Annotated in this window: 40 protein-coding genes and 1 pseudogene (1 of these 41 only partly in view); 13 read left to right on the top strand and 28 right to left on the bottom strand. The window is 66.6% G+C overall.

What is annotated here, in order from left to right; all coding sequences use genetic code 11:
* The 4 genes from GAK28_RS16770 to rapA form a co-directional block, all read left to right on the top strand.
* Positions 1-2,003: the 3' portion of a M13 family metallopeptidase gene (locus GAK28_RS16770; RefSeq protein ID WP_291781719.1), read on the top strand. The gene continues 136 nt to the left of window position 1, outside the view; the window shows 2,003 of its 2,139 coding nt (coding positions 137-2,139); the start codon falls outside the window, past its left edge; it ends in the stop codon at positions 2,001-2,003.
* Positions 2,004-2,359: 356 nt separating this feature from the next.
* Positions 2,360-4,660: a catecholate siderophore receptor Fiu gene (locus tag GAK28_RS16775; RefSeq protein ID WP_291781722.1), complete on the top strand. Its 2,301-nt coding sequence runs from the start codon at positions 2,360-2,362 to the stop codon at positions 4,658-4,660.
* 20 nt (positions 4,661-4,680) lie between these two features.
* The gene (locus tag GAK28_RS16780) at positions 4,681-5,361 is read left to right on the top strand and encodes a Fe2+-dependent dioxygenase (RefSeq protein WP_291781725.1); all 681 of its coding nucleotides are present in this window, start codon (positions 4,681-4,683) and stop codon (positions 5,359-5,361) included.
* An 87-nt stretch (positions 5,362-5,448) separates the two neighbouring features.
* On the top strand, positions 5,449-8,280 hold the full coding sequence (gene rapA / locus GAK28_RS16785) for an RNA polymerase-associated protein RapA (protein ID WP_291781728.1): 2,832 nt from the start codon (positions 5,449-5,451) through the stop codon (positions 8,278-8,280).
* A gap of 3 nt (positions 8,281-8,283) precedes the next feature.
* On the opposite strand, the gene GAK28_RS16790 is transcribed toward rapA, so the two are convergent.
* The 4 genes from GAK28_RS16790 to GAK28_RS16805 all read right to left on the bottom strand — a co-directional run bounded on the left by GAK28_RS16790 (position 8,284) and on the right by GAK28_RS16805 (position 12,070).
* Positions 8,284-8,934: a rhomboid family intramembrane serine protease gene (locus GAK28_RS16790; protein WP_291781731.1), complete on the bottom strand. Its 651-nt coding sequence runs from the start codon at positions 8,932-8,934 to the stop codon at positions 8,284-8,286.
* 13 nt (positions 8,935-8,947) lie between these two features.
* Entirely contained in the window at positions 8,948-9,478 is a 531-nt protein-coding gene (gloA, locus tag GAK28_RS16795) for a lactoylglutathione lyase (RefSeq protein ID WP_291781734.1), read from the bottom strand.
* Positions 9,479-10,037: 559 nt separating this feature from the next.
* A complete protein-coding gene (locus GAK28_RS16800; RefSeq protein WP_291781737.1) occupies positions 10,038-11,618 on the bottom strand; it encodes a hypothetical protein in 1,581 nt (526 codons plus the stop codon).
* Complete coding sequence (locus GAK28_RS16805) at positions 11,618-12,070, bottom strand: DUF3574 domain-containing protein (protein ID WP_291781740.1); 453 nt, start codon at positions 12,068-12,070, stop codon at positions 11,618-11,620. Before GAK28_RS16805 ends, GAK28_RS16800 begins: the two co-directional genes overlap by 1 nt.
* 297 nt (positions 12,071-12,367) lie before the next feature.
* Here GAK28_RS16805 and GAK28_RS16810 point away from each other — a divergent pair, with 297 nt between their 5' ends.
* Positions 12,368-14,797 carry a TonB-dependent receptor gene (locus GAK28_RS16810; RefSeq protein WP_291781744.1) on the top strand — a complete coding sequence of 810 codons (2,430 nt, stop codon included), beginning with the start codon at positions 12,368-12,370 and terminating at the stop codon, positions 14,795-14,797.
* A 159-nt stretch (positions 14,798-14,956) separates the two neighbouring features.
* On the opposite strand, the gene GAK28_RS16815 is transcribed toward GAK28_RS16810, so the two are convergent.
* Together GAK28_RS16815 and GAK28_RS16820 are read right to left on the bottom strand one after the other, a co-directional pair.
* Positions 14,957-16,054, bottom strand: a complete 1,098-nt coding sequence (locus tag GAK28_RS16815) for an OmpA family protein (protein WP_291781746.1) — start codon at positions 16,052-16,054, stop codon at positions 14,957-14,959.
* 196 nt (positions 16,055-16,250) lie between these two features.
* Complete coding sequence (locus tag GAK28_RS16820; RefSeq protein ID WP_291781748.1) at positions 16,251-17,702, bottom strand: bifunctional 2-methylcitrate dehydratase/aconitate hydratase; 1,452 nt, start codon at positions 17,700-17,702, stop codon at positions 16,251-16,253.
* 290 nt (positions 17,703-17,992) lie between these two features.
* Between GAK28_RS16820 and GAK28_RS16825 the strand changes: the two genes are divergently transcribed.
* On the top strand, positions 17,993-18,688 hold the full coding sequence (locus tag GAK28_RS16825; RefSeq protein ID WP_291781750.1) for a TerC family protein: 696 nt from the start codon (positions 17,993-17,995) through the stop codon (positions 18,686-18,688).
* 111 nt (positions 18,689-18,799) lie between these two features.
* Here the strand turns inward: GAK28_RS16825 and GAK28_RS16830 are convergent, their stop codons facing one another.
* The 7 genes from GAK28_RS16830 to GAK28_RS16860 all read right to left on the bottom strand — a co-directional run bounded on the left by GAK28_RS16830 (position 18,800) and on the right by GAK28_RS16860 (position 23,637).
* Entirely contained in the window at positions 18,800-19,399 is a 600-nt protein-coding gene (locus GAK28_RS16830; protein ID WP_291781752.1) for a hypothetical protein, read from the bottom strand.
* A 3-nt stretch (positions 19,400-19,402) separates the two neighbouring features.
* Positions 19,403-19,660, bottom strand: coding sequence for a hypothetical protein (locus GAK28_RS16835; RefSeq protein ID WP_291781755.1), 258 nt, complete (start codon positions 19,658-19,660; stop codon positions 19,403-19,405).
* 155 nt (positions 19,661-19,815) lie between these two features.
* Positions 19,816-21,159 carry an acetate kinase gene (locus GAK28_RS16840; RefSeq protein WP_291781756.1) on the bottom strand — a complete coding sequence of 448 codons (1,344 nt, stop codon included), beginning with the start codon at positions 21,157-21,159 and terminating at the stop codon, positions 19,816-19,818.
* Between the two features lie 3 nt (positions 21,160-21,162).
* Positions 21,163-21,642 carry a hypothetical protein gene (locus GAK28_RS16845; RefSeq protein ID WP_291781757.1) on the bottom strand — a complete coding sequence of 160 codons (480 nt, stop codon included), beginning with the start codon at positions 21,640-21,642 and terminating at the stop codon, positions 21,163-21,165.
* Positions 21,639-22,319 carry a C39 family peptidase gene (locus tag GAK28_RS16850; protein ID WP_291781758.1) on the bottom strand — a complete coding sequence of 227 codons (681 nt, stop codon included), beginning with the start codon at positions 22,317-22,319 and terminating at the stop codon, positions 21,639-21,641. The genes GAK28_RS16845 and GAK28_RS16850 overlap by 4 nt, the downstream gene beginning before the upstream one ends.
* Positions 22,316-22,642, bottom strand: coding sequence for a hypothetical protein (locus GAK28_RS16855; protein WP_291781759.1), 327 nt, complete (start codon positions 22,640-22,642; stop codon positions 22,316-22,318). Before GAK28_RS16855 ends, GAK28_RS16850 begins: the two co-directional genes overlap by 4 nt.
* Before the next feature lie 62 nt (positions 22,643-22,704).
* On the bottom strand, positions 22,705-23,637 hold the full coding sequence (locus tag GAK28_RS16860) for a hypothetical protein (protein ID WP_291781760.1): 933 nt from the start codon (positions 23,635-23,637) through the stop codon (positions 22,705-22,707).
* A gap of 264 nt (positions 23,638-23,901) precedes the next feature.
* On the opposite strand from GAK28_RS16860, the gene GAK28_RS16865 reads away from it, so the two are divergent.
* Positions 23,902-25,914 (top strand): NADPH-dependent 2,4-dienoyl-CoA reductase, encoded by a 2,013-nt coding sequence (locus GAK28_RS16865; protein ID WP_291781761.1) that lies wholly within the window; start codon positions 23,902-23,904, stop codon positions 25,912-25,914.
* Between the two features lie 62 nt (positions 25,915-25,976).
* Here the strand turns inward: GAK28_RS16865 and prpC are convergent, their stop codons facing one another.
* The 4 genes from prpC to GAK28_RS16885 all read right to left on the bottom strand — a co-directional run bounded on the left by prpC (position 25,977) and on the right by GAK28_RS16885 (position 31,738).
* On the bottom strand, positions 25,977-27,125 hold the full coding sequence (gene prpC / locus GAK28_RS16870; RefSeq protein WP_291781762.1) for a 2-methylcitrate synthase: 1,149 nt from the start codon (positions 27,123-27,125) through the stop codon (positions 25,977-25,979).
* 12 nt (positions 27,126-27,137) lie between these two features.
* On the bottom strand, positions 27,138-28,025 hold the full coding sequence (prpB, locus tag GAK28_RS16875) for a methylisocitrate lyase (protein ID WP_291781763.1): 888 nt from the start codon (positions 28,023-28,025) through the stop codon (positions 27,138-27,140).
* Between the two features lie 111 nt (positions 28,026-28,136).
* Positions 28,137-30,044 carry a propionate--CoA ligase gene (gene prpE, locus GAK28_RS16880; RefSeq protein ID WP_291781764.1) on the bottom strand — a complete coding sequence of 636 codons (1,908 nt, stop codon included), beginning with the start codon at positions 30,042-30,044 and terminating at the stop codon, positions 28,137-28,139.
* 83 nt (positions 30,045-30,127) lie between these two features.
* The gene (locus tag GAK28_RS16885; protein WP_291781765.1) at positions 30,128-31,738 is read right to left on the bottom strand and encodes an alpha/beta hydrolase-fold protein; all 1,611 of its coding nucleotides are present in this window, start codon (positions 31,736-31,738) and stop codon (positions 30,128-30,130) included.
* Positions 31,739-31,818: 80 nt separating this feature from the next.
* On the opposite strand from GAK28_RS16885, the gene GAK28_RS16890 reads away from it, so the two are divergent.
* From GAK28_RS16890 to GAK28_RS16900, 3 genes are all read left to right on the top strand, one after another.
* Positions 31,819-32,598, top strand: coding sequence for a phosphatase PAP2 family protein (locus tag GAK28_RS16890; RefSeq protein ID WP_291781766.1), 780 nt, complete (start codon positions 31,819-31,821; stop codon positions 32,596-32,598).
* A 62-nt stretch (positions 32,599-32,660) separates the two neighbouring features.
* Positions 32,661-33,608, top strand: a complete 948-nt coding sequence (locus GAK28_RS16895; protein ID WP_291781767.1) for a diacylglycerol kinase family protein — start codon at positions 32,661-32,663, stop codon at positions 33,606-33,608.
* Positions 33,605-34,381, top strand: coding sequence for a metallophosphoesterase (locus GAK28_RS16900; RefSeq protein ID WP_291781768.1), 777 nt, complete (start codon positions 33,605-33,607; stop codon positions 34,379-34,381). The genes GAK28_RS16895 and GAK28_RS16900 overlap by 4 nt, the downstream gene beginning before the upstream one ends.
* A gap of 59 nt (positions 34,382-34,440) precedes the next feature.
* On the opposite strand, the gene GAK28_RS16905 is transcribed toward GAK28_RS16900, so the two are convergent.
* Positions 34,441-35,247: an SDR family oxidoreductase gene (locus tag GAK28_RS16905; protein WP_291781769.1), complete on the bottom strand. Its 807-nt coding sequence runs from the start codon at positions 35,245-35,247 to the stop codon at positions 34,441-34,443.
* Between the two features lie 58 nt (positions 35,248-35,305).
* Positions 35,306-36,862, bottom strand: coding sequence for an oligopeptide:H+ symporter (locus tag GAK28_RS16910; protein WP_291781770.1), 1,557 nt, complete (start codon positions 36,860-36,862; stop codon positions 35,306-35,308).
* A 96-nt stretch (positions 36,863-36,958) separates the two neighbouring features.
* On the opposite strand from GAK28_RS16910, the gene GAK28_RS16915 reads away from it, so the two are divergent.
* A complete protein-coding gene (locus GAK28_RS16915; RefSeq protein ID WP_291781771.1) occupies positions 36,959-37,993 on the top strand; it encodes an oxidoreductase in 1,035 nt (344 codons plus the stop codon).
* Positions 37,994-38,078: 85 nt separating this feature from the next.
* Here the strand turns inward: GAK28_RS16915 and GAK28_RS16920 are convergent, their stop codons facing one another.
* From GAK28_RS16920 to GAK28_RS16930, 3 genes and pseudogenes are all read right to left on the bottom strand, one after another.
* Entirely contained in the window at positions 38,079-38,939 is an 861-nt protein-coding gene (locus GAK28_RS16920) for a sulfurtransferase (RefSeq protein ID WP_291781772.1), read from the bottom strand.
* Positions 38,933-39,732 (bottom strand): annotated as a pseudogene (locus GAK28_RS16925) (CoA pyrophosphatase). The gene GAK28_RS16920 and the pseudogene GAK28_RS16925 overlap by 7 nt, the downstream one beginning before the upstream one ends.
* A gap of 32 nt (positions 39,733-39,764) precedes the next feature.
* Positions 39,765-40,487: an FKBP-type peptidyl-prolyl cis-trans isomerase gene (locus GAK28_RS16930; protein ID WP_291781773.1), complete on the bottom strand. Its 723-nt coding sequence runs from the start codon at positions 40,485-40,487 to the stop codon at positions 39,765-39,767.
* Between the two features lie 147 nt (positions 40,488-40,634).
* On the opposite strand from GAK28_RS16930, the gene GAK28_RS16935 reads away from it, so the two are divergent.
* Positions 40,635-41,417, top strand: a complete 783-nt coding sequence (locus GAK28_RS16935) for an enoyl-CoA hydratase-related protein (RefSeq protein ID WP_291781775.1) — start codon at positions 40,635-40,637, stop codon at positions 41,415-41,417.
* 110 nt (positions 41,418-41,527) lie between these two features.
* Here the strand turns inward: GAK28_RS16935 and GAK28_RS16940 are convergent, their stop codons facing one another.
* The 6 genes from GAK28_RS16940 to leuS form a co-directional block, all read right to left on the bottom strand.
* A complete protein-coding gene (locus GAK28_RS16940; protein WP_291781776.1) occupies positions 41,528-42,355 on the bottom strand; it encodes a DUF1684 domain-containing protein in 828 nt (275 codons plus the stop codon).
* Between the two features lie 85 nt (positions 42,356-42,440).
* Positions 42,441-44,279 (bottom strand): DNA mismatch repair endonuclease MutL, encoded by a 1,839-nt coding sequence (gene mutL, locus GAK28_RS16945; RefSeq protein WP_291781778.1) that lies wholly within the window; start codon positions 44,277-44,279, stop codon positions 42,441-42,443.
* A gap of 78 nt (positions 44,280-44,357) precedes the next feature.
* Complete coding sequence (nadD, locus tag GAK28_RS16950; RefSeq protein ID WP_291781780.1) at positions 44,358-44,999, bottom strand: nicotinate-nucleotide adenylyltransferase; 642 nt, start codon at positions 44,997-44,999, stop codon at positions 44,358-44,360.
* Positions 44,996-46,000, bottom strand: a complete 1,005-nt coding sequence (holA, locus tag GAK28_RS16955) for a DNA polymerase III subunit delta (protein ID WP_291781794.1) — start codon at positions 45,998-46,000, stop codon at positions 44,996-44,998. The genes nadD and holA overlap by 4 nt, the downstream gene beginning before the upstream one ends.
* A 19-nt stretch (positions 46,001-46,019) precedes the next feature.
* A complete protein-coding gene (lptE, locus tag GAK28_RS16960; protein WP_291781782.1) occupies positions 46,020-46,559 on the bottom strand; it encodes an LPS assembly lipoprotein LptE in 540 nt (179 codons plus the stop codon).
* A gap of 2 nt (positions 46,560-46,561) precedes the next feature.
* Complete coding sequence (gene leuS, locus GAK28_RS16965; protein ID WP_291781784.1) at positions 46,562-49,309, bottom strand: leucine--tRNA ligase; 2,748 nt, start codon at positions 49,307-49,309, stop codon at positions 46,562-46,564.
* Between the two features lie 183 nt (positions 49,310-49,492).
* Here leuS and GAK28_RS16970 point away from each other — a divergent pair, with 183 nt between their 5' ends.
* Complete coding sequence (locus tag GAK28_RS16970; protein ID WP_291781786.1) at positions 49,493-51,094, top strand: peptide chain release factor 3; 1,602 nt, start codon at positions 49,493-49,495, stop codon at positions 51,092-51,094.
* The last annotated feature ends 174 nt before the right edge of the window (positions 51,095-51,268 follow it).

Consider the following 51,268-nt stretch of genomic DNA (forward strand, 5'->3'; position numbering starts at 1 on the left):
CCGCCGCAAGCACCGCCGCCGCCAAGCCGGCCGCTCCGTCCTTCAACGTGGCCGATATCGACACCGGCATCGACGCTTGCGACGACTTCAACGGCTTCGTCAACGCCAAGTGGGTCGCCGCCAACCCGATCCCGGACGACCGCACCCGTTGGGGCGCGTTCGACCAGCTCGCCGAAAACAGCCTGAACACCCAGCACGACATCGTCGATGCCGCCGACAAGGGCGTGGACAGCGCGAAGGCCGGCTCGATCGAACAGAAGATCGGCCTGCTCTACCGCTCGGGCATGAACGAAGACGCCATCGAGAAGGCCGGCCTCGAGCCGCTCAAGCCGGAACTGGCCAAGATCGATGCGCTGAAGTCCTCCAAGGACATCGTCGACTTCCTCGACGCCAGCTTCAACGATGGCGACGGCTACGTGTTCTCGTTCGGCTCGGGCGCCGACTTCCAGAACGCGAAGGTGCAGATCGCCTACGCGAACCAGGACGGTCTGGGCCTGCCGACCAAGGACTACTACACCGATCCGAAGCAGGCCGATAACCGCAAGGCCTACGTCGACTACATCGCCAAGACGCTCGTCCTCGGCGGCGCATCCGAAGCCGACGCGAAGAAGCAGGCCGACGAGGTCATGAAATTCGAGACCGAACTCGCCGCCGCCTCGCTCGCCCCGGTGGAAATGCGCGCTCCGGAAAACCAGTACCACTTCGTTTCCGTCGCCGACGCCGACAAGGTCACCCCGCACTTCAACTGGGAGAAGTTCTTCGCCGCCCAGGGTGTGACCATCGACAAGGGCTTCTCGCTGTCGCAGCCGAAGTTCTTCAAGCAGGTCGACAAGATGCTGGCTAGCACGCCGGTGTCCACGTGGCAGGCCTACCTGCGCTTCCACGCCCTCGACAGCGCGTCGCCGTATCTGTCCAAGAATTTCCAGGACAACAAGTTCGACTTCTACGGCAAGACCCTCGCCGGTCAGCCGCAGCAGAAGCCGCGCTGGAAGCGCGTGCTCGGCACCGTCAACTCGTCGATGGGCGAAGGCCTCGGCCAGCTCTATGTGGCCAAGGTGTTCAAGCCGGAAGCCAAGCAGCGCGCCAACGAGCTGGTCGACAACGTGCGCAACGCCCTCAAGGCACGCCTCGAGAAGCTCGACTGGATGAGCGACGAGACCAAGCAGAAGGCCATCGCCAAGTGGAACACCTTCCTGCCGAAGATCGGCTACCCGGACAAGTGGCGTGACTGGTCCGGCCTGGAAGTCACCGGCGACAACTTCTTCGCCAACGTGCAGGCCGCCAGCAAGTTCAACTACCACTACGACATCGCCAAGATCAGCAAGCCGACCGACCGCCTGGATTGGGGCATGACCCCGCAGACGGTGAACGCGTACTACAACCCCACCGACAACACGATCAACTTCCCGGCCGCGATCCTGCAGCCGCCGTTCTTCGACGCCAACGGTGACGACGCGATCAACTACGGCGGCATCGGCGCGGTGATCGGCCACGAGGCCAGCCACGGCTTCGACGACGAGGGCAGCCAGTTCGACGGTGAAGGCAACAACAAGAACTGGTGGACCAAGGACGACCGCAAGAAGTTCGAGGCCCGCACCGCCAAGCTCGTGCAGCAGTTCAACGACTACGCCCCGCTGAAGGACCACCCGGACCTCCACGTCAACGGCAAGCTGACCCTGGGCGAGAACATCGCCGACCTGGGCGGCATCAACGTCGCCTACGACGCGCTCCAGGAAGCCCTGAAGAAGAACCCGAAGGAAGCCGGCGAGAAGATCGACGGCTACACCCAGGACCAGCGCTTCTTCCTCAACTGGGCCCGCGTGTGGCGCGGCAGCGTCCGCGAGAAGCAGGCGATGCTGTACCTCAACGTCGATCCGCACGCACCGGCCTCGCTGCGCGCCATCGGCGCCCCGTCGAACATGGAAGCCTTCGCCACGGCCTTCCAGTGCAAGCCGGGCGCGAAGATGGTCCGTGAAGGCGACAAGCAGGTGAAGATCTGGTAATCGCCTGATCGAAAGCCCTTGAGGCCCGAAGGCGCCGCACGCGAGTGCGGCGCCTTTTTTTATCCCGCGTGACGACGTCACCCCACCTCGTAGGAGCGCGCTTGCGCGCGATGGGGATCGCCACAAGCCCCATCGCGCGCAAGCGCGCTCCTACAGGACAAGGCATGCCTCGCTACATCGGACACATAACAAAATAATTGCAACTCATTCTCATTAACATTACGATACATATTCGTAAGTCATCGCTCAGCTTTGCCAGGGACCCAACGAGGATCTCCGCCCGCAGGCCACCAGGCCCGCGCGGATAGCCGCGCCCGCGATGCAGCCACCTTTCGAAAACCGTTCGAGGAACCTCCATGGCCTTCATCAAGAGCCGCAAGCACGCCGCTCCCGCCGCGCGCACCGTCGGTGCCGCCGTCCTGCTGACCCTGGCGCATGGCGCCACCGCCGCCGATGCACCGCCGCAGCAGGTCAAGCTCAACGACGCCCAGGCCCTGCCTGGCATGCAGGTGGATGCCGACCGCTCCTCCGACTATCGCGTGGAGAAGGTCTCCTCGCCCAAGTTCACCCAGTCCCTGCTCGACACCACCCAGACCATCCAAGTGATCGGCAAGGAGCTGATCCAGCAGCAGGGCGCCACCACGCTGACCGAGGCGCTGCGCAACAGCCCGGGCGTGGGCACCTTCTTCGTGGGCGAGAACGGCTCGACCAGCACCGGCGATTCGATCTATATGCGCGGTTTCGATACCTCGGGCAGCATCTTCGTCGACGGCGCCCGCGACATCGGTACCGTGTCGCGCGACGTGTTCAACATCGAACAGGTGGAAGTGACCAAGGGTCCGGACGGTACGGAATACGGCCGCACCGCTCCGACCGGCGCGGTCAACCTCGTGACCAAGCAGCCCGTGCTCGGCAATGGCGTGTCCGGCTCTGTGCAGGTCGGCAGCGGCCAGCGTCGCCGCGCCACCGCCGACTGGAACCAGTCGCTCGACGGCGACAAGGCCTTCCGCCTCAACGTCATGAACCAGGACAGCGGCGTCTACGGCCGCGACCGTGTGAAGAACGATCGCTGGGGCTTCGCCCCCTCGCTGGCCTTCGGCCTGGGCACGCCTACGCGCGTCTACCTCGACTACCTGCACATCAAGCAGAACAACCGCCCGGACGGCGGCGTGCCGACCATCGGCCTGCCCGGCTACACCAGCCCGGACAAGCGCGGCTTCCTCAACGACGCCGCCAAGGTCGACCCGAGCAACTACTACGGTACCGACCAGGACCACGACCATGTCACGCAGGACATGTTCACGGTGATCGTCGAGCACGACTTCAACGAGAACGTGGCGCTGCACAACACCACGCGCTGGGGTCGCACCACGCAGGATTACCTGCTCACCTCGTTCATGGGTGCCTCGACGAACCTGCTCACGCCGAACCCGACGGATCCGTCCACCTGGACGATCACGCGCAACCTGCCCACGTTCAAGCACCAGTCCAACCGCATCGCCACCAACCAGACCAACGTCACCGCTCACGTGGGCGACGGTCCGGTCACCCAGGACATCAGCGCCGGCATCGAGCTGACCCAGGAAACCGCACGCATCATCGGCCTGGGCGCGCTCAACGGCAGCACCTGGGCCGCGGCCAACCTCTATCACCCGAACTCGCACGTGCGCGGCCTCAACTACGGTGAAACCGGCGCGCGCAGCCAGGGCAAGACGAACACCGCCGCCGCCTACTTCTTCGATACCGTGAAGTTCGGCGAGCACTGGCAGGTAAATGCCGGCGTGCGCCTGGACCACTACAAGACCGACTTCGACAGCCTCGTCGCCTGCGGCGTCCGCGGCGCACCCGCCTGCGGACGCCTGCCCACCGGCGCCATCGTGCCGGGCGTGGACGCGAAGAAGAGCGACAACCTGGTGAACTACAAGGTCGGCGTGCTCTACAAGCCCACCGCCAACGGCAGCATCTACGTCAACTTCGCCCAGTCACAGGAGCCGCCGGGCGGCAACACGCTGACGCTGTCGTCGTCGGCCAACAGCGCCGACAACCCGCTGTTCGATCCGCAGAAGGCGCGCACCGCCGAAATCGGCACGAAGTGGGATCTACTCGACCAGCGCCTGCTCGTCACCGCCGCGCTGTACCGCACCACCGTCACCAACGAAGTGGTGCAGGACCCGACCGACCTGCAGTACTACCAGGTGGGCAAGAAACGCGTGCAGGGCGTGGAGATTTCCGCGATCGGCAAGATCACCGAGAACTGGGCCGTCACGGCTGGCTTCACCACCATGGACGCCTCCGTGAAGAAGGGCCAGGTGGTCTCGGCCGACGGCTCGGAAGACCTGGCGTACACGCCCGACAAGGCGTTCACGGCGTGGACCACGTACCACCTGCCGTTCAACCTCACCATCGGCGGCGGCGCGCGTTACTCGGGCGAACTCAAGCGCGGCACCGACGGCGCGGTGGGCACCCCGGCCTACACCCAGGCCTACTGGGTCTTCGACGCGATGGCCAGCTACCCGATCAACCGTCACTTCGACCTGCAGCTCAACGTCTACAACCTGTTCGACAAGACCTACGTGTCGGCGATCAACAAGAGCGGCTATCGTTACACCCCGTCCACGCCGCGTTCGGCGATGCTCACGGCCAACGTCCGCTTCTGATCGCTTCGAGGTAAGCCGCCATGCTCCTGCACATCCCCGAGGTCCTGAGCACGTCGCAGGTCGCGGATATGCGCAGGCGCATGGACGCCGCCGAATGGACCGATGGTCGCCAGACCGTCGGTCCGCAAGGCGCGAAGGTGAAACGCAACCTGCAGCTGCCCGACGCGTCGCCGCTGCGCAAGGAACTGGGCGACTTGGTCGTGGCCGCCCTCGCCCGCCATCCGCTCTATCATGCCGCCGCGCTGCCGCTGCGCACGCTGTCGCCGCGCTTCAACCGCTACGAAGGTGGCGGCGAATACGGGTTCCACATCGACGGTGCGGTGATGGCCAGCGGGCATGGCGATACCCACATCCGCAGCGACATCTCCTGCACGCTGTTCCTCTCCGATCCGGAGGAATACGACGGCGGCGAACTGATCGTCAGCGACACCTACGGCGAGCACGAGGTGAAGCTGCCCGCCGGCGACGCCATCGTGTATCCGTCGTCGAGCCTGCATCGCGTCACGCCCGTCACCCGTGGCGCCCGCGTGGCTTCGTTCTTCTGGGTGCAGAGCATGGTCCGCGACGACGGCACCCGGCGCCTGCTGCTGGAGATGGATACGGCGATCCGCAAACTCTCCGCCGACGGTGCCGACCCGGCCTCGATCCTCCAGCTCAGCGGGGTGTACCACAACCTGCTCCGTCGCTGGGCCGAGGTCTAAGTCACGGCCGGAAGGCCAAAAAAGGTAGGCAGGGGACCCTCGGGGGCGGATAATTGGCGCCCCTTGATGTAGCGGCTATCCCCACGCATGTTCCAACCCGGTCAACGCTGGATTTCCACCGCCGAGCCTGAGCTCGGCCTCGGCACCATTCTTCGCGTCGAAGGACGCGGCGTGCAGGTGCTTTTCGCCAAGGCGGGCGTGCTGCGCCCCTACGCCGTCGACAGCGCCCCCCTGGTGCGCGCGGAGTTCCGCGCCGGGCAACGCGTCTCCGGCAAGGGCATCGCCTTTCTTGTCGAACGAGTGGAAGAACGTGAGGGCCTGCTGGTCTACCGCGGCGAAGGTCGCGAACTGGAAGAAGGCCAGCTCGACGACGAACAGGCCATGTCGCAGGCCGACGACCGCCTGATCGGAGGCCGCACGGAACCCAACGACCGCTTCGACCTGCGCCTGGAAGCCCTGCGCCGCCGTGCTAACGCCCGTCGCTCGCCGGCCTGGGGCCTGGAATCCTCCCGCATCGGCCTCGTACCGCACCAGTTGCGTGTGGCCGGCATCGCCGCCGCCCGTCGACCGCCGCGCGTGCTGCTCGCCGACGAGGTGGGCCTGGGCAAGACCATCGAAGCCGGCATGATCCTCGCCCGCCAGCTCGCCACCGGCCGCGCCGGCCGCGTGCTGTTGCTGCTGCCCGAGACGCTGGTCTACCAGTGGTTCGTGGAACTGCTGCGCCGCTTCAACCTGTCCTTCGCGATCTTCGATGAAGAGCGCTGCGAGGCCATCGAGCAGGGCAACGACGGACGCAATCCGTTCGAGGACGAACAGCTCGTCATCGCCGACTTCGCCTTCCTGGAAAGCGCGCCGCGCCGCGCGCGCCAGCTGGTCGAGGCCGGTTGGGACCTGATCGTGGTCGACGAGGCACACCACCTCGCATGGACACCCGAAGGCGCCAGCCCGCGCTACCTCCTCGTGGAGGAACTGGCCGCGGCGACGCCGGGCGTGATCCTGCTGACCGCCACGCCGGAACAGCTCGGCCGCGCGGGTCACTTCGCCCGCCTGCGCCTGCTCGACCCGCAGCGCTATAGCGACCTGGACGCCTACCTGGCCGAATCCACCGGCTACGGGCCGCTGTCGGACCTCGCCAGCGCCCTCGCCGAAGGCAAGGCGCTCGACGCCGACCAGCGTGCCCTGCTCGCCCAGCGCTTCAAGGGCGACCGCGAACTGGCCCACCTGATCGACAAGCCCAACGCGGGCAACGCGCTGCTTGCCGCGCTGATCGACCGCCACGGCACCGGCCGTGCCATGTTCCGCAACCGCCGTGCGGGCATCGGCGGCTTTCCCCGCCGCGTACCGGAGATCCTCGCGATCGATCCGGACGCCCTGCCGCCCGGCCGTCGCGACGCCCTGCTCGCCGAATTCCGTTCCGATATCCAGCAGCCGCCGTCGCCGCTGGAATACGACTACAACGACGATCCTCGCCTGGCGGCGCTGATCGGCCTGCTGGACGCCCATCCGTCCGACAAATTCCTCCTGCTCTGCCGCAGCCAGTCCAAGGTGCTCGCCATCGAGGACGCCCTGCGCACGAAGAGCGGCGTCGGCGTGGCCCGTTTCCACGAAGGCCTGGGCATCGTGCAGCGCGACCGCAACGCAGCCTTTTTCGCGCAGCCGGATGGCGCGCGCCTGCTGATCTGCTCCGAAATCGGCTCCGAAGGTCGCAATTTCCAGTTCGCCCATCGCCTGGTCATGTGGGATCTCCCGCTCGATCCGGACCTTTTGGAGCAGCGCATCGGCCGCCTGGACCGCATCGGCCAGCGCCATGACATTTCCATCCATGTCCCCGTGGTGGCGCAGAGCGCACAGCACATGCTGGCTCGCTGGTACGACGAAGGCCTGGACGCCTTCCGTGGCAGCCCCTCCGATGGCCGCGAACTGCTGCGCCGCTTCGGCGAACTGCTTTCGCAGCTCGCCGATGAACACGCACGCGGTGACGACGCCCGCGACCAGGAACTGGACTCGCTCATCGCCGAAACGCGTGCCGCGCACGAAGAACTCTCGGCCCTGATCCACGCCTGTCGCGACCACCTGCTCGAGCTTGCCGCCAGTCGCGATCCGCACGCGGACGACCTCACCGGCAGCTTCGCCAGCGAAGACAACGATCCGGCGCGCGACGCGTTCATCCAGCGCCTGTTCGAAGGCTATGGCGTGCACACCGAGGAACTGAGCCGCGACATCGTCCTGCTCGATCCGCAGTACCTCTCCACCGACGGTCTGCACGGCTTTGCCGATGGCCCACTCTCGGTGACGTTTTCGCGCGACGTGGCCCTCGCCCGTGAAGACCTGCCCTTGCTGCGCATGGATCACCCGATGGTGGCCGGCGCAGTGGATCTGCTCGTCTCCGGCGAAGCCGGCAACGCCGCCTTCCTCGTGGACGACGCGCTGCCCGTGCGTACGGTGCTGCTGCAAGCGGTCTATGTGGTGGAAGTAGTCGCCGACCGCAAGCTCGACGCCGAACGCTTCCTGCCGACCACGCCGGTCGTGCTAACGGTGGACACGCGCCTCAACGAGCGCTCCAACTTCCGCCCCAGCGACGTGGCGCTGCGTCGCGCACCGGATCGCAACATCGACGTGGCCCGCTACCGGAAGTTCCTGTCCAAGCTGGTCCCGCCCATGCTCGAACAGGCCAAGGACCTCGCCGAAGGCCGAGCCGAAGTGCTGAAGTACGAAGCCGCCGAAGTCGCCACGCGCGAACTGGGCGCCGAGTACACCCGCCTGCTGGCACTGCGCACGGTGAATCCGTCGATCACCGCCGCGGAGGTCGAGGCCGTGGCCAGCGAGCGCGACGCCCTGCTGGCGGCGATCCCCGAAGCCCGCGTCCGTCTGGACGCGGTCCGCTTCGTGGTCAGCCCCGACTTCCTGGCGATGCGCTGATCGTCAGGACATCCTCTGGCGTGGCGGCGGTCGCACGCCCCACGCCCAGAGCAAGGCCAGCCCGGCCACCAGTCCGCCCAGATGGGCGAAATGCGCCACACCGGCCACTGTGCCGGTGATGCCGAAGATCAGTTCGGCCAACCCGTAAAGCGTGACGAACAGCCAGGCCGAAATCGGCACCGGAATCGGGATCAGCATCAGCTTCTCCCGCGGGAACAACATGGCGAAGGCACCGAGCAAGCCGAAGATGGCGCCGGACGCGCCGACGGTCGGGAACATGCGCCCCGGCTCGAAGAAATACACCACGGCCAACTGGGCCACGGCCGCCGCCACCAGGCAAGTGAAGTAGTACACGGTGAACCGCCGCGCACCCATCACCCCTTCCAGCAAGCTGCCAAACATGTACAGCGCGTACATGTTCAGCACGATATGCATGACGCCGCCATGCATGAAGCCGTAAGTCACCATCTGCCACAGACGAAAGCCGAGACTTCCGCCCTCGCTGGAGAACACGACGTCGGGGCCCAGCGGCCACAACGCGAACCAGCGTGAGAGCGCCAGCGTCTGGTCGTCACCCAGCAAGGTCTGCAAGGCGAACACTAAGACGTTCGCGATCAATAGCGCACGGGTCACCGGCAACATACGCGACGGCATCGATGCAGCTCCCTCAGGCCGCCAGCGGGGTCGGCTGGAGGATCTCGATCCAGTATTCGTCCGGATCGCGGATAAAGGCGATATGGCGCATGCGACCATCCGTCAGGCGCTTCTGGAAGGTGACGCCAAGCTCCTCAAAACGCGCGCAGGCAGCATTTACATCCGGCACGCTGACGCACAGGTGACCGAAACCGCGCGGCTCGCTGTTGCCGTTGTGATACGGCGTGGCCGCCTCCTTCTCGGTGCCGTGGTTGTGCGTGAGTTCCAGCACACCCGGCTGGCGCAGCATCCACTCGCGACGCGCCGCATCGTCATCGGGAATCACGGACGTATCGCCGACCAGCACAAGGTAAACGATGGTGAACGCGGCTTCGTCGAACACGTTCTTGTAGACCGGCGTGAAGCCGAGCACGCGCGTGTAGAAATCCAGCGACACGTCCAGATCGCGCACGCGGATCATGGTGTGGTTGAACACGTAGCCATGGGTCACGGCATCCGGCGATGCGGTGACGCCCGGCAGCGAAGTAAGGTCGGAAAGGGGCATGGGGAAGGCTCCTGGGGCAAACCTTAGAGGGTGGGCATGAAAGAGTGACAAATCAAGCACTCAGGCCCCTCGAAGATTCCTACGTCAACGCGACGACAACGCAAGATGGTTGTAGGAGCGCGCTTGCGCGCGATGCACGGTTACCGCAAGAACCCATCGCGCGCAAGCGCGCTCCTACAGGTGAAACGGTTCGCGAGCACCCATCGCCGATGCGATTGCCACAAGGGTGCCTCAGCGTACGGAGAGCCGTCGGGCCGCCGCCGGGGCGCGACTTGAGGAGCCGAGGGTAGGTGGTCGGACAAGACCGCGCAGCGGGGCCGGTCAGGATGACCGGCCTTTTTCGCCGAGACAGGGATGTCGAGTCGAAAAATCCCGACCACCTGCCCGAGCCCGAAGGGGCGAAGCCATAAGACGCGGGCCGCGCAGCGTCCCTCCTTTCCCGAGGGACGGCGGAGCGGGAGCGCCCCGGCGGCGGCCCGACGGCTCCCCCCGCCACGCCCGAGCGCCGCGAGCAATGCCGCAGGCGAGCCCCACCTACGAAGCGACTACCTCAGCCACATCAATCGCGCTTCGGCGCAAACGACAGCAACAGCAACACCACCGCCAACGCACCGTACGCGGCGACGAACTGCCACACCAGCGAACGCGACGCCGCGTCGAGCACCCACGGTAGATAGACCGAGCCGATCGGCTGCACCGAGTGGATGATGCCGAAGGCCGTCAACACGCCACCCAGCGCGACGATCGCCGCGGCCTTGCGCACGTGCCCATCGATCATCGCCACGACAAAACTTGCCCACACCATCGAGGTGATGATGAAGCCGTTGCCGAGAATCACGATGACTGCCATGTCCGAAATGCCATGGCTGTTCTCCGCGTACAACGCGGCGAAATGCGCCGGATCGACGATGGACGGATCACCGAGCTTGATCGCCAGCAGCCGTGCGATGGCCGGGAAAAATGCGAAGACCACCGCACCCGCATAACGCACGGGTGTTGCCTCGAACGCCTGCGTCGTGATGCCGATGGAAACAAACACGAGGATCGGCGCCAGCACGGCGACCGGCAGCAGCTCCACGAGGTTCGACAGGTAACCGAACACGCCACCCAGGCCGATGATGAGACCGGTTGCCAACGTGTAACCCGTGCGCGCGCCCATCGCCTTGTACGCGGGCTGGCCGATGTACGGCGTGGTCTGTGCGACACCGCCGCAGAAACCCGCCACCAGCGTCGCCAGCGCCTCGACCAGCAAGATGTCGCGCGTGGAGTAATCGTCACCCGCCGCACGGGCGCTCTCGGTGACATTGATACCGCCCACCACCATCAGCAGGCCGAAGGGCAGGATCAGCGGCAGGTAAGGCACCGTGGCCGGAAGGCCATCCAGGAAGCCCAGGCTGGGCAACGGCAGGCCCAGGCGCCACTGCCACGCGGCTGGCGCGTGGTAGCCGCTACCGAGCAGCCCTGAGGGCCCCAGGCCGTAATACAGCGCGACACCGACGATGAAGGCACCCAGCACGCCGGGCAAGCCGAACGGCAATCGTCGCTTCGCGATCAACGCGTACAGCACGATGCCCAGGCCCGCGAAACCGACCACCGGCACGCGCAGAATCTCGATCAAAGGCAGCAGGCCCATGAGCACCAACGCGATGCCCGCGATGGAACCCAGCAGGCCGGCGCGCGGCACGGAACGCTGTACCCAGGCGCCGAAGAACGACAGCACGAACTTGAGCAGGCCCATCACGACCAGCGAGGCCATGCCCAGGTGCCAGGTCGCTTCGGCCGCCGCGTTGGCATCCAGGCCCGCCTGCCGATAACCGGCGAATGCAGGCCCCAGCACCAGCAGGGCCATGCCGATGGTCGTCGGCGCGTCGATGCCCAGCGGCATCGCGGTGACATCATCGCGCCCCGTACGGACGGCCAGACGGCGGGCCATCCAGGTGTACGCAAGATTACCCAGCAGCACGCCAAACGCCGTACCCGGAAACATGCGACGGAACACCAGGTCGGCCGGCATGCCGAAGATGCCGATCAGCGCCGTGGCGAGAAAGGCCAGCAGGGAAAGATTATCGACGACGAGTCCGAGCACGCCGTTGAGGTCGCCGCCGCCGAAGCGACGACGCGTGGAGATCGTGCCGCTCATCAGAACGAGACCTCGGCCGGCTGGGTCACACGCAACACCGACTGGTCGCCGGTCTTCGCCTTCCAGGCGACGCGGATCGCATCGACCGCCGCGCGATGCGCGGGCGAATCCGGGTAGAGCAGCACGATCAGTTTCGAACGCAACCGTTCCGGTGCGGATTGATCCTTGCCCTGCCACTGGCCGTAGACATCGACCACGCTCAGCCCATCAGGAAAACGCGGTGTCACTTCCTTGTCGAGGAACTGCCTCCACCCCGCTTCGTCGATGCCACCTGGACGGCCCTCCAGGCCCAGGCCGAAATACAGTTCGGTGCGCACCCAGCCCTGGGTGGCGCCCGGGTGGGCCGCGTCGCCGCTGAGCGTGGCGGCCCCGCTCGCCTGCGGCGGATTGGCCGCGCAGGCGGACGTTGCCGCCAGCAAGGCGGCGAGCAGAAAACCGTGGGAGAGCTTCATCCGGACCTCGACATGGAACATTTCAAACGGACGTCCATACGGCTAGGCGTCCGATGTGTTGACAGAGCGTACACTGCAATGCAACAAATAGGGAAACTGGCGCGACGCATCGGCGCCACAAGGGCCTCTACGTGATTCCGCATCCTGTCCTACCGACCTTCCGCGCCGGCCGCTTCGTGGCCTGCCGATGTCGGCTGGATGCGTCCCCGCGCGGCTGAAGCCGCCCTTCCATCGCCGTACCGATCCCTGCCGCTGCCCTTGACGGGCGGCGTCCGTCCCGTATTCCCAGGAACGTCCATGCGCCACACCCGCTTGTCCTTCGCCCTCGCACTCGCCCTGCCCGCCAGCGCCCTCGCACAGCAGGCCGAGCCCACCCAGGCCTCCACCCTCGAACAGGTCGTGGTCACCGGCACGCACGCGAAGGATCGCACCGTTCTCGACTCCCCGGTGCCGGTGGACGTATTGACCCCCGAAGACCTCCGCTCCGCCGGCGCCGTGAACGGCGAACTCGGCCAGGCCCTGGCTACCCTGCTGCCCTCGTTCAACTTCCCCCGCCAGTCCAACTCGGGCGGCTCCGACCACGTCCGCGCCGCCCAGTTGCGCGGCATGAGCCCTGACCAGGTCCTCGTGCTGGTCAACGGCAAGCGCTTCCACACCTCCGCCCTGGTCAACAGCGACACCAAGATCGGCCGCGGCACCACCCCGGTGGACTTCAACGCGATCCCGGTCAGCGCCATCAAGCGCATCGAGGTGCTGCGCGACGGCGCGGGCGCCCAGTACGGCTCGGACGCCATCGCGGGCGTGATCAACATCATCCTCGACGATGCGCCCGAGGGTGGCGAGGTAACCACCACCTACGGTGCCTTCCATACCAATTTCCGCCCCCTGGGCCGCGAGATCACGGATGGCCAGAGCAGCTTCTTCAGCGCCAAGGCGGGCACCAAGCTGGGTGGCGCCGGGGGCTTTCTCCGCGCTGGCATCGAGAGCAACAACCACGACGCCACCAACCGCGCAGGCCCCGACCAGATCCCCTCCTGGAAAAACCCTTCGCCGGCCAACCTCGCCCTCCAGGGCAAGCGCAACTACGCCGCGGGCGACCCGCAGAACGAGAGCTACAGCGGCTGGTTCAACGCGGAGCTACCGCTTGGCGACACAGTGAAAGGCTATGCCTTCGGCACCTACACCCAGCGCCGCACGATCGGCGACAACTACTTCCGCTACCCCGACAGCGACGCCAACATCCCGTCCATCTACCCGAACGGCTACCGGCCCGAGTCGCTGGGCCACAACCGCGACCTCAACCTCACGGCCGGTGCCCGCGGCCGCCTGGGCGAGTGGGACATCGACGGCAGCCTGACCTGGGGCAGCAACACGTTCGACTACGACCTGCGTGACTCGCTGAATGTCTCGCTGGGCGACGCCAGCCCCACCCAGTTCCATGTGGGCAAGTACAACAGCACCCAGGGCACGGCCAACCTCGACCTGAGCCGCTCCATCGAGTGGGGCTCGAAGCTGTTTACCCTGGCGACGGGCGTGGAGTTCCGCAGGGAGGGCTTCCGCACCTATGCCGGCGACCCGGCGTCCTACGCGGTCGGTCCGGTGATCGGCGCGCCAACGGGAGCCCAGGCTGGCGGCGGCCTGACCCCGCAGGACACGGCCAACCTGCACCGGAACGTCGGCGCGGCCTACGTCGACCTGTCCGGTGACGTCACCGACCGCTTCTTCGTCGATGCGGCCGCCCGCTATGAGCACTACAACGACTTCGGCTCGGCCTGGACAGGCAAGCTCAGCGGTCGCTACGCCATCACCGACGCCATCGCGATCCGTGGCGCCGTGTCCAACAACATCCGTGCCCCGTCGCTCAGCCAGGTGGGCTTCGAGTCCACGGGTACCGGCTACGGCGCGGACGGCAAGCTGGTGGAGACCCGCGTCCTTTCGGTCAACGACCCCATCGCCCAGGGGCTCGGCGCCCGGCCGCTGCGTCCGGAGAAGTCGCGCAATGTCAGCCTGGGCGTCACCGCCCAGCTCGGCCAGGGATTCGACGCCTCTCTGGACATCTACCAGATCGACGTGAACCACCGGATCACCCTGTCCAAGCAGATTTCCCCGGACGGCCTACAGGACTACATCGCCAACCGCTTCGGCGTGCAGGGCATCCAGGGCGTGTCGTTCTTCACCAATGCGGTGGATACGCGGACCCGGGGTGCCGAGCTGGTCTCCAACTACCGACAGGCTGTCTACGGCGGCAACCTGATCCTGACGGCCACGTACAGCTACAACAAGAACACCATCCGCCATGTCCTGGCCACCCCGCCGGAACTGGCCGTACTGGGGGCCGACGCGGTGCTGTTCGGCCTGGAGGAGCGCAACACGCTCACCGATGCCGCCCCGCGCCAGCGCGGCGCGTTCACGGCGAAGTGGGACAGCTCCCGGTGGTCGCTGCTGGGTCGCCTGACCCGCCAGGGTGCGACGACACGCGTCTTCGACTTCGGTGGCGGCTTCGTGCCCCAGCAGACCTATGGTGCCCGCTGGCAGTTGGATGCCGAGGCGGAGTGGCACGTCACCGATCGCTTCTCGGTCGCGCTCGGCGGACAGAACATCACCGACCAGTATCCGAAGCGCTCCATTCCTGACATCGCCTATGCGGGCAATTTCCCGTACGACGTGATCTCGCCGATCGGTACGAACGGGGCGTACTGGTACGGCAGGCTGCGTTACAGCTGGTAACCCTCACCCGACCTGTAGGAGCGCGCTTGCGCGCGATAGACCTTGCCGCGAGCCCCCATCGCGCGCAAGCGCGCTCCTACAACGGCACCGCAAGCGCGACACAAAAAAAGAGCCCGGCTTTCGCCGGGCTCCTTTCTGTAGCTACCGATCTTGCAAGGATTACTGCTGAACCTGCAGTTCCGTGCGACGGTTGCGAGCGCGGCCTTCGGCCGTGTCGTTCGTGTCGATCGGGTTGTTCTTGCCGTGACCGATCGGGCCTTCCAGGCGGTCAGCCGAGATGCCGTGCGAGGTCAGGTAATCGAACACGATCTTGGCGCGACGCTCCGACAGGCCCTGGTTGTAAGCGTCCTTACCGACGCTATCCGTGTAACCGGCAACCGTGACCTTGACCTGCGGGTAACGCTGCAGGGTGTCGACAGCCTGGTCGAGGACGCCCAGCGACTCGCTGGTCGGCTCCTGCAGGGACGGACCGATGTTCGTCTCGCCCTTCTTCGGACGGTCGAACTTGAAGTTGACGCCGCGCAGGTCGATGACGACCTTCTGCGGGCAACCGTCCGGACCGACGATCGTGCCAGCCGGGGTACCCGGGCACTTGTCGTCGCAATCGTTCACGCCGTCGCCATCGCTGTCGAGGGTCGAGCAGTCCGGCTGGGCCGGAGCCGGGGCAACAGCCGGGGCCGGAGCGGCCGGCGGCTCGCCGAAGCGCGAGACGAGCGAGAAGCCAAGGAACCAGTCGCCGTAGCCATCTTCACGACGGGTGGTCTTGTCGTCCCAGTCGTAACGGTAGCCGGCTTCCACGCGGAAGTCCGAGCTGTCGGTCAGGGTCTTGGACACGCCGACGCCGAGCTCGGCAGCCGGGGACCAGCCGTTGTTCGACGGGTTGTGGTGGTACGAGCCCATCACGCCGGCGAGCAGGTACGGACGCCAGCTGTCCCACGCACCGGCGTAGAAGCGAGCGGCAACGCCGTAGCTGTTGTTGGCCCAGTGGCCGTTACCGTCGTTATCACGCTTGGTGCGATCGGCGAAGATGTCGATCGAAGCGTTGTTGGAGATGAACTTGCCGAAGCCCAGACCGTAGTAGACCTGGCGGCTGTTGGTGTGGCGATCGGTGTCGTTGTAGTAACCGCCAACGGTCGGGGCGATGTACCAGCGGCCGTCATAGCCGTTACCCGCCGTGTCGGCGGATTCCTGCGCGTGAACGGCACCCACGCCGCCCAGGGCCAAACCAATCAGCAAAAACAAGCCCTTACGTTTCATCGGTGTCTCCTCATTATTGGTATTCGCGTCCGCGCTCCACCCCAGACGGAAATCGCGCGTAGAACTCTTATCGAATCCGGGGACTTCGGCCGTCCCTCGCTTTGATACCCCTTCAACGGGCGGCGGCAGTTTAGCAAAAATCAAACAATTGAACACGTGCTAAAAACCGCCGTTCATACTTGAGTCACGGCCATTATCAAGCCGTGAAGAGCGTCATGAATTCGTGAATGGGCGTGGCGTCGAGTTTTTCCGGAGAAGCGGTGAGGGCCAGAATCTTTTCCACGCGGTCGGCCGGCATCTCGGCGCGCAGCGCGGCCTCGAACTTCTTCAGCAACACGGGGATACCTTCGGCGCGGCGCTTGCGGTGGCCGATCGGGAAGTCGATGGAGACCTTTTCCGTGCTGGAACCATCCTTGAAGAACACCTGGACCGAATTGCCGATATAGCGTTTTTCGGCATCGAAATAATCCTTGGTGAACTGCGGATTTTCGACCACGGTCATTTTGTCGCGGAGGGCGTCGATTCGCGGATCGGCGGCCACATTGTCATTGTAATCGTCGGCAGTCAGGCGACCGAAGATAAGCGGCACGGCCACCATGTACTGGATGCAATGGTCGCGGTCGGCGTAATTGGCCAGGGGGCCGGTCTTGTCGATGATGCGGACGCCGGCTTCCTGGGTCTGGATCTCGACGCGCTCGATCTCGTCGAGGCGGTTGCCAACCTGGGCGTGCAGCTGCATGGCGCACTCCACGGCCGTCTGGGCGTGGAACTCGGCCGGGAAGCTGATCTTGAAGAGCACGTTCTCCATGACGTAGCTGCCGAACGGACGCTCGAACTGGAAGGCGTTGCCCTTGAAGGCCACGTCGTAATAGCCCCAGGTCTTGGCCGACAGGGCCGAGGGGTAGCCCACCACGTTGCGGTAGACGGCGTTGATGGCATGGGTGACGGCGCGGCGGCAGGCGTCGCCGGCAGCCCAGCTCTTGCGCGGGCCGGTGTTCGGGGCGTGGCGGTAGGTGCGCAGGGCGCCGTTGTCGATCCAGCTATGGGAGACGGCGGTGGTGACATGGTCCTTGTCGCCGCCCAGCATGGCCGTGGTGACCGCCGTGGAGGCGAGGCGCACCAGGATCACGTGGTCCTGGCCGACGCGGTTGAAGCTGTTCTGGAGGGCGTAGCAGCCCTGGATCTCGTGGGCCTTGATGGCATAGCCCAGCACGTCACGGACGGTCAGGGCCTTGCCGCCTTCCTTCTGCGCCTTGCGCGACAGGTAGTCGGCGACCGAGAGGATGGCGCCCAGGTTGTCCGAGGGGTGGCCCCACTCGGCGGCCAGCCAGGTGTCGTTGAAGTCGAGGTAGCGGATCTGGGTGCCGATCGCGAAAGCAGCCTGCACCGGGTCGAGGACGTGCGAGGTGAACGGCACGCGGACGCCGTCGGCCAGGGTGGCGCCCGGGACGATGGGGCCGAGGTGCTTCACGCAGTCCGGGAACTTCATCGCCAGGGCCGAGCAGGCCAGCGAGTCGAGGAGCATGTAGCGCGCGGTGTCGTAGGCCTCCTGTGAGTCGATGGTGTAGTCGGCCACGTAGTTGGCGATGTCCACCAGCGGCTGGTCCGGATCGGGACGCGTGGCGGAACGGATGTCGTGTGCGCTCATGGACTTCACTCGTGAGGGGTTGGGAAAGCCCACGATTTTAGCCGGGTCGCCTGCGGACAGTCTTGCCGCGCCGCAACCGACGAGGGAGAATGCCCGCCACTATAGCCCAAAAGGGAGTAGTTCCGCGAGGCATACCCGCCTCGTGCGCGCCGATCGTCAGTACGGACGCCTCATGCGTCCCGGTCGTCGCGGCGGCTTCGCGCCGGGAACGAGACTTTTGCGGTGACGACGGGCGCGCGTACCCGTCGCCGCCGCATTTGTCTTCACCGAGCGCGCGAAGGACCCGCCCCATGGATTTCCTCACCCCCGAATTCTTCTCCGGCCTGGCAGCCATCGTGCTGCTGGACCTCGTGCTGGCCGGTGACAACGCCATCGTGATCGCCTTGGCGGCCCGCAACCTGCCCAAGCACCTACAGACCAAGGCGGTGTTCTGGGGCACCTTCGGCGCCATCGCCGTACGCATCGCCCTCACCTTCGCGGTGATCTGGCTGCTCAAGCTCCCGGGCCTCATGTTGGTGGGCGGCCTGCTGCTCCTGCCCATCGCCTGGAAGCTCCTGACCCAGGACGACCACGACCCGGACGTGGTGGCGGCCACGGGCTTCTGGCCCGCCATTCGCACCATCGTGGTCGCCGACGCCCTGATGGGCCTGGACAACGTCCTGGCCATCGCCGGCGCGGCCAAGGGCCACATGGGCCTGGTCGTGCTGGGCCTGGCGATCAGCGTGCCGCTGGTGGTGTGGGGCTCCACCTTGATCCTGAAGCTGATAAGCCGCTTCCCGGTCATCGTCTACATCGGCGCGGGCGCCATCGCCTGGACCGCCGCCCGGATGATCGCCCACGACCACCTGACCGCTCCGTGGTTCGATGCACGCCCGTGGGCCCCGTGGGCGCTCGACGCGCTGCTGGTGGTGGCCGTGTGTGGCGGAGGCTGGCTGGCGGCCCGTAGGAGCGCGCTTGCGCGCGATGGGGGTAGTGGGAAGGCTTGATGGGGCGTTATCGCCAGCTCCATCGCGCGCAAGCGCGCTCCTACAGTGGGTGAGGCATCCAAAAAAAAGGCCGCCCGAAGGCGGCCTCCTGGATCCCCACGAACGACTCGCTCAGAAGCGGAAGCGGACGTAAGCGGCTGGACCGTTGAGCTTCATGTCCAGGTCGAGGTCGTAGCGACGCTTGTTCTGGTTGAGGCGGATCTTCGTATAGGCGTACTCGGCGCCGAAGCCGACGTTCTGCCACGGGAACCACTCCAGGCCGATCGCGGCATCGTAGATGTGGCCGTTGAGGCTGCCGCCGTTCTTCTTCACGCCCGACGCATTGACGTACATGCGCCACTGGTCGTTGAACGAGTGACGCCAGCCAAGCTGCAGGTTCGGCGCCCAGGCGCTCTCGTTGGCGCTGGCACCGGCAGAGAAGTTGTCGCCGTTGACAGTGGCCGAACCGTAGATGCTGGCGTGCACCTTGTAGTACGCCGCACCCAGGCCGACGCCGAACACATCGTTGCCGGTACCGAACCACCACTTGTATGCAGCGCTGCCGAAGGTGAACTTGAGATCACCCTTCGCGCGGGCCGTGGCTTCGATCGGCGTACCGAGGAAGTTGATGCCGTCGGACAAGGTCTTCGAATGATCGCGATCGACTTCGTAGTAGTCGAACGAGAAACCCTGATGCTCGCCGATCAGGAAGTCCAGCCGCACGCGAGGCACGGCCTAGTGCTTCTTGAAGTCGAGGTCGCGCTCGAGATTCAGGTTGCCGCGCGAGTTCAGGATATCGGTGTGCGCACCGATGTTCGTGTCGTTGTTGCTGTAGTAACCGCCCACCCAGAGGCTGATGTTGTCCAGCGCGGGGGACTGGGATTTCTTGACGTAACCGCTGTCCTGCGCATGCGCGACGGCACCGAAGACAGCGAACGAAGCGAGTGCGAGGCCCGCGGTGGCCTTGCCGAAGCGATGATGGCGAATGCGCATGTAAGGAAACTCCCTGCAAGTCTTTTCTATGTGTGTGTTCGAACCCCCGTTTGAAATCTTAACGAACACTTATGTGTGCGGGATGTGCACGGGAACTTGCGAGTGTTCCAGACACGCATGGTGAATGCATTGTGAAAACATTGCGCACGCGTTAACTACAACGTGATGGGAAGCCGCACGGTGATCGTCGAATCCGGCGTATCGCGAGTCACGCCAACACCCAGCGTCACGTTCAGCGTTTCCTTGTCGTTGAAGCGATACGAACCGCCAATCAGCAGCGAACCCAGCGTTACACGCGCCGAACCGGGCACGGATTTTCCGTTTTGCGTGGTGCGTCCCACAAAGCTCTGGTCGTAGCCGACGCTGATCGACGCCTTCTCGTTCAGCGAAAGGCCCATGCCCAGGCTGACATCCGCGATGTCGCCGGCTTTCACGTCGCCGAGAAACTGCGTTCCCTCGCCCAGCACATGCCTGCTGACATTGCTGCGCTCGAAATTATGCAGGTAGCTGACATTGCCGAAAAACACGACAGGATCTGACGGATAGAGCCACGTCACGCCGGCCTGCGCCGAGTAGAAACCCGTGCCGGTGGGGCTTTGCAGCGGCAGACCTGTGCCGGTGAAGTTCTCCAGGCAACGGGTGATGCAATCGGTGGTCACGTCGAAAGGATCGCGTCCGGTACGCGACTTGGCGCGTATCCATCCCACGTAGTAAGGCTTGTCGGCACCGCCGTCGTTCAGCTGGTAACGCAAGGTCGCCTCGATATCGCCGATACCCTTGCCACTCGTCGTGTAGAGGCTGTCCTGTGCGGTACCGGTGAAGATCTCGCGGCTGATCGTGTCGGTATGCGTATCCACGTAAGGTACGCGTACTTCCAGTTCCATGCGGTTGGTCAGGCCATAGCGGAACGCCACTGCGGCGGTTTGCGTGGTGGTCTTCACCTGCCTCACGTCGATGAGGCCGATGAGGATCGCGGGAATCACCGTATAGCCCACTAAGGCCACGCGATCGCTCGACGAGTAGCCGTACTGGTACGACGGCTCGACGATGAGTTTGCCGCGCGGCGTGAGCACGCCGGGCTGGTCGAAGATGGGTGCAACCTCCGGCGGTCGTTCATCCTCCGCAGGACGGCGCCCCACGGGGCTGGCCGCCACCGTATGCGATGACGAGGGTGGCGGCGGATCGGCCGCGGTCGCCACGGCCGCCGATCCGCCACGTGCCTCGTCCAGTGAGTTCAATCCCACCGCCTTGCGCAGGTCGGCGTACTGCGCCTCCTGCGCGGCGAGATCGCGCTTCATCTGCTCCAGTTCGGCCAGTTGCTCGGCCATGCGGCTTCGCATGGCGTCGAGCTTGCGCCCCTGCGCTTCGATCCTGTCGCGCAACGCAGGATCGGTCCCGGCATCCTGCGCGAAACAGGTACCTATCCACATGGGCAACAACGCGAGCGACCATGCGCCCGCGCGTACGCCCGCCTGCATCACCCTGCCATTGCGATACATGCGTTAGTTCCCCCGAAACTGGATCGTCGCGTCCTGTACCGCCTCGGCGAGCCGCAGGTTCTGCAGCATGTGCGCGGCGTTCACCGACGCGTCGATCGATGTGGTGGCCGAGATGGCCTGGTTGTTCAGCGAGTTCTGTATAACGAGTGCGCCGCTGGACGCTCCCATGTCGGTGGACACGCCGCCGATGCCGTTGGTGACGACCGTAGCGCGCAGGGCATTCGAGAGCGCCGTCGCCTGGTCGGCGGTGACGTGGGACAAGTCGGGGATGGTGACGCTGTTCTGCACCACCGCCTCGCCGTTGACCAACACCGTGCGCTTCAACGACAACGACGCGAGCAAGCCATCGCCGATATCGAAGCCACCACGCACCTCGTCGAGACGTGCGTCGGGCAACGCCGCCTGCGTCGTGAAGTCAGCCGCACGCACCGGCGCGCACACCGCCGCCAGGGCCATGCCAACGGCCAGGATTCGCCTTTTCATATATCCCCCGGCCCGCGCTTGGGCATCACGATGGGCGCGAGACCGTTGCGTTCGATGCCTTCGCCCAGCGGCGCGGCGGGCGCCACGGCCCAGTCGCGTGGACTGTTGAAGATCGCGCGGTCGCGCTGGTTGTGGATCACGAAGACGATGCGGTTCTTCCACAGATCGTCGAAGCGACGCTGCGACATCGAGCGCGTGCCGCGCGCGGGGTCGCCGATGAGCACGCGGCCATTCCGGTAGCCCTTCACCACCACGAAGTGGTGATAACCGCGCTCGTCGATCAGCACGATTGCGGGAATGCCCTCCTCGTCCAGCTTCGCCAGCGGCACCGCGAAACCGTCCGCCTCGAACCCACGCGAAGCCAGGAAACGCTTGATATCGAGCAGCGAGAACCCTTCACGACCGATCTTCGTGCGATCGCCCGAGGCATACATCACATCGAACGCCGCCTGTTCGTCGATGGGATAGGCGTACTGGTAGGTGAGCAAGGTCGCCACGGCCGCGGAGCCACAGCTGAAGTCGTATTTCTGCCGGATGGTGTTGCGGAATCGCGCTTCCTTCAGGCTCGTCAGGTGCATCGGATACGACGTGCCCGGCGAGGTCTGCACCTCGGCCCTGCCGGCGTGGACGACGGGTGTCGCCAGCAGGAAGAGGCTGAGGATGCAGGCGGTTTTCACGGTGTCATCCTGACGTTGACGATGGTCGCGTTCTGGATGAGCACGTTGTTGCCCGAGTTCTGGATCACCGTGGGCAGGCCCGCCGAACCACTGAACGCCGAGCCGGAGACAAGATTGCCGCCGCTGTAGGTACCCTTGGCCTGGTTGTCCGAGACGGTGCCGTTGAGCCGTTGGCGGGTGAGGTTGTTCGTGATGTCGCTACCGCCGGTCATCGTGGACAGCTGCGCGTTCGGCACCGGCGTGTCGAACGTGGTCTGCGCCAGGGCGCCCGTGGTCAGGACCAGCGCCAGGACACCGACACATGCTTCGCGAAACATGGGCATGGCATACCTCCGTTGACGAACGTCACGGGGCGCGATACGCCCCGTGACATCGTCATCTAGGCTCAGTGGCCGGCGTTTACGTTGGCCTGGACATTCACGCTCTGCTGGATGAGCGAGGCCGCGCCGTTGTTCAAGGCGAGATTCACGATGCCTGCCGCGCCGGTACCCGCGCTGCCGGCGTTGTTGGTCATCGCGAACGAACCCGCGTTCACGTCATTGGAGCCGCCTGCGGCACCCGCGCCACCGGCGCCGCCTGAACCGGCACCGCCGGTGCCATCGCCGCCTGCCGCGCCCGCGCCACCCGCGCCCGTGCTGGCCGTGGCCGTGCCACCCGCGCCACCCGTCGCGGCACCGCCCGTGGCGGTCGCCGTCGCATCGCCCGAGGTACCGGCACCGCCCGAACTGGTGCTGGCACCACCCGTGCTGGTCGAGGCGCCGCCGGTCGACGCGCCACTGCCCGCACCACGCGAGCGCGCGTTGCCACCGTCACCGGAGCCGTCGCCACCATTGCCGGAGGCCCGACCGCCCGCCGACGCGGTAAGCGAGCTGGCGTCGCCGCTGCTGCTGGAGCCATCGCCGCCGACAGCGCCATGGGCGCCAGCTCGACCGGTGGCGCCGCCGTTTCCGCCATCGCCACCGCTACCGGAGGCCCCACGACCTGCGCCGCCCACGCCGCCGTTTCCGCCATTGGCGTTACCGGTGTTGCTGGCCCAGTTGCCCATCGGGTTGACGGTGATGTTGGACACCGTGCCGTTGAGCGTGCTGTTCGCCACCGCCGTGGTGGTGTTGAACGAATTGCTGGTGGTGTTGGTGGTGGTCGCGGTGCTCGTATGGGTCGAGCTGTCCGTGGCCTGGGAGTTGTCCGTGTACTGGACGGCAATCGACTTGCGCTGGGCAGACGGACCGGCCGCACCGTTCTGGGTGTCGTCGGCCAGGGCCGGCAGGGCGAATCCGATGGCGAGGCAGATCGCCGAGGCAATGAGAGTCTTACGCATGGGAGAGTCTCCTGTGAGCGTGGTGAACCCGTGTGTCGAATGACTGGCCGCCCCTGCCGCTGCACCGGTCGAGCGTGCGGAGCAAGTTGCGTGCCTTCGCCAAGGCGGCCCTCCAGCCGCGCCAGCGCGCCATTTCGGCCCACGAGCACGATCCGGCCCTGTTAAGGCCTCGATACAGCGCGTTTCGTCCATGCTGCGGCCACCCTTGCCCCACGGCCCCGTAACGGGGATCATTCGAACGATCGTTTGAACCGGATCCGTCTCGTGGCCTACCCGCATCTGCTCGCTCCGCTCGACCTGGGTTTCACCACTGTCCGTAACCGTGTGCTCATGGGTTCCATGCACACGGGCCTGGAAGACAAGGCCGCCGACTTCGACAAGCTCGCCGCGTTCTTCGCCGAACGTGCGCGTGGCGGCGTCGGACTCATCGTCACCGGCGGCATCGCGCCGAACCTACGCGGCTGGCTGAAGCCGATGTCGGGCACGCTGTCGATGCCCTGGCACGTCGCCCGCCATCGCAAGCTCACCCGCGCCGTGCATGCCGAGGACGGCAAGATCTGCATGCAGATCCTCCATGCCGGCCGCTACGCCTACCATCCCTTCTCCGTGGCGCCCTCGGCGATCAAGTCGCCGATCACGCCGTTTACGCCCCGCGCCCTCGGTGCGCGTGGCGTCGAGCGCACCATCGACGCCTTCGTACGCAGCGCGAAGCTCGCGCGCGACGCAGGCTACGACGGCGTCGAAGTAATGGGCTCGGAAGGCTACCTGATCAACCAGTTCCTCACCCCGCGCACCAACAAGCGCAGCGACCGATGGGGTGGTTCGGCGGAAAACCGCATGCGCTTCCCCGTTGAAATCGTGCGGCGCATGCGCGAGGCGGTAGGCAAGGACTTCATCATCATCTATCGCCTGTCGATGCTCGACCTCGTCGACGACTCGCAGTCGTGGGCGGACATCGTCACGCTCGGCAAGAAGATCGAGGCCGCCGGCGCAACCATCATCAACACCGGTATCGGCTGGCACGAGGCCCGCGTCCCCACCATCGTCACCAGCGTGCCACGCGGCGCCTTCAGCTGGGTGACCCGTCGCATGAAGGGCGAGGTCGGCATCCCGCTGATCACCACCAACCGCATCAACATGCCGGACGTGGCCGAGCGCATCATCGCCAACGGCGACGCCGACATGGTGTCCATGGCGCGTCCGTTGTTGGCCGACCCCGAGTGGGTGAACAAGGCGAAGGCGGCCACGCCGGAAGCGATCAACACCTGCATCGCTTGCAACCAGGCCTGCCTCGACCACGTCTTCGGTAACCGCAGCGTGTCCTGTCTCGTGAATCCGCGCGCCTGCCACGAGACGGAGCTGGTCATCGCACCGACCACCGCGAAGAAGCGTGTCGCCGTCGTGGGCGCCGGCCCTGCCGGTCTCGCCGCCGCGACCACGCTCGCCGAGCGCGGCCACGCGGTGACGCTGTTCGACCGCGCCACCGAGATCGGCGGCCAGTTCAACATGGCCAAGCGCATCCCGGGCAAGGAAGAATTCCACGAGACGCTGCGGTACTTCCGCCATCGGCTCGAGGCCACCGGCGTGGAACAGCGCCTGGGCACGACGGCGACACCAGACACGCTCGCCGGCTACGACACCGTGCTACTCGCCACGGGAGTACTGCCGCGCGCGTTGACCATCGAAGGGGCGAAGCACCCCAAGGTGCTCTCCTACCTCGACGTGCTTCACGGCAATGTGCCGGTCGGCCACAAAGTGGCGGTGATCGGTGCGGGTGGCATCGGTTTCGATGTGGCCGAGTTCCTGACCGAAGCGGCGCCCTCCCCCACCACGGATGTCGCGCGCTGGTCACGCGAGTGGGGTGTGGACATGGCCATGACCACGCCGGGCGGCCTGATGCCGGCGCAACCGGAAAAGCCCGAGCGGCAGGTATGGCTGCTCCAACGCACCGCCGGGCGACCGGGCGCACGCCTGAACAAGACCTCGGGCTGGGTGCACCGCGCCACGCTGAAGAACAAGAAGGTGCAGATGTTCGGCGGCGTCACCTACGAACGCGTCGACGACGACGGCCTGCACGTGAGCATGGACGGGCAGAAGCATGTGCTGCCGGTCGATCATGTGATTGTCTGCGCGGGGCAGGAGCCGAACCGTGAGTTGCACGATGCACTGGCAGGGCGCGGCATCGACGTGCGCCTGATCGGCGGCGCGGATGTGGCGGCCGAATTGGATGCGAAGCGGGCGATCGACCAGGCAACCCGGCTGGCGGCTTCGCTTTAACGCAAATCGCGCGCAAGCGCGCTCCTACGGGTAGGAGCGCGCTTGCGCGCGATGGTGTTACCTCAACGCTTTTCGATCGGCACGTAGGTCTGGTCTTCCGGACCCGTGTAGTTCGCGCTTGGGCGAATGATCTTGCCGTCCTGGCGCTGTTCGATCACGTGCGCGCTCCAGCCGGAGGTGCGGGCGATCACGAAGAGCGGCGTGAACATCGCGGTCGGCACGCCCATCATGTGGTAGGCGGACGCCGAGAACCAGTCGAGGTTCGGGAACATCTTCTTCAGTTTCCACATCAGCTTTTCGATCTTCTCCGACACCTCGAACAGGCGCGGGTTGCCGCCTTCGGTGCAGAGCTTGCGCGAGACTTCCTTGATGATCTCGTTGCGCGGATCGGACACGGTGTACACCGGATGGCCGAAACCGATGATGATTTCCTTGCGCTCGACACGCGCGCGAATATCGGCTTCCGCCTCGGCGGCGTCACGGTAGCGGGCGATGATTTCCATCGCCACTTCGTTCGCACCGCCATGCTTGGGACCACGCAGCGCGCCGATGGCGCCCGTGATGGCCGAGTACATGTCCGAACCGGTACCGGCGATGACGCGCGCCGTGAACGTGCTGGCATTGAACTCGTGCTCGGCGTAGAGCACCAGCGAGCGGTCGAGCGCGTGCGAATGCAGGTCGCTCGGCTTCTTGCCGTGCAACAGGTGCAGGAAGTGGCCGGCGATCGACTCGTCGTCGGTCTCGGTCTCGATGCGCTTGCCGTTGTGGCTGTAGTGGTACCAGTACAGCAGCATGGAGCCGAAGCTGGCCATCAGGCGGTCGGCGATGTCGCGCGCGCCGGTGACGTTGTGGTCTTCCTTCTCCGGCAGCACGGTGCCGAGCATCGAGGCGCCCGTGCGCAGCACGTCCATCGGGTGCGTGGCGGCGGGCAGCAGTTCGAGCGCGCCCTTCACCGGGGCGGGCAGGCCACGCAGGCGCTTGAGCTTGGCGCGGTAGGCGTTCAGCTCCATCCAGTTCGGCAGCACGCCGTGAACGAGGAGGTAGGCCACCTCTTCGAACGAACCCTTGGCCGCGAGGTCGTGGATGTCGTAGCCACGGTAGTGAAGATCGTTGCCGCTGCGACCGACGGTGCACAGCGCGGTGTTGCCGGCCGCGACGCCGGAGAGGGCGACCGACTTCTTCGCCTTCGGCTGGGTGGTGGTGTCGCTCATGCGTGACTCTCCTTAACCCTTCTTCGAGAAAAGAGCGTCGAGACGACGCTCGTATTCGTGGTAGCCGATCCGGTCGTAGAGCTCTTCGCGCGTCTGCATCGTGTCGATGACGTTGCGCTGGTGACCGTCGCGGCGGATGGCGGTGTACACGTTCTCCGCGGCCTTGTTCATGGCGCGGAAGGCGGACAGCGGATAAAGCACGATGCCGACGCCGACGCTACCCAGCTCTTCGGTGCTGAACAGCGGGGTCTGGCCGAATTCGGTGATGTTGGCGAGCACCGGCACCTTGAGTGCCTCGGTGAAGCGCTTGTAGGTGGGCAGGTCGTAGGCGGCCTCGACGAAAATCGCGTCGGCACCGGCCTCGGCGCAAGCAATGGCGCGCTCGATGGCAGCATCCACACCGTCGACGGCAATGGCGTCGGTACGGGCGATGAGGAAGAAGTCCGGGTCGGTCTTCGCATCGGCGGCCGCCTTGACGCGATCGGCCATCTCGCCGGCGCTGACGATTTCCTTGCCCGGACGATGACCGCAACGCTTGGCGCCGACCTGGTCCTCGATGTGGCAGGCGGCCGCGCCGAACTTGATGAGGCTCTTGACGGTGCGCGCAATATTGAAGGCGCTGGGGCCGAAGCCGGTGTCGATATCCACCATCAGCGGCACGTCGCACACGTCGGTGATGCGGCGGACGTCGGTCAGCACGTCGTCGAGGGTGTTGATGCCCAGGTCCGGCAGGCCCAGCGAGCCGGCGGCGACGCCGCCGCCGGAGAGGTAGATGGCACGGTAACCGGCCCGTTTCGCCAGCAGGGCGTGGTTGGCGTTGATCGCGCCGATCACCTGCAGCGGCTTCTCTTCCGCCAGCGCGGCGCGGAAACGGGCGCCGGGCGAGGATTGCTGTGCCATGGAACTCTCCGCGTAAAGACCGCCATTTTAGCGCGAAGGATTGTTTAAGCCTTGTTGCGGTGCGGCTAAACCCATCGCGCGCAAGCGCGCTCCTACATGGGGTGCCGTTGGCTAGGCCTCTCGGCGATGCCCGCATAGGGGACCGGCCGCGATGGCCCGGCGGATCCCCTCCAGCGCGCCGGGATCGTCCAGCGTCGAAAGATCCCCCGGATCGCGCCCTTCCAGCACGGCCTGCAAGGAGCGGCGCAGCAGTTTTCCGGAGCGGGTCTTCGGCAGCGCGCTCACCACGTAGATGCAGCCCGGCCGCGCCACGCCGCCCAGTAGCTCCACCACGCGGCGCTCCATGGCTTGCGCCACGGCGGTCGCATCGCCGCCCGCCTCCTGCTTCAGCGTGGCAAACACGGCCGGCACCTGGCCCTTGAGTTCGTCGGCCACGCCGACCACCGCGACCTCGGCCACCTCCCCCAGCGTGGCGACGGATTCTTCGATCTCCCGCGTGCCCAGCCGATGCCCGGCCACGTTGATGACGTCGTCGGTGCGACCCAGGATGAAGGTATAGCCATCGGCGTCGCGTACCGCCCAGTCCAGCGAGCTATATAGCGAGCCCTTGAAGTGGCCGAAGTAACTGCGCACATAACGCTCATCGTCGCGCCAGATCGTGCTCAGGCACCCCGGCGGCAGCGGCGGCTCGATCACCAGCACGCCCTTCTCGCCCGCCGGCTTGTCCTCGCCCGTGACATCGTCGATCACCCGCATGCGATAGCCGAAGGTCGGGAATCCGGGTGACCCCGGCCGCACCGGCTTCAGGTCCAGCCCCGGCATCAGCGACAGCGCCGGCCAGCCGGTCTCGGTCTGCCAGTAGTTGTCGATCACCGTCTTGCCGGTGCCCCGCGAGAGCCAGTCGTAGGTCGGCTGGTCCAGCGGCTCGCCAGCCAGGAAGATCCAGCGCAGCGCCGAGAGGTCGTACTTGCGCAGCCACTCCTCGTCCTGTTTCTTGAGGATGCGGATGCCGGTGGGCGACGAGAACATCGTGCGCACCTTGTACGTCTCGCACAAACGCCACCAGATGCCAGGATCGGGGCGCGTGGGCAACCCTTCGTAGAGGATGGCCGTGCAGCCGCCAATCAGGGGACCGTAGACGTTGTACGAATGTCCCACCGCCCAGCCGACATCGGACGTGCAGAGCATCGCCTGTCCGGGTGCCAGATCGAAAATCGTCGTCATGGAAAGCGCCAGCGCCACGGCATAACCACCGGTATCGCGTTGCACGCCCTTGGGCTTGCCGGTAGTGCCCGAGGTGTAGAGCAGATAGCTCGGCTCGTTGGATTCGAGCCAGGTCACCGGCACGTCGGCATGCAGGTGTTTCTCGCGCAGCGGCGCGTACAGCGCATCCCGACCTTCGACGAGGTGCATGCTTTCGTCGAGGCCGCGATCGACCACCAGCACATGGGCCGGCGGTGCGTTCGCCTCCGCCAATGCGGCATCCACCAGCGGCTTGTAGGGAATGACCTTGCCACCGCGCATGCCTGCATCGGCGCAGACCAGCACCGCGGGCTCCGCATCGTCGATGCGCATGGCGAGGTTATGCGCGGCGAAGCCGCCGAAGACCACCGAATGGATCGCGCCGATGCGAACGCAGGCCAGCATCGCGAACACCGCCTCGGCGATGTTGGGCATGTAGATGACGACTCGATCGCCCTTGCCCACCCCCAGCGCCACCAGCGTGGCGGCGAAGGCGTTCACCTCGCGATGCAGTTCGCGATAGGTGATCTCGCGGGTGATATCCGTTTCCGTGGACACCGCCACGATGGCGAGCTGGTCGGCCCGTTCGGCCAGGTGCCGATCCAGCGCGTTGTGGCAGAGATTGGTGGTGCCACCGACAAACCAGCGCCGGAACGGCGGGCGGGATACGTCGAGGATCTGTCGCGGCGGTTCCTTCCAGTCGATGAGCCGGGCCTGCTCGGCCCAGAACACTTCCGGCTCGTCGACCGACTGCTTCCAGCTTTCCTCGTAACCCATGCGCCGCCGCCTCCGCTGCAGGATCGAAACCCCGAGGGTAGTCCAGGGCGGCACATGCCGCCTCTGGACCTTGGTCGAACCGTTCAGTGACGGCCCTGCCCCGGACGCGCCACCTCGTACATCTCCCACGCGATCTTCTTCAGCAGCGCCTGGCGATCGTCGCCCTCGGTATACAGATCGAAGTGCGTACGGCCCGGGATAAGCCGGATATCGCTCTTCGCGTGCAGGCTGTCGAGCGTGTCCTTGAGAAGCTTCGCAGGCCCGTCGAGGTAGAAGGTATCCGCCGTGCCGACGATGAGGTGGATCTTGCCGTCGAGGTCGGGCTTCAGCTCGGGCCAGTGCGTGCGCAGGCGCTGGGCGATGTCGAAGTGGTCGCGCCAGTAGGTGGCCACGGCCGGGTCCACCGCGCCCGTATCGCGATTGAACATCGGCAGCGGTCGCCCGTCGCCCCCGCGCGGCGAGAACACCCATTCGAACGACGCGAGCTGGCCGCCGTAGGGGCCGAGCACGCGCTCCAGCTTCGCGAAGGTCTCGAAGCTGGCGATCACCTGGCCCTTGTCGCGGATCAGCGGATTGGAAGTGCCATCCGGCTTGCGATACGCATTGGCGTTCGCGGCGTACAGATCGGTGCCGGTGAAGTCGTGGAAGTCGACCGGGTCGGGTGAGGTGGACCAGGTGCCGCCGAAGATCTTCGGATAGCGCGTCTGCAACCACATGGTGGCCCAGCCACCTGAGGAATGGCCGTTGAGGAAACGGCCGTTCACCTTGGCGTCCATCCGGTAGCGCGATTCCAGCCAGGGAATGTACTCGGTGGTGAGCGCCTGGCCCCACGGGCCGTTATTCACCGAATCGGCGAATTCATGCGTACCCGTGGGGAGGGATTCATCCAGCAGCACCCAGATCATCGGCGGCATCTGCTTGCTCGCCATGGCCTGCCACAGGCTGGCGATGGTGCCCGCGTAGCGGTCGAAGCTGCCGGTGAAGCCGTGGGTGAGGTACACCGTGGGATAGCGCGTGCTTCCCTTCGGATCGTAGCCCGGCGGCGTCAGCACCCAGGCGCGGATGGACTGCGAGCGGCCCGAAAAGGCCGTAAGGGCCGGGCTTTCCATGATCTCCGCATGCGCGTGCTGGCGCGCCTCGGGCAGCGCGTCGCGCACGGCCTGCGGCGCGCTCGGCGCGAGTTGCCACGGATCGCGGGGCGGCACGCCCTTGCTGAGCTTGATGGCGGGCAGCGACGCACCCGGTGCGAAGCGCATGGTCACGACATCGCTCACGAAGTCGCCCGCGTGGCGCGCGTTGTAGTTGTAGTCGTGGCCGACATCGAGCACGGCCTGGACGGCGTAGTCACCTGCCGGCAGCGTGGAGAACGGCTGCGGGAAGGCCTCGCCGTCGGTATCGATGTCCACGGACTGGCCCGGTGCGATCCAGCTGATGTCGCGGGCCGCCACGGCGACCGCCGTCGGGTGGAACGGGTTGATGTCCACCTCTTCGACCTTGCCGTCCTTTGCGGCTTCGCGGGCCTTGTCGGCCGGCATCGCGAACAGCAGGAGTCGCCCGGAGGCAGGCTTGTCCGAAGCGCCGTCCAATGTCACGCGAACGATGCGATGGGCCAGCGGCGCGTCGTCCGCGTGGACAAGCAGTGGCGCCACGGCCAGAGTGAACGCTAGCCAGGCGCAGGTGGATCGGGCCTTCATGTGGATTCCCCTTCGTTAGCCGCGTACCCCGCGGCATGGCAACATCCCCGATCCTGCCATGAGACGAGGATCAGACGGAAATGGATGCGGATTGGATCAGCAGGCACGCCCTGTCCCTCTGGGCCGTGCTGCTGGCGGTCGCCCTGCTCGGCGCCGACGTGGTCTGGCGGCGGGCCGTCCGTCGGCAGGAAGGCCTGGACCCGGCGGCGCGACGCCTGTTGCGGCCCGGCACGGCCATGGTGGTGGTGGTGGCGATGCTGCTGATCTCCACGGCGATCGGCGTCGAGGTGCGCGAGCAGGCAGGGCTCACAGTCTTCGACGCGGCGCTTGCCAGCGACCTGCGCGACAACATGCCGCTGCCGGTGCTGCGCGGCATCGCCATGCTCACCCACACGGGCGATCCGCTGGTCGTCGCCATCGCGGCCTTGCTCGTCTTCGTCGTGCTGCTGGTTCGCCGGCATCGGCGGCTGGCCGTAATCTGGATCGTGACGCTGGTCGGCACGGGCCTGATCAATAGTGCTCTCAAGGCCTGGTTCCAGCGCCAGCGTCCCCTGCACGACCACGGATTCATCACGGAACACAGCTTCAGTTTCCCGAGCGGCCATGCGTCGGGCTCCATGGTGTTCTACGGCATGCTGGCCTACGTGCTGCTCGTGCTTTGCCCGCCACGCCTGCATCGGACCATCGTGATCGCGGCCGTGGCGATGATCACGCTGATCGGCATCTCGCGCATCCTGCTGCAGGTGCATTACTTCAGCGACGTGATGGCCGGCTATGCGACGGGGCTCGGCTGGCTGGCCCTGTGTGCGGGCAGCGCCGAGTACTTCCGTCTTCGCGAAGGCACGAAAGCCACCACGTAATTTCATGCGACCCACACGCGGGCGATGTTCTCTTGGGCGCCGCCCCCTGAGGATGCAGCCGCATGCCCGACGCCCCGCCCCTCGCCATCGTGATGAATGCCGGCTCGGGCCGGCGCGACGCGGAGACGGCGCGCGAGACCATCCGCGCCCTCCTCGACGCCGCCGGGCGACCGCATCGCTTCTTCCTCATCGACGAAAACCACCCCATCGACGATGTCGTGCGCGACGCGGTGACCCATGCCAAGGCGGAAAACGGTGCCCTGGTCGCCGCTGGCGGCGACGGCACGATCAACTGCGTCGCTGGCGCAGCATGGCGCGAGGAACTGCCGATGGGCGTGCTGCCGCAGGGCACGTTCAATTTCTTCGGCCGCACGCACGGCATCTCCGCCGATCCGGCGGAAGCGACCAAGGCCCTGCTCGACGGTGCACCGATCAACGTGCAGGCCGGCCTGGTGAACGACCGCCTGTTCCTGGTGAACGCCAGCCTTGGCCTGTACCCGCAGGTGCTGGAGGATCGCGAGGCCTGGAAGCAACGCCTCGGCCGTCACCGCATCGTCGCCCTGTGGTCGGGCCTGGCCACGCTGATGGGCGACTATCGTCCCCTGCGCATCGAGGTCGACGACGGCGCACGCACTCGCCAGCTGCGCACCCCCACGCTGTTCGTGGGCAACAACGCGCTGCAACTGGAAAAGATCGGCCTTCCCGAAGCCGCCGCCGTACATCGCAACGACGGCACGCTGGCGGGATTGGTGCTCAAGCCCATCGGCAAGCCCACCATGCTCGGCCTGCTTCTGCGTGGCGCGATCGGCCGCCTGGGCGATGCCGAGCACGTGGTGAGTTTTCCCTTCCGACAGATCGTCGTTACGCCGAAGCGGCATCGCGCGAAGGTGAAGGTGGCCGTGGACGGCGAGATCGTCTGGATGGATGGGCCGCTGGTTTTCCGCGCCGCGCCCCGTCCCCTGGTGCTGATCTCGGGTGGGCGTCGTGAACCCGGCGAGGATCCGGGATGAGCCTCGTCGTCCAGATATCGGATACGCATTTCGGTACCGAGCGCCCCGAGGTGGTGCGCGCGTTGCACGACGCCATCGGACAACTGGCGCCGGACCTCGTGGTGTTGTCGGGCGACGTGACGCAACGGGCCCGACGCACGCAGTTCGACGCGGCGCGACGTTTCATCGATAGCTACGCTCGCCCCACGCTCGTTGTTCCCGGCAACCATGACGTGCCGCTGTTCAATCTCGCCGCGCGGTTGTTCGATCCCTTTGGCGGCTACCGCCGTGTGTTCGGTAGAACGCTCGAACCCGTCGTCGATACGGACGACCTGCTGGTCATCGGCGTGAACACGGTACGGGCCGCACGACACAAGAACGGCGAGGTGTCGCGTAAGCAGATCGCCCATATCGCCGAACGCCTGCGCCACGCACGCGATACACAGCTACGCATCGTCGTCACCCACCAACCGGTGCACGTGATTCGCGAGAAAGACATCGACAACCTGCTCATCGGCCACGAGGGCGCCATCGACGCTTGGAGCGACACAGGCGCCGATCTCGTCCTCGGTGGACATATCCACCTGCCCTATGTGCGGCCGTTGAAGAACGGCTTGTGGTCGGTGCAGGCCGGCACTGCGTTGTCCACGCGTATTCGCGAGGGCATCAGCAATTCGTTTCATGCGATCCGACACGAGGGGATGCTCGCGCGGGTGGATCAATGGAATTTCGACGAAGGCTCGCAGGTGTTCAGGGCCGGAACAGCAACCGATATCCCTCTGCGTCGTCGTTGATCTGTAGGAGCGCGCTTGCGCGTGATCGCGCGCAAGCGCGCTCCTACAACGGCCGGATATCAGACGTACTGCATCTTCCTCGCAACGCCACCATCCACCGTGAAATTCTCCCCGGTGATGAACCCTGCCTGCGACGACAGCAGGAACACGGCCAACGCGCCGATATCGGGCGGCACGCCCGCGCGGCCGACCGGATGTTGCGCATGGTCCGCCACCGACAGCTTCGGCTTGCGGCGCGCCGACGGTTTCTTCCAGTCATCCACGACGATCCACCCGGGATTGATCGCGTTCACCCGTACCGGCCCCGCGCTGATCGCCAGCGCATGGGTGAAGGCGACAACCGCGCCCTTGCTCGCCGCATAGGCCTCGGTATCCGGTTCGGACTGGTGCACACGCGACGAGGCGATGTTGACGATGGCGCCGTTGGCCTTTCGCAGGTCGGGCAGCGCGTGCTTGCAGCACAGGAAGGTCCCGCCCAGATTGGTGTCGATGCGCCGCTTCCATTCGTTCCAGTCCAGTTTCTCCAGCGGACCGGTATGCGGGTCGGCGATGCCCGCGTTGTTCACCAGCCCGTCGATGCGACCGAAACGATGCCGGGCGACGTCGACAAAGCGCTTCACGCTCGACTCGCGGGAGACATCCAGCGCCAGGAAGGCCGCTCGATCGCCCACGTTCCACTCGTCCAGGCAGGCCTTGCCCGCCTCCGCGTCGATGTCACCGATGAAGACACGACCGCCGGCTGCCAGCACGGCTTCCGCGATGCCCTTGCCGACGCCCTGGGCGCCACCCGTCACCAGGATGACCTTGTCGGGCCATTCGCTCGCGGCGGAAGCGGGAACGGGAGCGGCCTGCTTGCGTGTGGCCATGGCGTGGATCCTCGGGCGGAGTGGCGACGATGGTCCGCCGCCCTCCGTCGAGGTGGCGTCATGCGGACCGGTAGTAATCGACCTCGCGGTAGCGGCGCGCGTACAGCCCGAAGGCCAACGCGGCCACACCGGCGAATGCCGCGAAGAAGAACATCTGGAAGGCCGTCGTGCCAAGTCCCGTGCCGGCGATGGCCGCCAGCACACCCTCGTTGCGCACGCCGGCATTCGCCAGCAGCACCCAAAGGTTGCCCAGGGTCACGCTCAGCGTCCAGAAGCTCATCAGGGTGCCCTTCATGGCCGGCGGCGCCTGGCTATAGGCAAACTCCAGGCCCGTCGCGGAGACCAGCACCTCGCCCATCGTGAGGAACACGTAGGGCAGGATCTGCCAGGCGATCGACACCGCGTCGCCACCGTCCAGCGCCAGCTGCAACGCGCCCACGATGATCCAGGCGATGGCTGCCAGGACGATGCCGGCGGTCATCCGGCGCAGCGTGGTCGGCTCGATGCCGGCCTTGCGCAGCAACGGGTAGGCCACGAGGTTGTTGAACGGGATCAGCAGCAGCACCAGCAAGGGGTTGATCGCCTGCATCTGTGCCGGATGCAGCCAGTCGGGCGCACTCATCGCATTGGCCTGGAGCACCCAGGTGGAGGCCTTCTGGTCGAACAGCGACCAGAACGGCGTGACCAGCGCGAACACCACCAGCACGCGCAGGACCACCGCGACACCGTCGATCGCCTCGTCAGGGTGATGACCGCGCGCGCGTTCGAGCTGCATGCGCGTGCCGGCACCCACGCCGCCGATCAGCAGCACCAGGGCGATGCACAGCGTCGCCACGATGCCCAGCGACGGGATCAGCGTGAGCGCGGCAAGCGCCAGCGCGATCGTGGCGCCGGCGACCGCAAGACCGGGGCGCGACTGGCCCGGTGCTCGCGCCAGCAAAGCCGTGCGAACCACGCGGAGGAAGCTGTCGGGATCGTCGCGCGTGGGCGGCATCATCACGTAGTGACGGCGGCCCAGCCAGAACACCACGGTCGCCACGAACATCAGCGCGCCGGGCAGACCGAAGGCCACCGCCGCCCCGTACTTGCGCAGGAAGAACGGCATCAGCAGCGAGGCCAGGAACGAGCCGACGTTGATGATCCAGTAGAAGGCGTCGAACACCACCTTGGCGAGCTTGCGGTTGCTCTCGTCGAACTGGTCACCGACGAAGGCCGCCACGCAGGGCTTGATGCCTCCGGCACCCAGAGCGATGAGCGCGAGGCCGGTGTAGAACCCGGTGACGCTGTGCTCGAACAGCGCCAGGCACAGGTGACCCACGCAGTAGACCAGGCTCAGCCAGAGCACCGTGCGGTACTTGCCAAGGAAACGGTCGGCGAGCCAGCCGCCCAGCAGCGGAAAGAAGTACACGCCGATGACGAAGGTGTGGAACACGTCCTTGGCCGCTCCCGGGCGTTCGCTTTCCGGCAGGTACATCAATAGCGAGGTCACGAGGAACGGCGTGAGGATGTTGCGCATGCCGTAGAAGCTGAAGCGCTCGCAGCCCTCGTTGCCGATGATGAACGGGATCTGGCGTGGCAGGCGCGGGCGACCGGCGGCGGATTCGGATGGGCTCATGGCAAGGCTTCGACGGCGACAAACCGCTCGATCCTAAACGAAACGCTCAGGCCCGCCGCGCTACCCTTGCCCACATCGCCCACTGATGGAGCCACCATGCACCCGATCCCCACCGGTCTCATCGGCTACGGCACGGCCGGCGCGTTCTTCCATGCGCCGCTGATCGCGGCCGCCGATGGCCTGCGCCTCGCCGCCATCGGCAGCCGGCGCAAGGACGAGATCCAGCGCGACTTTCCCGAAGCGATTGCGTACGAAAATCCTCAAGATTTGATCGCCGACCCCGCCATCGAGCTAGTGGTGATCGCCACGCCCAACGAGAGCCACGCCTCCTTGGCGCGCGCCGCGCTGGAAGCCGGCAAGCATGTGGTCGTCGATAAGCCGTTCACGCTGGACGCCGCCGAGGCGGAGGCACTGATCGCCCTGGCCGAGCGCGTCGGTCGTCGCCTGTCGGTGTTCCAGAACCGTCGCTGGGACAACGACTTCCTCACCGTGCGCCGATTGGTCGAGGATGGTCGGCTGGGCGAGGTTGCCTACTATGAAGCCCACTTCGACCGCTTCCGCCCCGAGATCAAACAGGGCTGGCGCGAGACCGAGGCGCCGGGATCGGGCTTGCTCTACGACCTGGGCGCCCACCTCATCGACCAGGCGCTGGTGCTGTTCGGCCTGCCGCAGGCCGTGACCGCCGATGTCACGCGCCAGCGTGCCGCCGCGCGAGCCGACGATTACTTCCATCTCGTGCTCGACTACGGCCACCGCCGCGCCGTGCTGCATGCCGCGGTACTGGTGCGCGATCCGGGCCCCCGCTATCTCGTGCATGGCGACGGCGGCAGCTTCGTGAAGTACGGCATCGACGGCCAGGAGGCCGCGCTGCGCGAAGGCAAGCGCCCAGGCGGCGAGCGCTGGGGCGAGGACGACCCGGCCTTCTTCGGTCGCTTCACCGATGCGGATGGCACCGGGACCACCATCGATACCCTGCCCGGCCGCTACACGGCGTTCTACGAAGGCGTAGCCACCGCGATCCGCGACGGTTCGCCGTTGCCGGTGGACGCACGCGAAGCCCGGGACGTGATCCGGGTGATCGAAGCGGCGCAGGCATCGGCGCGCGAACGCAGAACGATCCCCCTTCTGTAGGAGCGCGCTTGCGCGCGATCACGGCGGGCGGGTAACTCACATCTTCGTACCGGATCGCGCGCAAGCGCGCTCCTACAACGGCGGATCAGGCGTGGCCGGTGGCGACCGGTCGTGTGCGGTCCGATACCCAGCCTGACCATGACGGGGCGTAGAGGCGCGAGCCGCACAGGCCCGCGTACTCCATCGCCAGCAGGTTATGGCAGGCGGTGACGCCCGAGCCACACATGTGCACCACCTCTTCGGAGGCGTGCGGCCCGATCACACCCTCGAATGCCTTGCGCAGTTCTTCCGGGCGACGGAAGAAACCGTGCGCGTCGAGGTTGTCGGCGAACGGACGGTTGCGCGCGCCCGGCACATGGCCGGCGACAGGGTCCAGCGGCTCCACCTCGCCGCGATAGCGCGGTGTCGCGCGCGCATCCAGTAACACGAAGCGACCGCTCGCGAGACCGTCGCGAAGTTCGTCGGCGGACACGGCGCCGCTTTCATCGAAACGCGCATGCACGCTGGTCGGCTCGCGTGTCGGCACCACGTTGTCCACGGGAAGCTTCGACGCGATCCATGCCGGCCAGCCCCCATCGAGCACCGCCACGTTGTCGATGCCGGCCAGACGCGCCAACCACCAGAAACGCGACGCGGCAAGCGCACCGCCCGCACCGTCGTACGCGACGACCTGCAGGTCGGGCCGCCAGCCGATCCGCGCCAGGAACGCCTCGAAGTCGTGCGGTGCCGGCAACGGATGGCGGCCGCGTCCGTTCGCGGGTGTCGTCATGTCGGCCAGTTCGCGATCCAGATCCGCGCGCACCGCGCCGACGATGTGACTCTCGGCGTAATCCCTGTCGCCCTTGGTCGCATCCGCGAGATCGAACCGGCAATCGACGAACACCACCTCGTCGAGCGGAATGTTGGCGGCGGTCGCCGCGTCGATGAGGGTGCGCGAGATCAGCATGGTTGGCCCATTCGCCGGATGAGGTTGAGGAGGATGGCCGCCGTCACGCCCCAGATGCGGTAACCCGCGTGGAGGAACTCGACCATGTCGCGGCGATGGCCGCGAAAATCCATCGTGTAGCGACGCAGGTTGTCCGGGTCCATGAAGAAATCGAACGGCACCTCGAACACCTCGGCCACCTCGCCGGGGTCCGGCTTCACCCGCGCGTCGGCAGAAACCCGCGCGACCACCGGGGTCACGGTGTAGCCGCTGATCGTCTCGAAGGCATCGAGGAAACCCAGCGGCGTGACGAAGCTGGCATCCAGGCCGATCTCCTCGTGGCTCTCGCGCAGGGCCGTGGCAATCACGTCGGGGTCGTCCGGTTCCACGCGTCCACCGGGAAACGCGACCTGCCCCGCATGCTGCTGCAAGGTGTCGGTGCGCACGGTAAGCAGCACGTTCTGCTCGCGGTCGTCGCGGATGCCCAGCAACACCGCCGCACGGCGGCGCGGACCCGCACCGATCAGCTGGGCCATGTCGTCGTGGTTCCAGCCGCGCGGGCCAGGAGGACTCTCCAGCGGCAGCAACGCGCCATGCAGGCGGGCGAGCATGTCCTCCATCAGCCGGCCCTCCGCGCGGGCAGCGACGCCATGATGCGGCGGCGGCGGGCCTCATCAAACGCGGACCAGCCGGCAATTTCGTCCAGGGTGCGCAGGCAGCCCTCGCACAGCCCGTGCGCGCCGAGGCGGCAAACGCCGGTGCAAGGAGTCGATGGCAGCGGGGACGGGGACGAAGTGGCCATACCGCCGGCCATTCTAGCGCGCCGGCACGGGCTTCGCTGGCACGTTACTGGCGAATGTCCATCAGCTCGATATCGAACACCAGGGCCTCGTTGGGCCCGATGCGCGGCAACTCGCCCCGCTCGCCGTAAGCCAGGGCCGGCGGGATCACCACCTTCCACTTGTCGCCCACGTGCATGCGCGGGATGACGTCCTGCCAGCCGGGGATCACCCGGTTGACCGTGAAGGTGACCGGCTTGCCATGGGCGTAGGAACTGTCGAACTCGGTACCGTCGATCAGGGCCCCGCGGTAATTCACCACCACGGTACTGGTGAGCTGGGCCTGCGCGCCATTGCCCTTGCTGAGCACGGCATACTGGATACCCGACGGCAGCGTGACGACACCCGGGCGCGTGCGGTTCTTCGCGAGGAAGTCGGCGCTGCGCTTGGCGTTGGCTTCGGAGACGCGGCGGAACTCCACGAGCGAGTCGCGCTGCACCTTGGCGTCGAAGTTCACCAGTTGCTGCTGCATGGTGTCGATCGGCACGCCGGGCGGGCGCTTCGCATAGCCGTCCTGCAAGGCCTTCACCAGCACGGCGATGTCCACGTCGGGCTGGGCGCTGTTCGCGAACTGCGTGCCGATCTGGTAGCCAATGGCGTAGGACAGCTTGGCCTTGTCGATCGCCGGGGCGCCCGAGACGGGCGCGGACGGCGCCGATTGCGCATGCACCTGCGCGGCGCCCACGATGAGCGATACGGTGGCGATGGCTAGGAAACGCAAGCGTGACATCCCGTTCTCCGTGAACCCGGAACTTCTGGCGTGGGTGAGGATAGTCCATCGGCCGTCCGCCCGTCCGTACGCCCTCAGACGCCGCCGGATGGGGAAAGGTTCCCCTGCTACCATCCAGGCCCTCATTCTCCAGCCAGGAAATCCCCCATGGCCTTCCGCAACCTCCTCACCGCGGACCGCGGCGCCGTCCGCACGATCACCGTCAACCGCCCCGACAAGCTCAACGCGCTGAACCGCGAGACGATCAACGAGCTGACCCTCGCCTTCCGCCAGGCGGCGCAGGACGACGCCGTACGCGTCGTGGTGCTGGCCGGTGCCGGGGAGAAGGCCTTCGTGGCCGGTGCGGACATCTCCGAGATGAGCGCGTGGTCGCCCGTGAAGGCGCAGGCCGCCTCGCGTGCCGGGCAAGACCTCATGCTCACCGTCGAGCGCCTGGGCAAGCCGGTGATCGCGAAGATCCAGGGCTACACCCTCGGTGGCGGCATGGAGCTGGCCATGGCCTGCCACCTGCGCGTCGCCAGCGAAAAGGCGAAGTTCGGCCAGCCGGAGATCGGCCTGGGCCTGATCCCGGGCTTCGGCGGCACCCAGCGCCTCACCCGCCTCGCCGGTCGTGGCGTGGCGCTGGAGCTGTGCCTGCTCGGCCAGCAGATCGACGCCGCGCGCGCGGAGCGCGTGGGCATCGTCGCCCGCGTGGTGGCGCCGGAGGAACTGGACGCCACTGTCGACGCGATGGCCGACCAGCTCGCCGCCGCCGCGCCCCTGGCGCTGAAGGGCATCCTCGACGCGGTGATCGAGGGCGGCGAATGCGCGATCGACCAAGGCCTGGCGTTTGAAACGCAGGGCTTCGCCATCGCCTTCTCCACCGAAGACATGCGTGAAGGCACCAGCGCGTTCCTGGAACGCCGGAAGCCGACGTTCAAAGGGGTCTGAATCCTTGGGATCGCGCGCAAGCGCGCTCCTACAAAGGCCCGGTCACGCGCGACGAATACCGCTGTAGGAGCGCGCTTGCGCGCGATAGCCAACGAAGCGGCGACGCCACGTCAGTCATGCCCCCGATACTTCAGCTCCCCCGCCTCCACGCGCACATCCAGCCGGTTCTCCGGCGGAGCCAGGGGACAGGTGGCATAAGGCGTAAACGCGCAAGGCGGATTCCGCGCCTCGTTGAAATCCAGCACCAGCTTGCCGTCCTTCGGCAAGCCGGTGTCCAGGAAACGGGCAGCCCCGTAGGTCTCCTTGCCGCTGGTGAGGTCGCCGAAGACGAAGAACAGCGAATCCGGCGTCTCCTGGATCGGAAACAGCTCGAACGTGCGCCCATCGCGCACGAAGACGGCCTTGCCCGGCACCTTCTCCTTGTCGATGGTGCCCAGCACCGTGCCCATTTCCAGCTCCATCGGCGGATCGAACGGCACCCAGTCGGCTTCGACGCGCCATGATGCGTCGATCGGGAAATACTCCAGCCCCCTGAAGAACAGGCGCGTACGCGCCTGCTCGTCCTTCACGCGCAGGGCCTTGCGGCCGTCGCGTGCGATGACGAAGAAGTGCGCGTCACCGAAACGTACCTCGCTCGGTGTGCCGGAGGCATCGTCCACGAGAACGACACGCTCCACTTCGCGCCCATCGACCGTCACCGCGACGCCCTCCATCGGCACGAACGTCGCCTCGCCATCATGCGCCAGCGTGATCGAGCCCAGATGGGCAGGGCCGGCCCGCAGCACGATGTCGTTGTCGTGCTGCGCGCTGCCGATCCGGTTGACGCCCGTTTCCAGCCATTCGAGGCCGATCAGGCTGAGCCAGCCACCGGGGGCCCGCAGCAGGTCGAGACGACGGGTGCGCGCAGCGGCGACGGATTGTTCGAGAGCGGACAGCATGCGAGATCTCCGGGGATGTCGAATCGCCTTGTAGGAGCGCGCTTGCGCGCGATCGCGCGCAAGCGCGCTCCTACAAGCAATGGGGTCAGCGACCGCGCAGGAAAAGCCTGTCGAGTTCGCCCAGCGACAGCTGCACCCAGGTCGGTCGACCGTGGTTGCACTGCCCCGAGCGCTCGGTGGCTTCCATCTCGCGCAGCAGCGCGTTCATTTCGGGAATGCCCAGACGACGCCCCGCGCGCACGGAGCCGTGGCAGGCCATGGTCGAGAGCAGTTCGTTCTCCAGCTCTTCGAGGCGGCGCGAACTACCGTGCTGCGCAAGCTCCGCAAGCACGTCGCGAGTAAGCTGGGCGACATCGGCACCGTCAAGCAGCGACGGAATGCGCCGCACCACCACGCCCGTCGGACCACTGCGCGACAGTTCGAGGCCCCAGTCGGCGAGCGCTTCGGCATGCTCCTCGGCGGCGGCAGCCTCCTTCGCGCTCACCGCGATGCTCAGTGGCACCAGCAGCATCTGCGAACGCAGGTTGGCGGTGACGCGACCGTTCTTGAGCTTTTCGTAGGTGATGCGTTCGTGCGCGGCATGCATGTCGACGAGCACGAGACCATGCTCGTTTTCCGCGAGCACGTAGATGTTCTTCAGCTGCGCGATGGCGTAGCCCAGCGGCGGCACATCGTTGGCCGGGTCGACCTCGATGCCCGGCGACGACACGGGCCGTTCGGCCACCGCCGTGGACGACGACGGACCGAACAGCGTGGCGTAATCCGCCAACGGCTGGTCGCGCACACCGAGGTTCAGTCGCGGCTGGCTGGCGGACGACGGCCACGCGGGCATCAGCGCCTGCGGCGCCGACATGCGCGAGGGCATGCCCGGAGACATCGCCGCCATCGGTGCCATCGCGTCCTGCGCCGGCGAGGACGAACCTCCGGCACGCGTATGCGACAGCGCCTCATGCAGCGTGCGGAAGAGGAAATCGTGGATCAGGCGTTGTTCGCGGAAACGCACTTCACTCTTGGCCGGATGCACGTTGACATCCACGCCCACCGGATCGAGTTCGAGGAACAACACGAACACCGCGTGGCGACCATGGAACAGCACGTCCGCGTACGCCTGGCGCACGGCATGCGCCACGACGCGGTCGCGTACCAGGCGGCCGTTGACGTAGAAATACTGTTGATCCGCCTGCGCACGCGAGGCGGTGGGCAAGCCGACCCAACCCGACAGGCGCAGTCCGGCCGCCTCGTGATCCACGCGCAGCGCCTGCCCCGGAAACTCAGGACCCAGCACCTCGGCGACACGCGCCAGCGCGGCGTTTTCGTCGCGCGCGGGCTTGAGCAGGCGCACGGGCTTGCCGTTGTGGGTCAGGCGGATATCGACGCCTTCGCGCGCCAAGGCGAGCGATTTCAGCAGGTCGTCGATATGCGCGAATTCCGTGCGCTCGGCGCGGAGAAACTTGCGTCGTGCCGGCACGTTGTAGAACAGGTCGCGCACTTCGATGGTGGTGCCCGGCGGATGCTGCGCGGGGCGAGCGTCCTGCAGGCGGCCGCCGTCCACTTCGATGCGCCACGCGGCGTCTTCACCCGTGTGCCGCGAGGTCAACGAGAAACGCGCCACGGACGAGACCGACGCCAGCGCCTCGCCACGGAAACCCATGCTGGCGACGCGTTCCAGGTCGTCGAAGCTGCCGATCTTGCTGGTGGCGTGCGAGGCCACGGCCAACGGCAGTTCGTCACGCGGGATGCCGCCACCGTCGTCGCGCACGCGGATGAGGCGCGAGCCGCCTTGCTCGATGTCCACCTCGATGCGGCGCGCGCCGGCGTCGATGCTGTTCTCGACCAGCTCCTTCACCACTGAAGCGGGACGTTCGATCACTTCGCCGGCCGCGATCTGGTTGATCAGCTCGGGCGGCAGGACACGGATGGGCATGACGGAAAGACCTGACGTGTTGCAAGCCGAAAGGATAGCCCAAGGGGAGGCCGACCGCTCTCCGGCGCTTGCGGCGGTTCAGTGTCCCAGCGCGCGATACGGCGCCAGCAGGGCCTCGTCGGCGAAGCACTCCGACGGCATCAGGAAGCGCGGCTCATGACCGGCGGCGAAGGTCTCGCGGATGGCCGTGGCGGCGATGTCCAGCGGCGTGATCGCGATGTCCACCACCAGGCCGGCCGGACCGTGCACGCGCGGCGCGCGGCGGTCGGCCACGAAGGCGGCCAGTTCGTCAGGCAGCGGATGCACGCCACCCGGCCGGGTCAGCACGCCGATATGGGCGAGACGGAACAGGTCCTTCCACAGATGCCAGGACGACAGGCCGGCGAAGGCGTCGGCGCCCACCAGCAGCACCAGCGGGCGATCCGGGCCGATCTCGGCGCGCAGCGAGGCCAGGGTGTCGACGGTGTACGACGGACCGTCGCGATCCAGCTCGCGGGTATCGATGGACAGGCGCTGCTGCCCCGACAGCGCGGCGCGCAGCAGGGCCACGCGCCCGGCGGCATCAGCCACCGGCGGCGGCCGGTGCGGCGGCGTGCGCGCCGGCACCATGCGGACCTCGGCGTCGAGCGCCTCCACGGCCTCCCACGCGGCGCGCAGGTGGCCGTTGTGGATCGGATCGAACGTGCCGCCGAGAATGGCGAGCGGACGCGCCTCGCTCATGCGAAGGCCGCCGCGGCGCGGGGCTCGGCGATGGCCGCGATCAGGCGCTCCGCTTCCAGCCACGGATCGCCCTGCTGGCGGCCCTTGGCCATGCGGTCGATTCGCGCGGCACGGGCGAGGCAGCCCATCCAATGCTCACGGGGCGCACGACGCAGGGCCTTGCGGAACAGTTGCTCACGCGCGGGCCAGAGGCGCTCGGCCTTGGCCTGCGACGAGAAATCGCGCGCGTTGGCGAGACGCAGCGCGAGCTGGAGCTGGTTCACGATCCAGCCCATCAGGGCGATCAGTTCCTCGCCCTCGGCACGCAGCCCGGCGAGGATGCGCAGCGCGCGGCCGCCCTCCCCGGCGAACGCCGCGTCGGTGAGCTTGAAGGCGTCGAAACGGGCGCTGTCGGCCACGAGGCTTTCCAGCGCTGCCGCGTCGAGACGGCGGTCGCCCGCCAGCACCACGAGCTTGTCGATTTCCTGGGCGGCGGCGAGCAGGTTGCCCTCCACGCGCTCGGCGAGCATCGACACCGCGTCGGGCGTGGCCTGGACGCCGCGTGAGGCGAGACGCGCGCCGATCCACTGCGTCCACTCATGCGGGCGCGGTGCATTGAAGACGATCTGGATACCTGCCTGGTCCACATGCTTGGTCCAGGCCGCATCGTGCTTGCTGCTCCACTCTGTAGCGGTGATCAGCAGCGTGGTGTCGGGCGGTGGGTTACCCACGAACTCAGTGATGGCCGCACCACCGTCCTTGCCCGCCCTGCCGCCGGCGAGGCGCAGGTCGAGCAGGCGTTGCGTGGCGAACAACGACAGGCCCGCCGACGCGCGCGCCAGGTCGTTCCAGTCGAAGCGGCTGTCGGCTTCCAGCACTTCGCGTTCGCTGTAGCCGAGCCGGCGCGCCATGGCGCGCACGGCGTCGGCCGCTTCCAGCACGAGCAGCTCTTCGCCCACCAGCAGGTAGACCGGCGCCATGCGATCGCCGGCGAGGTGCTTCTGCCACTGGCCGGGATTCATCGGCACCGGAGGTATCTCCTTACTGCGCGGAGGACGGCGCCGCCACCGACGGATGCGCGCCGGCCGCCTGCAGACGGAACAGGATGGACTGCACCATGTCGCCGATCAGGCTGCGCTGCAGTTCTTCGGTCTGGCTGGCGGTACCGATGGTGTTCGTGGCGTCGTAGCTGAACTCACGCGACATATCGACCGACTGCGTCGGAATGATCTGCGTGCCATCCGGCGCCTTCGCGTTGAAATCAACGTGATAGCGCACGGCGTATTCGGTCACGCGGGCCGTACCGCTCACCGTCAGCGAATCGGTGCGGAAGGCGTTGGTGGTGATGGCCAGCTCAGCCGAATCCGCACCAGGCTTGTCCACGATGGTGGCACCGGAGTTCTCGAGCGCGCGCGTGAGATCGCGCTCGAGCTTGCCGCCGCCGGACACCGTGAGGTGGATCTTCTTCATCCCCGGCGGCAGCGCGGCCGACTGGCGAAGATGGAAGCCGCAACCGGCCAGCAGGGCGACGGTGGCGACGACCAGGGCGGCACGCAGCGAACGGGAAAGCTTCAGGCTCATGGTTATCCTGCGACGATGTTGACGATCTTGCCGGGCACGACGATCACCTTGCGCACGGTCAGGCCTTCGAGGAACGCCGCCACCTGGGGTACGGCCCTCGCCATGGACTCGGCGTCTTCCTTGGAAGCGGAGGCCGGCACCTCGATGGTAGCGCGAAGCTTGCCGTTCACCTGAACCGCGTAGGTCAAGGAGTCGCGGACCAGCGCCGTGGAGTCCACGGTCGGCCAGCCGGCGTCTTCCACCAGCGTTTCCGCATGGCCCAAAGCCTGCCAGAGCGCGTGCGACACGTGCGGCGTGAACGGATTGATCAGGCGGATCACAGCCGTGAAGATCTCCTGGCGCAGGGCCACGCCCTGCGTGCTGGCGTCGTCGAACTTGCCGACGGCGTTCAGCAGTTCCATCAACGCGGCGATGGCCGTGTTGAAGGACTGGCGGCGACCGATGTCGTCGGTGACCTTCTGGATGGTTTCGTGCAACTGGCGACGCAGCGTCTTGCGGGCGACATCGCCGGCCGGGTTGTCGCCCTGCCCCGCACCCGCTTCCACATGCGCGGTGACGTCGCGCCACAGGCGGCGCAGGAAGCGCGACATGCCTTCCACGCCCGCCTCGTTCCATTCCAGCGACTGGTCAGGCGGCGCGGCGAACATGGAGAACAGGCGCACGGTGTCGGCGCCGTAGCGGGCGATCATCTCCTGCGGGTCCACGCCGTTGTTCTTCGACTTGGACATCTTCTCGACACCGCCGATCTCCACCGGCTGGCCATCGGCGCGCAGCGTGGCGCCGACGATGCGCGCGCGATCGTCGCGCTGCACGTCCACGTCAGCCGGGTTGAACCAGGTGAAGGAGCCGTCGGCTTCCTTGCGGTAATACGTTTCGGCGATGACCATGCCCTGGCAGAGCAGGTTCGTGGCCGGCTCGTCGCTGTTCACCAGCCCTTCGTCACGCATGAGCTTGTGATAGAAGCGGAAGTACAGCAGGTGCAGGATCGCGTGCTCGATGCCGCCGATGTACTGGTCGACCGGCGTCCAGTAGTTGGCGCGCTCGTCCACCTGGGCCTGTGCGCCCGGGCTGGTGTAGCGGGCGTAGTACCAGCTCGACTCCATGAAGGTGTCGAAGGTGTCCGTCTCGCGCTCGGCCGGGCTGCCGCAGTTCGGGCAGGTGGTCTTGCGCCATTCCGGGTCGGCCTTGATCGGCGACTGCACGCCGGAGAATTCCACGTCTTCCGGCAGCACGACCGGAAGCTGGTCTTCCGGCACCGGCACGGCGTCGCACTTCGGACAATAGATGACCGGGATCGGGCAACCCCAGTAGCGCTGGCGGCTGACGCCCCAGTCGCGGATGCGCCAGTTGACCCGGCGCTCGCCACGACCGGCGGCTTCGAGCTTCGCCGCGATGGCGTCAAACGCCGCGTCGAAGTCCAGGCCGTCGAACTCGCCCGAGTTCACCAGGTAGCCATGTTCGGTATAGGCGGCAGTTTCCTGGACGTCGCTCTCGAACGAGCGCACGGTCTCCACGGCCGCCGAGGTGGCATAGGCATCGGTGCTGCCGCCGTCCAGCGCCTGCTGGGTGGCGTCGGCGCCCTCGCCCTTGCTGAGGTCGCGGCTCATCTCCGCCAGCGCGTCGAGCACGCCACGGTCGACCACCACCATCTTGATCGGCAGCGAATACTTCTGGGCAAACTCCCAGTCGCGCTGATCGTGGCCAGGCACGGCCATGACCGCGCCGGTGCCGTAGCCCATCAGCACGAAGTTGGCGACCCACACCGGCACCTTCTCGCCGGTGATCGGGTGGATGGCGTCCACGCCGGTGTAGTAACCGCGCTTTTCCTGGGTTTCCAGTTCGGCCTCGGACACGCCGCCGGACTTGCAGCTTTCAATGAATTCGGTGAGCCCCGGATTGCCCGCGGCGGCGCGCGTGGCGATCGGATGCTCGGCGGCCACGGCCACGTAGGACACGCCCAGCAGGGTGTCCGGACGGGTGGTGAACACCTTCAGCGGCTCGGCCTGGCCATCCACGTCGAAGGTGATCTCCAGACCCTGCGAACGGCCCAGCCAGTTGCGCTGCATGGTCTTCACGGCATCGGGCCAGCCCGGCAGGGTGTCCAGGCCGTCGAGCAGTTCCTGCGCGTAGACGGTGATCTTGAGGAACCACTGCGGGATCTCGCGCTTCTCGACCACGGCGCCCGAGCGCCAGCCCTTGCCGTCGATGACCTGCTCGTTGGCGAGCACGGTCTGGTCGACCGAGTCCCAGTTCACGACGCTGTTCTTGCGGTACACCAGGCCCTTCTTCATGAGCCGGGTGAACATCTGCTGCTCCCAGCGGTAGTACTCGGGGCGGCAGGTGGTGACCTCGCGGGTCCAGTCGTAGGCGAAACCCATGCGCTTGAACTGCTCGCGCATGTGCTCGATGTTCTTGTAGGTCCACTTTGCCGGCGCCGTGCGATTCTTGATCGCGGCATTCTCGGCGGGCAGGCCGAAGGCGTCCCAGCCCATCGGCTGCAGCACGTTCTTCCCCTGCTGGCGCTGGAAGCGGCTGATCACGTCGCCGATGGTGTAGTTGCGGACGTGACCCATGTGAAGGGCACCCGAGGGGTACGGGAGCATCGAGAGGCAGTAGTACTTCGGCTTGTCCGTGTCCTCGGTAACCTCGAAGGCGCGGGTGTCGTTCCAGAAGCGCTGGGCGGCGGTCTCGACGGCGTCGGGGGCGTAACCGCCCTGTTCGCGCGTTCCCTGGTCGTGGGTGTCCTGCATGATGTCCTGGTAATCCGGAAAGGAAAGACTGAAAGGCCGCCCCTGGCGTTTGCGGCCTGTAATCGCGGGAGACTATCCCACGGGGGGTATCCCGGCCAAGTCCGGCCACCGGCCCGGCGGGCGGGGCGACGGGGCAAATCCGCGCTAGAATAGGCGGTTAGCCCCATCCACGGCCTCGATTCCATGTCCTCACACCTCACCGAAACCCGGCGCCGGCGCAGCTTCGCCATCGTCAGCCACCCCGACGCGGGCAAGACCACGCTGACCGAAAAGCTCCTGCTGTTCGGAGGCGCGATCCAGATGGCCGGTTCGGTGAAGAGCCGCAAGGCGGCCCGCCATGCCACCTCGGACTGGATGGCCCTGGAAAAGGAGCGCGGCATCTCGGTCACCTCGTCGGTGATGCAGTTCCCGTACAACGACGCCATCGTCAACCTGCTCGACACCCCAGGCCACGCGGACTTCTCCGAGGACACCTACCGGGTGCTCACGGCAGTGGACTCGGCCCTGATGGTGATCGACTGCGCCAAGGGCGTCGAGGAACGCACGATCAAGCTGATGGAGGTCTGCCGCCTGCGCGACACGCCCATCATGACCTTCATCAACAAGCTCGACCGCGAGGGCCGCTCCCCGATCGAGCTGCTGGATGAAGTGGAATCGGTGCTGGGCATCGCCTGCGCCCCGCTCACCTGGCCGATCGGCATGGGTTCGCGCCTGAAGGGCGTGTACCACGTGCTGCTCGACGAGGTGCACGTGTTCGAGCCGGGCAAGAACTTCACCCGCCAGGATTCCACCATCTTCAAGGGCCTGGATCACCCCGAACTCGCCGCCCGCCTGGGCGAGGAAGCCCTGAACGACCTGCGCGACGAGCTGGAGCTGGTGCTAGGCGCCTCGAACCCGTTCGACGTGGAGGCCTACCTAGCCGGCAAGCAGACCCCGGTGTTCTTCGGCTCGGCCGTGAACAACTTCGGCGTGCAGCTGCTGCTCGACTTCTTCGTCGAGCACGCCCCGTCGCTGCGCTCGCGCCAGACGCTCACGCGTGAAGTGAAGCCGGACGAAGAAAAGCTCTCGGGCTTCGTGTTCAAGATCCAGGCGAACATGGATCCGGCACACCGCGACCGCGTGGCGTTCATGCGCATCTGTTCGGGCACGTACACCGCCGGCATGAAGATGCAGCAGACGCGCACGGGCAAGGAAGTGCGCATCGCGAACGCCCTCACCTTCATGGCGTCGGACCGCGAAATCGTGGAGACGGCATACCCCGGCGACGTGATCGGCCTGCACAACCACGGCACGATCACCATCGGCGACACCTTCACCGAAGGCGAAGGCCTGTCGTTCACCGGCATCCCGAACTTCGCGCCGGAACTGTTCCGCCGCGCACGCCTGCGCGACCCGATGAAGATGAAGGCCCTCCAGAAGGGTCTCGCGCAGCTGTCGGAAGAAGGCGCAACGCAGTTCTTCCGCCCGCTGATGTCGAACGACCTGATCCTCGGTGCAGTGGGCGTGCTCCAGTTCGACGTGGTGGCGTATCGCCTGAAGGACGAATACAACGTCGACGCCGCGTTCGAGCAGGTGGGCGTGGCGACGGCGCGCTGGATCCATTGCAGCGATGAGAAGAAGCTGGAGGAGTTTCGCGAGAAGAACGCGGCGAATCTGGCGATCGACGCGGCGGGCGAGCTGGTGTACTTGGCGCCGACGCGCGTGAACCTGCAGTTGGCGCAGGAGCGCTGGCCGATGGTGCGCTTCTCGGCGACGCGTGAGCATGCGGCTTCGGTCGAAATGTGATCGGTTAATCGCTGCGCGATTCGTGATTTAACGGCTTACGCCGTAACGCCGCTTCGTAGGGTTGGCTCGCCTTCGGCATCGCGCGCGGCGCTCGGGCGTGGCGGTGGAGCCGTCGGGCCGCCGCCGGGGCGCGCCGGCTCCGCCGTCCCTCGGGAAAGGTTGGCCGCTGTGCGG

The organism is Luteibacter sp., from assembly GCF_009912395.1.
GTDB lineage: Bacteria > Pseudomonadota > Gammaproteobacteria > Xanthomonadales > Rhodanobacteraceae > Luteibacter.

Coding starts and splice junctions, on each gene's coding strand:
- GAK28_RS16775 (WP_291781722.1), top strand. CDS start 2,360: ATGGCCTTCATCAAGAGCCGCAAGCACGCCGCTCCCGCCGCGCGCACC.
- GAK28_RS16780 (WP_291781725.1), top strand. CDS start 4,681: ATGCTCCTGCACATCCCCGAGGTCCTGAGCACGTCGCAGGTCGCGGAT.
- rapA (WP_291781728.1), top strand. CDS start 5,449: ATGTTCCAACCCGGTCAACGCTGGATTTCCACCGCCGAGCCTGAGCTC.
- GAK28_RS16790 (WP_291781731.1), bottom strand. CDS start 8,934: ATGCCGTCGCGTATGTTGCCGGTGACCCGTGCGCTATTGATCGCGAAC.
- gloA (WP_291781734.1), bottom strand. CDS start 9,478: ATGCCCCTTTCCGACCTTACTTCGCTGCCGGGCGTCACCGCATCGCCG.
- GAK28_RS16800 (WP_291781737.1), bottom strand. CDS start 11,618: ATGAGCGGCACGATCTCCACGCGTCGTCGCTTCGGCGGCGGCGACCTC.
- GAK28_RS16805 (WP_291781740.1), bottom strand. CDS start 12,070: ATGAAGCTCTCCCACGGTTTTCTGCTCGCCGCCTTGCTGGCGGCAACG.
- GAK28_RS16810 (WP_291781744.1), top strand. CDS start 12,368: ATGCGCCACACCCGCTTGTCCTTCGCCCTCGCACTCGCCCTGCCCGCC.
- GAK28_RS16815 (WP_291781746.1), bottom strand. CDS start 16,054: ATGAAACGTAAGGGCTTGTTTTTGCTGATTGGTTTGGCCCTGGGCGGC.
- GAK28_RS16820 (WP_291781748.1), bottom strand. CDS start 17,702: ATGAGCGCACACGACATCCGTTCCGCCACGCGTCCCGATCCGGACCAG.
- GAK28_RS16825 (WP_291781750.1), top strand. CDS start 17,993: ATGGATTTCCTCACCCCCGAATTCTTCTCCGGCCTGGCAGCCATCGTG.
- GAK28_RS16835 (WP_291781755.1), bottom strand. CDS start 19,660: ATGCGCATTCGCCATCATCGCTTCGGCAAGGCCACCGCGGGCCTCGCA.
- GAK28_RS16840 (WP_291781756.1), bottom strand. CDS start 21,159: ATGTATCGCAATGGCAGGGTGATGCAGGCGGGCGTACGCGCGGGCGCA.
- GAK28_RS16845 (WP_291781757.1), bottom strand. CDS start 21,642: ATGAAAAGGCGAATCCTGGCCGTTGGCATGGCCCTGGCGGCGGTGTGC.
- GAK28_RS16855 (WP_291781759.1), bottom strand. CDS start 22,642: ATGCCCATGTTTCGCGAAGCATGTGTCGGTGTCCTGGCGCTGGTCCTG.
- GAK28_RS16860 (WP_291781760.1), bottom strand. CDS start 23,637: ATGCGTAAGACTCTCATTGCCTCGGCGATCTGCCTCGCCATCGGATTC.
- prpC (WP_291781762.1), bottom strand. CDS start 27,125: ATGAGCGACACCACCACCCAGCCGAAGGCGAAGAAGTCGGTCGCCCTC.
- prpB (WP_291781763.1), bottom strand. CDS start 28,025: ATGGCACAGCAATCCTCGCCCGGCGCCCGTTTCCGCGCCGCGCTGGCG.
- prpE (WP_291781764.1), bottom strand. CDS start 30,044: ATGGGTTACGAGGAAAGCTGGAAGCAGTCGGTCGACGAGCCGGAAGTG.
- GAK28_RS16885 (WP_291781765.1), bottom strand. CDS start 31,738: ATGAAGGCCCGATCCACCTGCGCCTGGCTAGCGTTCACTCTGGCCGTG.
- GAK28_RS16890 (WP_291781766.1), top strand. CDS start 31,819: ATGGATGCGGATTGGATCAGCAGGCACGCCCTGTCCCTCTGGGCCGTG.
- GAK28_RS16895 (WP_291781767.1), top strand. CDS start 32,661: ATGCCCGACGCCCCGCCCCTCGCCATCGTGATGAATGCCGGCTCGGGC.
- GAK28_RS16900 (WP_291781768.1), top strand. CDS start 33,605: ATGAGCCTCGTCGTCCAGATATCGGATACGCATTTCGGTACCGAGCGC.
- GAK28_RS16905 (WP_291781769.1), bottom strand. CDS start 35,247: ATGGCCACACGCAAGCAGGCCGCTCCCGTTCCCGCTTCCGCCGCGAGC.
- GAK28_RS16910 (WP_291781770.1), bottom strand. CDS start 36,862: ATGAGCCCATCCGAATCCGCCGCCGGTCGCCCGCGCCTGCCACGCCAG.
- GAK28_RS16915 (WP_291781771.1), top strand. CDS start 36,959: ATGCACCCGATCCCCACCGGTCTCATCGGCTACGGCACGGCCGGCGCG.
- GAK28_RS16920 (WP_291781772.1), bottom strand. CDS start 38,939: ATGCTGATCTCGCGCACCCTCATCGACGCGGCGACCGCCGCCAACATT.
- GAK28_RS16930 (WP_291781773.1), bottom strand. CDS start 40,487: ATGTCACGCTTGCGTTTCCTAGCCATCGCCACCGTATCGCTCATCGTG.
- GAK28_RS16935 (WP_291781775.1), top strand. CDS start 40,635: ATGGCCTTCCGCAACCTCCTCACCGCGGACCGCGGCGCCGTCCGCACG.
- GAK28_RS16940 (WP_291781776.1), bottom strand. CDS start 42,355: ATGCTGTCCGCTCTCGAACAATCCGTCGCCGCTGCGCGCACCCGTCGT.
- mutL (WP_291781778.1), bottom strand. CDS start 44,279: ATGCCCATCCGTGTCCTGCCGCCCGAGCTGATCAACCAGATCGCGGCC.
- nadD (WP_291781780.1), bottom strand. CDS start 44,999: ATGAGCGAGGCGCGTCCGCTCGCCATTCTCGGCGGCACGTTCGATCCG.
- holA (WP_291781794.1), bottom strand. CDS start 46,000: ATGAATCCCGGCCAGTGGCAGAAGCACCTCGCCGGCGATCGCATGGCG.
- lptE (WP_291781782.1), bottom strand. CDS start 46,559: ATGAGCCTGAAGCTTTCCCGTTCGCTGCGTGCCGCCCTGGTCGTCGCC.
- leuS (WP_291781784.1), bottom strand. CDS start 49,309: ATGCAGGACACCCACGACCAGGGAACGCGCGAACAGGGCGGTTACGCC.
- GAK28_RS16970 (WP_291781786.1), top strand. CDS start 49,493: ATGTCCTCACACCTCACCGAAACCCGGCGCCGGCGCAGCTTCGCCATC.